The 57671-nt window shown below is 53.0% G+C and carries 53 protein-coding genes and 3 pseudogenes (1 of these 56 running past the window's edge); 34 read left to right on the forward strand and 22 right to left on the reverse strand.

The genetic code is table 11. The annotated features are described in order from the left end of the window. Window positions 1–30 precede the first annotated feature (30 nt). The 5 genes from V6E55_RS06590 to V6E55_RS06610 form a co-directional block, all read right to left on the reverse strand. Window positions 31–657, reverse strand: coding sequence for a hypothetical protein (locus V6E55_RS06590; protein ID WP_316942412.1), 627 nt, complete (start codon window positions 655–657; stop codon window positions 31–33). 247 nt (window positions 658–904) lie between these two features. After that, complete coding sequence (locus tag V6E55_RS06595; RefSeq protein WP_316942413.1) at window positions 905–1693, reverse strand: phosphotransferase; 789 nt, start codon at window positions 1691–1693, stop codon at window positions 905–907. A 108-nt stretch (window positions 1694–1801) separates the two neighbouring features. Further along, the gene (gene dmsD / locus V6E55_RS06600; protein WP_316942414.1) at window positions 1802–2416 is read right to left on the reverse strand and encodes a Tat proofreading chaperone DmsD; all 615 of its coding nucleotides are present in this window, start codon (window positions 2414–2416) and stop codon (window positions 1802–1804) included. A gap of 94 nt (window positions 2417–2510) precedes the next feature. Beyond that, window positions 2511–4949, reverse strand: coding sequence for a selenate/tellurate reductase subunit YnfE (gene ynfE, locus V6E55_RS06605; RefSeq protein ID WP_316942415.1), 2439 nt, complete (start codon window positions 4947–4949; stop codon window positions 2511–2513). Window positions 4950–5080: 131 nt separating this feature from the next. Next, complete coding sequence (locus V6E55_RS06610; protein ID WP_028017576.1) at window positions 5081–5347, reverse strand: DUF1161 domain-containing protein; 267 nt, start codon at window positions 5345–5347, stop codon at window positions 5081–5083. 104 nt (window positions 5348–5451) lie between these two features. On the opposite strand from V6E55_RS06610, the gene V6E55_RS06615 reads away from it, so the two are divergent. Then, on the forward strand, window positions 5452–6162 hold the full coding sequence (locus V6E55_RS06615) for a YnfC family lipoprotein (protein ID WP_316942416.1): 711 nt from the start codon (window positions 5452–5454) through the stop codon (window positions 6160–6162). A 17-nt stretch (window positions 6163–6179) separates the two neighbouring features. Here the strand turns inward: V6E55_RS06615 and speG are convergent, their stop codons facing one another. Both speG and V6E55_RS06625 read right to left on the reverse strand, forming a co-directional pair. Continuing rightward, window positions 6180–6740: a spermidine N1-acetyltransferase gene (gene speG / locus V6E55_RS06620; protein ID WP_316942417.1), complete on the reverse strand. Its 561-nt coding sequence runs from the start codon at window positions 6738–6740 to the stop codon at window positions 6180–6182. Beyond that, the gene (locus tag V6E55_RS06625) at window positions 6740–7078 is read right to left on the reverse strand and encodes a DUF1283 family protein (protein WP_028017573.1); all 339 of its coding nucleotides are present in this window, start codon (window positions 7076–7078) and stop codon (window positions 6740–6742) included. Before V6E55_RS06625 ends, speG begins: the two co-directional genes overlap by 1 nt. A 152-nt stretch (window positions 7079–7230) precedes the next feature. On the opposite strand from V6E55_RS06625, the gene V6E55_RS06630 reads away from it, so the two are divergent. From V6E55_RS06630 to V6E55_RS06650, 5 genes are all read left to right on the forward strand, one after another. Beyond that, window positions 7231–7557 (forward strand): YnfA family protein, encoded by a 327-nt coding sequence (locus V6E55_RS06630; RefSeq protein WP_028017572.1) that lies wholly within the window; start codon window positions 7231–7233, stop codon window positions 7555–7557. A 111-nt stretch (window positions 7558–7668) separates the two neighbouring features. After that, window positions 7669–8883, forward strand: a complete 1215-nt coding sequence (manD, locus tag V6E55_RS06635; RefSeq protein ID WP_236921566.1) for a D-mannonate dehydratase ManD — start codon at window positions 7669–7671, stop codon at window positions 8881–8883. A gap of 14 nt (window positions 8884–8897) precedes the next feature. Further along, window positions 8898–9917, forward strand: coding sequence for a Zn-dependent oxidoreductase (locus V6E55_RS06640; RefSeq protein ID WP_316942418.1), 1020 nt, complete (start codon window positions 8898–8900; stop codon window positions 9915–9917). A gap of 73 nt (window positions 9918–9990) precedes the next feature. Continuing rightward, complete coding sequence (locus V6E55_RS06645) at window positions 9991–11358, forward strand: MFS transporter (protein WP_316942419.1); 1368 nt, start codon at window positions 9991–9993, stop codon at window positions 11356–11358. 222 nt (window positions 11359–11580) lie between these two features. Beyond that, window positions 11581–13041: a mannitol dehydrogenase family protein gene (locus V6E55_RS06650; RefSeq protein WP_316942420.1), complete on the forward strand. Its 1461-nt coding sequence runs from the start codon at window positions 11581–11583 to the stop codon at window positions 13039–13041. 46 nt (window positions 13042–13087) lie between these two features. Here the strand turns inward: V6E55_RS06650 and ydfZ are convergent, their stop codons facing one another. The 3 genes from ydfZ to ydfG form a co-directional block, all read right to left on the reverse strand. Then, a complete protein-coding gene (ydfZ, locus tag V6E55_RS06655; RefSeq protein WP_014831738.1) occupies window positions 13088–13291 on the reverse strand; it encodes a putative selenium delivery protein YdfZ in 204 nt (67 codons plus the stop codon). 305 nt (window positions 13292–13596) lie between these two features. After that, window positions 13597–14283, reverse strand: coding sequence for a GntR family transcriptional regulator (locus tag V6E55_RS06660; RefSeq protein WP_236921561.1), 687 nt, complete (start codon window positions 14281–14283; stop codon window positions 13597–13599). A gap of 91 nt (window positions 14284–14374) precedes the next feature. Continuing rightward, the gene (gene ydfG / locus V6E55_RS06665; protein ID WP_023292548.1) at window positions 14375–15121 is read right to left on the reverse strand and encodes a bifunctional NADP-dependent 3-hydroxy acid dehydrogenase/3-hydroxypropionate dehydrogenase YdfG; all 747 of its coding nucleotides are present in this window, start codon (window positions 15119–15121) and stop codon (window positions 14375–14377) included. 142 nt (window positions 15122–15263) lie between these two features. Here ydfG and dcp point away from each other — a divergent pair, with 142 nt between their 5' ends. From dcp to V6E55_RS06685, 4 genes and pseudogenes are all read left to right on the forward strand, one after another. After that, window positions 15264–17297, forward strand: coding sequence for a peptidyl-dipeptidase Dcp (gene dcp / locus V6E55_RS06670; protein WP_316942421.1), 2034 nt, complete (start codon window positions 15264–15266; stop codon window positions 17295–17297). Window positions 17298–17425: 128 nt separating this feature from the next. After that, a pseudogene (locus V6E55_RS06675) lies at window positions 17426–17566 on the forward strand (amidohydrolase family protein); the annotation flags it as partial. 358 nt (window positions 17567–17924) lie between these two features. Continuing rightward, the gene (locus V6E55_RS06680) at window positions 17925–19901 is read left to right on the forward strand and encodes an alkyl/aryl-sulfatase (RefSeq protein WP_236920758.1); all 1977 of its coding nucleotides are present in this window, start codon (window positions 17925–17927) and stop codon (window positions 19899–19901) included. Between the two features lie 155 nt (window positions 19902–20056). Next, window positions 20057–20212 (forward strand): annotated as a pseudogene (locus tag V6E55_RS06685) (M3 family metallopeptidase); the annotation flags it as partial. 43 nt (window positions 20213–20255) lie between these two features. Here the strand turns inward: V6E55_RS06685 and V6E55_RS06690 are convergent. Further along, window positions 20256–20927: an MgtC family protein gene (locus V6E55_RS06690; RefSeq protein WP_236920757.1), complete on the reverse strand. Its 672-nt coding sequence runs from the start codon at window positions 20925–20927 to the stop codon at window positions 20256–20258. A 453-nt stretch (window positions 20928–21380) separates the two neighbouring features. Here V6E55_RS06690 and V6E55_RS06695 point away from each other — a divergent pair, with 453 nt between their 5' ends. After that, window positions 21381–22589 (forward strand): MFS transporter, encoded by a 1209-nt coding sequence (locus V6E55_RS06695; RefSeq protein ID WP_316942422.1) that lies wholly within the window; start codon window positions 21381–21383, stop codon window positions 22587–22589. Window positions 22590–22631: 42 nt separating this feature from the next. Here the strand turns inward: V6E55_RS06695 and V6E55_RS06700 are convergent, their stop codons facing one another. Further along, window positions 22632–23621, reverse strand: a complete 990-nt coding sequence (locus V6E55_RS06700; RefSeq protein ID WP_114977370.1) for a 2-hydroxyacid dehydrogenase — start codon at window positions 23619–23621, stop codon at window positions 22632–22634. 279 nt (window positions 23622–23900) lie between these two features. On the opposite strand from V6E55_RS06700, the gene V6E55_RS06705 reads away from it, so the two are divergent. From V6E55_RS06705 to V6E55_RS06725, 5 genes are all read left to right on the forward strand, one after another. Continuing rightward, complete coding sequence (locus tag V6E55_RS06705; protein ID WP_316942512.1) at window positions 23901–24200, forward strand: DUF4225 domain-containing protein; 300 nt, start codon at window positions 23901–23903, stop codon at window positions 24198–24200. 2 nt (window positions 24201–24202) lie between these two features. Continuing rightward, a complete protein-coding gene (locus V6E55_RS06710) occupies window positions 24203–24526 on the forward strand; it encodes a hypothetical protein (protein ID WP_114977368.1) in 324 nt (107 codons plus the stop codon). 209 nt (window positions 24527–24735) lie between these two features. Continuing rightward, on the forward strand, window positions 24736–27375 hold the full coding sequence (locus V6E55_RS06715; RefSeq protein WP_316942423.1) for a YdbH family protein: 2640 nt from the start codon (window positions 24736–24738) through the stop codon (window positions 27373–27375). Further along, window positions 27372–27563 carry a YnbE family lipoprotein gene (locus V6E55_RS06720; RefSeq protein ID WP_114977366.1) on the forward strand — a complete coding sequence of 64 codons (192 nt, stop codon included), beginning with the start codon at window positions 27372–27374 and terminating at the stop codon, window positions 27561–27563. The genes V6E55_RS06715 and V6E55_RS06720 overlap by 4 nt, the downstream gene beginning before the upstream one ends. A gap of 7 nt (window positions 27564–27570) precedes the next feature. Further along, on the forward strand, window positions 27571–27888 hold the full coding sequence (locus V6E55_RS06725; protein ID WP_028017556.1) for a YdbL family protein: 318 nt from the start codon (window positions 27571–27573) through the stop codon (window positions 27886–27888). On the opposite strand, the gene feaR is transcribed toward V6E55_RS06725, so the two are convergent. After that, window positions 27889–28797: a transcriptional regulator FeaR gene (gene feaR, locus V6E55_RS06730; RefSeq protein ID WP_316942513.1), complete on the reverse strand. Its 909-nt coding sequence runs from the start codon at window positions 28795–28797 to the stop codon at window positions 27889–27891. Window positions 28798–29038: 241 nt separating this feature from the next. Here feaR and V6E55_RS06735 point away from each other — a divergent pair, with 241 nt between their 5' ends. Beyond that, complete coding sequence (locus tag V6E55_RS06735; protein ID WP_316942424.1) at window positions 29039–30538, forward strand: aldehyde dehydrogenase family protein; 1500 nt, start codon at window positions 29039–29041, stop codon at window positions 30536–30538. A gap of 39 nt (window positions 30539–30577) precedes the next feature. Here the strand turns inward: V6E55_RS06735 and V6E55_RS06740 are convergent, their stop codons facing one another. The 3 genes from V6E55_RS06740 to paaZ all read right to left on the reverse strand — a co-directional run bounded on the left by V6E55_RS06740 (window position 30578) and on the right by paaZ (window position 36281). Continuing rightward, window positions 30578–31684, reverse strand: coding sequence for a GGDEF domain-containing protein (locus V6E55_RS06740; RefSeq protein WP_129995908.1), 1107 nt, complete (start codon window positions 31682–31684; stop codon window positions 30578–30580). A gap of 115 nt (window positions 31685–31799) precedes the next feature. After that, window positions 31800–34076 carry a primary-amine oxidase gene (tynA, locus tag V6E55_RS06745; RefSeq protein WP_316942425.1) on the reverse strand — a complete coding sequence of 759 codons (2277 nt, stop codon included), beginning with the start codon at window positions 34074–34076 and terminating at the stop codon, window positions 31800–31802. 165 nt (window positions 34077–34241) lie between these two features. Then, the gene (gene paaZ, locus V6E55_RS06750) at window positions 34242–36281 is read right to left on the reverse strand and encodes a phenylacetic acid degradation bifunctional protein PaaZ (protein WP_316942426.1); all 2040 of its coding nucleotides are present in this window, start codon (window positions 36279–36281) and stop codon (window positions 34242–34244) included. Window positions 36282–36565: 284 nt separating this feature from the next. On the opposite strand from paaZ, the gene paaA reads away from it, so the two are divergent. The 15 genes from paaA (at window position 36566) to V6E55_RS06825 (ending at window position 49808) form a co-directional block, all read left to right on the forward strand. Further along, the gene (gene paaA, locus V6E55_RS06755) at window positions 36566–37495 is read left to right on the forward strand and encodes a 1,2-phenylacetyl-CoA epoxidase subunit PaaA (RefSeq protein WP_236920748.1); all 930 of its coding nucleotides are present in this window, start codon (window positions 36566–36568) and stop codon (window positions 37493–37495) included. Window positions 37496–37506: 11 nt separating this feature from the next. Next, window positions 37507–37794, forward strand: a complete 288-nt coding sequence (gene paaB / locus V6E55_RS06760; RefSeq protein WP_006175064.1) for a 1,2-phenylacetyl-CoA epoxidase subunit PaaB — start codon at window positions 37507–37509, stop codon at window positions 37792–37794. Window positions 37795–37802: 8 nt separating this feature from the next. Beyond that, entirely contained in the window at window positions 37803–38549 is a 747-nt protein-coding gene (gene paaC / locus V6E55_RS06765; RefSeq protein WP_316942427.1) for a 1,2-phenylacetyl-CoA epoxidase subunit PaaC, read from the forward strand. Window positions 38550–38563: 14 nt separating this feature from the next. Beyond that, window positions 38564–39061, forward strand: a complete 498-nt coding sequence (gene paaD, locus V6E55_RS06770; RefSeq protein ID WP_316942514.1) for a 1,2-phenylacetyl-CoA epoxidase subunit PaaD — start codon at window positions 38564–38566, stop codon at window positions 39059–39061. Between the two features lie 7 nt (window positions 39062–39068). Then, window positions 39069–40139 carry a 1,2-phenylacetyl-CoA epoxidase subunit PaaE gene (gene paaE, locus V6E55_RS06775; protein ID WP_114977359.1) on the forward strand — a complete coding sequence of 357 codons (1071 nt, stop codon included), beginning with the start codon at window positions 39069–39071 and terminating at the stop codon, window positions 40137–40139. Next, window positions 40136–40903 (forward strand): 2,3-dehydroadipyl-CoA hydratase PaaF, encoded by a 768-nt coding sequence (paaF, locus tag V6E55_RS06780; protein WP_316942428.1) that lies wholly within the window; start codon window positions 40136–40138, stop codon window positions 40901–40903. Before paaE ends, paaF begins: the two co-directional genes overlap by 4 nt. Continuing rightward, window positions 40903–41691, forward strand: coding sequence for a 2-(1,2-epoxy-1,2-dihydrophenyl)acetyl-CoA isomerase PaaG (paaG, locus tag V6E55_RS06785; protein ID WP_114977357.1), 789 nt, complete (start codon window positions 40903–40905; stop codon window positions 41689–41691). The genes paaF and paaG overlap by 1 nt, the downstream gene beginning before the upstream one ends. A gap of 1 nt (window position 41692) precedes the next feature. Beyond that, window positions 41693–43117, forward strand: a complete 1425-nt coding sequence (gene paaH, locus V6E55_RS06790) for a 3-hydroxyacyl-CoA dehydrogenase PaaH (protein ID WP_316942429.1) — start codon at window positions 41693–41695, stop codon at window positions 43115–43117. Beyond that, window positions 43107–43529: a hydroxyphenylacetyl-CoA thioesterase PaaI gene (gene paaI / locus V6E55_RS06795; RefSeq protein WP_129995899.1), complete on the forward strand. Its 423-nt coding sequence runs from the start codon at window positions 43107–43109 to the stop codon at window positions 43527–43529. The genes paaH and paaI overlap by 11 nt, the downstream gene beginning before the upstream one ends. Next, a complete protein-coding gene (gene pcaF, locus V6E55_RS06800) occupies window positions 43529–44734 on the forward strand; it encodes a 3-oxoadipyl-CoA thiolase (RefSeq protein WP_114977354.1) in 1206 nt (401 codons plus the stop codon). The genes paaI and pcaF overlap by 1 nt, the downstream gene beginning before the upstream one ends. A 26-nt stretch (window positions 44735–44760) precedes the next feature. After that, a complete protein-coding gene (gene paaK, locus V6E55_RS06805; RefSeq protein ID WP_114977353.1) occupies window positions 44761–46077 on the forward strand; it encodes a phenylacetate--CoA ligase PaaK in 1317 nt (438 codons plus the stop codon). Between the two features lie 80 nt (window positions 46078–46157). After that, window positions 46158–47090, forward strand: a complete 933-nt coding sequence (gene paaX / locus V6E55_RS06810; protein WP_114977352.1) for a phenylacetic acid degradation operon negative regulatory protein PaaX — start codon at window positions 46158–46160, stop codon at window positions 47088–47090. Between the two features lie 9 nt (window positions 47091–47099). Continuing rightward, entirely contained in the window at window positions 47100–47696 is a 597-nt protein-coding gene (gene paaY / locus V6E55_RS06815; RefSeq protein ID WP_028017538.1) for a phenylacetic acid degradation protein PaaY, read from the forward strand. 135 nt (window positions 47697–47831) lie between these two features. Next, window positions 47832–49244 (forward strand): hypothetical protein, encoded by a 1413-nt coding sequence (locus tag V6E55_RS06820; RefSeq protein ID WP_316942430.1) that lies wholly within the window; start codon window positions 47832–47834, stop codon window positions 49242–49244. 45 nt (window positions 49245–49289) lie between these two features. Continuing rightward, entirely contained in the window at window positions 49290–49808 is a 519-nt protein-coding gene (locus V6E55_RS06825; RefSeq protein ID WP_114977350.1) for a DUF2569 domain-containing protein, read from the forward strand. 154 nt (window positions 49809–49962) lie between these two features. Here the strand turns inward: V6E55_RS06825 and V6E55_RS06830 are convergent, their stop codons facing one another. After that, the gene (locus tag V6E55_RS06830; RefSeq protein ID WP_236920739.1) at window positions 49963–51684 is read right to left on the reverse strand and encodes a SulP family inorganic anion transporter; all 1722 of its coding nucleotides are present in this window, start codon (window positions 51682–51684) and stop codon (window positions 49963–49965) included. Window positions 51685–51804: 120 nt separating this feature from the next. Between V6E55_RS06830 and V6E55_RS06835 the strand changes: the two genes are divergently transcribed. Further along, window positions 51805–52287, forward strand: a complete 483-nt coding sequence (locus V6E55_RS06835) for a glutathione peroxidase (protein WP_316942431.1) — start codon at window positions 51805–51807, stop codon at window positions 52285–52287. 168 nt (window positions 52288–52455) lie between these two features. After that, window positions 52456–53112, forward strand: coding sequence for an acrylate utilization transcriptional regulator AcuR (gene acuR, locus V6E55_RS06840; protein ID WP_316942432.1), 657 nt, complete (start codon window positions 52456–52458; stop codon window positions 53110–53112). 50 nt (window positions 53113–53162) lie between these two features. Here acuR and acuI read toward each other — a convergent pair whose 3' ends face one another. The 5 genes and pseudogenes from acuI to V6E55_RS06865 form a co-directional block, all read right to left on the reverse strand. Next, entirely contained in the window at window positions 53163–54146 is a 984-nt protein-coding gene (acuI, locus tag V6E55_RS06845) for an acrylyl-CoA reductase (NADPH) (RefSeq protein WP_316942433.1), read from the reverse strand. A gap of 319 nt (window positions 54147–54465) precedes the next feature. Then, the gene (fabF, locus tag V6E55_RS06850; protein ID WP_114977345.1) at window positions 54466–55740 is read right to left on the reverse strand and encodes a beta-ketoacyl-ACP synthase II; all 1275 of its coding nucleotides are present in this window, start codon (window positions 55738–55740) and stop codon (window positions 54466–54468) included. A gap of 127 nt (window positions 55741–55867) precedes the next feature. Further along, window positions 55868–56428 (reverse strand): winged helix-turn-helix transcriptional regulator, encoded by a 561-nt coding sequence (locus V6E55_RS06860; protein WP_316942434.1) that lies wholly within the window; start codon window positions 56426–56428, stop codon window positions 55868–55870. After that, window positions 56418–56498: pseudogene (locus V6E55_RS25780) on the reverse strand (hypothetical protein); the annotation flags it as partial. The pseudogene V6E55_RS25780 and the gene V6E55_RS06860, both read right to left, overlap by 11 nt. Before the next feature lie 59 nt (window positions 56499–56557). Then, on the reverse strand, window positions 56558–57671 hold the 3' portion of the coding sequence (locus V6E55_RS06865) for an MFS transporter (RefSeq protein ID WP_316942435.1). It continues 95 nt past the right edge of the window; only the last 1114 of its 1209 coding nucleotides appear in the window; its start codon lies off the right edge, out of view; it ends in the stop codon at window positions 56558–56560.

Here is a 57671-nt window from a genome sequence, read left to right on the forward strand (position 1 = left end):
AAAAATCGGCCCAGATCCGCGAAATTTTAATCAGCGAGTCAGCTTGGGAAGAAATGACCTGCTTATTCGCACCTTCCCTAGAGCTTCTGGGGATAATTCAACCTGTTTGGGATCAAAAGCATCACAGAACCCTTGGCCAAAATATTTAAGGTCTTCATCCTCAGGGAAGCTGCCAGATAGGCAAGCACAGAACGACTTCAATGCATTCGTCCGAGGTATGAGTTCCACGATATTGTGCTCATGTCGACGCACGAATTGAAATTGTTTCTTATACAGATCTTTATATAGGTCGAAGACATCAAGCCCAGCTTGACCCCGCAGTTCATCAGATCGCCTTAGCATGGCTGAAAGTTGCAGTACTCGGTCTGGGTCATAGCCAAACCCTTTAGCCAGCCCTGCTTCAGCTTCTACAAGGAAATCAGGTTCGAAAGCATCAAGATAGCCATTGACGATCTGCAAAGCGCTCTCAGGTTTGTAGTCATCCCTATCCCACCATTTAGGCACATGGCCAAAAATTGGAATGATAGGGTTAAATTTACCGCCCCAAAGGCATGTGTTTATTTGGAAGATTTCCAGTAACCGTTTACTGTCATTAGGTTTAACGAGGAATGCGAATCGAATTGGTCGTAGGGTTACGACGGCGCTGATATGAGCCATAATTCTTCCTGTCAGAATGTAGTACGTTCACTTTGAGGTTGCATAACCGATTTGTCACGCACCGCGTAACTGAGCGTTTACAAGCATTCTACTTTGATTTACCTGCCGTTTAAAAATGGTTTAAGCATTATGTTGTGTGGAAAAAGAGGCTATTGATCTACACCTAAAATTAAATCTACGTTCAGTTAATAACGTCCGCTCTTGGCACAGAGCAGACATCTTTGTCTGTACCCAGGTCATTGTTCATTCATAGCATTTTGACGACATCATCCAACCAGTCTGGAAGATGTTCTCTATACCAGTTGAGATACAAGGGAAATGCTGCTTTTTGCCGTTCATTGAGCAGCACAATGACTTCGGTGACAATCCATGCTTTGGCAATGGCAATTTCTCTCGCTAACGTATTAGCATCGTAATGGAAAGAGAACTGGCAATAGCGTTTAGAAATATCAATAAACGCTCGCTTCGTTCCCAGGCCTTTTATCAGAGGCGCAAGGTCGATAGCGGCACTTCCTTTTCCAAATCTTTCCCAGTCGAAAAGAACTAAATCACCGTTTTCTCTTCTTCCCCAATTGCCGGCATTGCTATCGCCTGATACCAGGTTTTGGTTGCCAAACAAAACATCACTACATTTCTGAAAAAGCCGTAGCTGCTGCGCAGTTTTATCAGGTAATGCCAGGAGCATGAGGGCTTTTTCGAGCGCGCGTTCTGACCATAAATGAGTGTGGTAGCGCCAGTCAGAATTCGCAGGGAAACAGTGCAAGCGTCCCAGCATAATGATGGCGTCATCATCTGCGACATCGTTCTGTTCAACCTTGTGAGGAATATATTCCATTCTTAACATACGCATGGAAGCATCAGCAGAAAAGAGCTTTGGGGTCGCAATTCCTGCCTGATTAAGCTCCGTTGCAACGTCTTGATAGAAACGGTACTCCACCTCGCCAACTGGATATTTCTCAATAACGGTATGACCGCAGTCACTTACATTGAGTGCCACGTGCGCAGTGCCCATTTTTGATAAATCCGTGGCAGACATACACTATCTCTTAAGAATGAGTGGGTTGCACTGGTTTTGAGTCTACTGCAGTTTGAGCGTTTTACGTGAACTACAGCCAACCCTTCAACCATAAACAAGCCACAGCCCTTAGCGGTAGAGCGTTTTTTCCGCTACCGGAATAATTAGCCTTGATTGCCAGTCCGCAAGCGTCAGCTGTGCAAGCTTGCCCAGCGCGGTATAAAACGGATGCCCGGCGTTGTCGACAAACACCGACAGGAAGCGGGTACTCCACGGCAACAGATGCCATGCCAGAAGCTGGTCGCACTGCGCCTCGCGGCCATTCTCGGCCAGCCACGCCGCCAGTAGCAGCACGGTACCGAAATGATCTTCCGGTTCGTTCTGCTGCATCTCAAAAGCGATATTGTTTTCCCGCATCCACTGGCGCAGCGCGAGAGTCGAGTCGCCAAACAGGACTGATTCACGATCCAGCCAGACGGAACCCCACGGTGGCGCGGGCAGTGCGTAAGGGCCGATAAACAGCCGTTGCCAGGCGTCCGTCAGCGGCTCATCGGAAGATAAGGCAAACGTATCGGCAACAGGCAGCAGCGTTTCCGGTGGCAGAGGCCAGTCCTGAACCCATTCACCAGCACAAAGGGCTTGTACCAACGGTGCAGCCTGCTTGCTGTCAGGAGAAAAATAAAACAGCGCGCCCAGTACCCGGGCGCTAAACGCTAACGATTCACGATGCGATACGTCTTTCATTAAACCTTCCTTGCTCGCACGGGTGTTTACCCGCGCGATTGTGTTAACCGATAATACAAAACATAGAATAAACCACGGTCACTCACTTTACTGACTACACCTTCTCGATCTGCACCAGATTGGTATGCTGAGGATTGCCTTTTGCCAGTGGTGACGGGCGGTGAGTTGTCAGTGTGTTGATGCAAGAGCCGTGGTCGATACGGTCGCCGTTCATATTGGCGTCGTGCCAGGCTCCCTGGCCCATGGCACTTACGCCGGGCATGATGCGTGGTGTGACTTTCGCTTCAATTCTCACCTCACCGCGATCGTTAAAGACGCGCACTGTATCGCCGTTTTTAATGCCACGTTTTTCTGCATCAACAGGATTAATCCAGACCTCCTGACGGCAAGCCGCTTTCAGCACGTCGACGTTGCCATAGCTCGAATGGGTACGGGCTTTGAAATGGAAACCGAACAGCTGCAGCGGGAATTGGGTGCGTTCGGGAGCATCCCAACCGTCAAACGTCGAAGCGTAAACCGGAAGAGGGCTGATGGTTTCATCTTTGGCCAGCTCCCAGGTTGCCGCAATCTCCGCAAGTTTGCTGGAGTAAATTTCAATCTTACCCGAAGGGGTTTTCAGCGGGTTAGCCTCCGGGTTGTCGCGGAATTTTTTATAAGCCACAAAGTGCCCATTGGGATCTTTGCGCTTATAAATACCCATTTGTTTCAGTTCGTCATACGACGGCAGTTGCGGATCTTTTTCGAGCATTTTGGCATACAGATACTGTAGCCACTGTTCCTGGGTACGGCCTTCGGTGAATTTCTGGTGAATATCAGGCCCAAGACGTTTCGCCACCTCGCTCATGATCCAGTAGATAGGCTTGCGTTCAAACTTCGGTGCGGTCACGGGCTGAAGGAAAATCAGGTAACCCATGTTCCCGGCGTAATCATTGGGAATGATGTCTTCCTGCTCGACGGTCATGAGATCCGGCAGCAGGATATCGGCGTATTTCGCCGACGACGTCATAAAGTTGTCGACCACCACGATGGTTTCGCACCTGGTTTCGTCCTGCAGGATGTCGTGGGTTTTGTTGATATCCGAGTGCTGGTTGATGATAGTGTTGCCCGCATAGTTCCAGATAAATTTGATGGGCACATCAAGTTTATCTTTACCGCGAACGCCGTCGCGCAGGGCGGTCATTTCCGGCCCACGGGCGATGGCATCCGTCCAGCTAAAGCAGGAGATTTGCGTTTTTACCGGGTTATCCGGCAACGGCATACGTTCGATGGTGATGGTATACGTCGACTCACGCGCGCCGCTGTTACCGCCGTTGATCCCCACGTTTCCGGTTAAAATCGGTAACATGGCGATGGCGCGGGCTGTCAGCTCGCCGTTAGCCTGACGTTGTGGCCCCCAGCCCTGACAGATACAGGCCGGTTTTGCGGAGCCAATTTCGCGTGCAAGCTTAATGATGCGGTCTGCCGGTATGCCCGTAATGCGCGAAGCCCACTCCGGGGTCTTGGCTGTTTGGTCGTCGCCCTGGCCGAGAATATACCCTTTGTAGTGACCGTTAGCGGGAGCGCCTTCCGGGAGCGTTTTTTCGTCGTAGCCAACGCAGTATTTGTCCAGGAAAGGTTGGTCAACCAGGTTTTCGTCGATTAATACCCAGGCGATACCTGCCACCAGTGCGGCATCGGTACCTGGACGGATCGGGATCCATTCATCTTCACGTCCTGCTGCGGTGTCGGTGTAGCGCGGGTCGATGACGATCATGCGCGCATTGGAACGCTCGCGAGCCTGCTCGAGGTAATACGTAATTCCGCCGCCGCTCATGCGGGTTTCAGCCGGGTTATTGCCGAACATCACCACCAGTTTGGTGTTTTCGATGTCAGACGTGCTGTTGCCATCATTGCTGCCGTAGGTGTAGGGCATCGCGCAGGCGATTTGCGCAGTACTGTAGGTGCCGTAATGACTCAGAAAACCGCCGTAACAGTTCATCAGGCGCGCGACCAGCGAAGCGTAAGGGGAGGAGCGGGTGATATTGCCGCCGACAATGCCGGAGGAGTAGTTAATGTAAACCGCCTCGTTACCGTATTTCTCCACCACACCTTTCAGGTTGTGGGTGATCGTATCCAGCGCTTCATCCCACGAAATACGCTCGAATTTGCCTTCACCGCGTTTGCCAACGCGTTTCATCGGGTAGTTCAGACGGTCAGGGTGATTGATGCGACGCCGAATAGAACGCCCGCGCAGGCAGGCGCGAACCTGGTGATTACCGTAAATATCCTCACCGGTGTTATCGGTTTCGACCCAGTACACTTCGTCGTCACGGACGTGCAGACGCAATGCGCAGCGGCTACCGCAGTTGACCGAGCAGGCGCCCCAGACCACTTTATCTTCCACGGGGCTTATGGCGTTTTGCACCGCAGCGGCGGCACTTTTCACGCCAAAGGGCAACGATAACCCACCGGCGGCGAGCGCCAGAGAACCTAAGGCAGTAGATTTCACGAGTGTTCGACGGCTAATTCCGCCGTGATGTTCAGTATCGGACATGGCTCATCCCATCATTATAATTGCGTATTATTCTTCCCGTGATTACAACCGGGCTAATGATGGGGTGAGTGTTACTTATTTGGGGGTATTAAATATTAATCCTCATCAAATCAAAGGGGATTGAAGGTAAATTACTGAGCTTCCGCAGCCCCGTTGCCTGTACGGGTGTACAAAATTTTAAAGGTGTCGTTGGCGCAATGGCCCACCACCTGTGTGCCCGGCTGGTCGGCCTGGTCGTTTGGCACAATGCTCAGGGTAAAACCTGATTCAGGCACGCCGTTGTTGATGATTTTCTGCTGAATGTCGCTTTTCACGCGCTCGCAGGAATCAGGCGCTGCCAGGGCAGCCGTTGAAGCACTCATTAACAGCAGGGCGGTAATCCAGGGTAGCCGTTTCATCTGTAGCTCCTTTTCTCTGTGTGTAGATTAATTCTAGCAGGCTTCGTGTAAACAACTGTATTTGCTAATATGATTGGGAATAATCTCTCTGTACGGTAATGAATGTGAATAAATACGCAGCGATAACGCTACTGGCAGCGACACTGGTGGGGTGTGATAACAACACCGCGCCACTGTCGTTTACCCCCGAGATGGCGAGCTTTTCGAATGAGTTTGATTTTGACCCTCTGCGCGGTCCGGTCAAAGACTTTACCCAGACGCTGTTCAACGAAAAAGGGGAAGTGTCTAAACGGGTCACCGGTACCGTGTCGACAGAAGGGTGCTTCGATACCCTGGAGCTGCACGATCTCGAGGCTAACACCGGCGTGGCGCTGGTGCTGGATGCCAACTACTACCTTGATGCGGAAACTCAGCAGCGCAAAGTGAAACTGCAGGGGAAATGCCAGCTGGCAGAATTACCGTCAGCCGGGGTGACGTGGGATACAGACGATAACGGTTTTGTGGTGGCTGCGCACGGCAAAGAGATGGAGGTGAAGTACCGCTATGACGCGGACGGTTACCCGCTGGGTAAAACCACCGTCTCCGGGGATCAGCATTTATCCGTACAGTCGACACCGTCTAAGGATGTTCGCAAAAGAATGGATTACTCGGCAGTGAGCATGCTGAATGACAAGCCCCTGGGCAACGTGAAGCAGAGCTGCGACTATGATCGACACAATAATCCGGTGAGCTGCGAGCTGACGATCACGGACGACAGCGTCAAACCCGCCGTTGAGCGCAAATACACGATCAAAAACACGATTGAGTACTATTGAGCATAAAGCCGCGCAGGTTACTGCGCGGTAGGTTTCAGCAGGCTGGCGCCTGACGGTTTATGTCCGGCCAGGTGCTGGTGCTGGAAGATGCACATGCGAATGGTATTGCGGTATTCACCGTTGATGAAGAATTCATGAATCAACTCACCTTCCACCATAAAGCCCAGCTTGCGGTAGATGTGAATCGCTTTTTCGTTCTCTTTATCGACAATCAGGTAAAGCTTGTAGAGATTCAGAACGTTGAATCCGTAATCCATCGCCAGCTTAGCCGCACGGGAAGCAAGACCTTTTCCCTGATGTTCAGGTGAAATAATAATCTGAAACTCTGCCCGACGGTGAACGTGGTTGATTTCAACCAGCTCCACAAGCCCGGCTTTTTCACCCCCACACTCCACCACAAAACGACGTTCGCTCTGATCGTGTATGTGCTTATCGTAAAGATCGGACAGCTCGACAAAAGCCTCGTAAGGCTCTTCGAACCAGTAGCGCATTACGCTGGCGTTGTTATCGAGCTGGTGGACAAAGCGCAAATCCTCACGCTCCAGCGGACGGAGTTTTATATCACAGGGCGCTGACATTAAGGCGCTACCGTGCGGCCAGTACGGCGATCCAGGCAGCGCAGGGTATTTGGCTCCCAGTAAGCATTAACGTTTGCACTTTGCTGGCATTTGTCACGCGCGTCAAAAGCGACATCTTCTTTGTCCCACTCTTTTTCTGCACGTTTGTTAACCTTCTGACGAAGGTTGCGGGTGTCATTCCATTGTTCTTTGTCCATGGCGGCGTTCTGGCGGCTCTGCGCGCTATCACCAGACTCAATAACGAGTTTACTGGTTTCCGCTGTTGCAGAGGCGGCAAAGGCGAACGATGACAGCGCCAGCAGGGCTGTCAGACAAAGGCGTTTGCTTAATGTAGTCATCGCGTTTCCTTTTAAGTGAGTGCAGATAATCACGTTATCCCGTTCAGATTCTACACCAAAGTAAAATTACGTCATACCCGTAGCCAGGGTATGGAAAAGTAAAGGACATCATCAGGTATGATGTCTAAATAAATCCTCAAACGACGTTAAATATGATCAAAACCACACTCCTTTTTTTCGCCACCGCGCTCTGTGAAATCATCGGTTGCTTCTTGCCCTGGCTCTGGCTGAAGAAGGGCGGAACGGTGTTGTTGCTCATCCCGGCGGGTGTGGCGCTGGCGCTTTTTGTCTGGCTGTTAACGCTACACCCGGCTGCCAGTGGTCGTGTCTATGCGGCTTACGGTGGGGTCTATGTCTGTACCGCACTGCTGTGGCTGCGCGTGGTGGATGGCGTAAAACTCAGCGCATACGACTGGGCCGGCGCGCTGATTGCCCTGTGCGGTATGCTGATTATTGTTGCGGGATGGGGGCGCGCCTGAGCGCCCGGTTTTTGTGACCACTCGCTGATTTTATGATCATTATACTTGTATGGTAGTAGTGTAGTTGAGTAAATTTCCCGCATCACAACGAACGATGTAAGGAAAGGAATTATGAAGATTGTCGCGGCTGACGTGTTTGTTACCTGCCCGGGGCGGAACTTTGTCACCCTTAAAATTACTACCGACGAGGGGATTATCGGTCTTGGCGACGCCACGCTGAACGGGCGCGAACTTTCCGTTGCGTCTTATCTGAAGGATCATCTCTGCCCGCAGTTGATTGGTCGTGATGCCCACCGCATCGAAGATATCTGGCAGTTTTTCTATAAAGGTGCTTACTGGCGTCGTGGCCCGGTTACCATGTCGGCCATCTCTGCCGTGGATATGGCATTGTGGGACATCAAAGCCAAAGCCGCCAACATGCCGCTCTACCAGTTGCTGGGTGGAGCTTCCCGGGAAGGGGTGATGGTTTATTGTCACACCACCGGGCATACCCTTGACGATGTGCTGGAAGATTATGCCCGCCACAAAGAGATGGGCTTTAAAGCGATCCGCGTTCAGTGCGGCGTGCCGGGCATGAAAACCACCTACGGCATGTCAAAAGGGAAAGGGCTGGCGTACGAGCCTGCCACGAAAGGGAACTGGCCGGAAGAGCAGCTTTGGTCCACCGAAAAATACCTCGATTTCACCCCAAAGCTGTTTGACGCGGTACGCAGTAAATTTGGTTTCAATGAACATCTTCTGCACGACATGCACCATCGTCTGACGCCCATCGAAGCGGCGCGTTTCGGCAAAAGCATCGAAGAATTCCGTATGTTCTGGATGGAAGATCCTACACCTGCGGAAAATCAGGCGTGCTTCCGCCTGATCCGCCAGCACACCGTTACGCCAATTGCGGTGGGTGAAGTGTTTAACAGCATCTGGGACTGCAAACAGCTCATTGAAGAGCAGCTTATCGACTATATCCGTACCACCATTACCCATGCGGGGGGGATCACCGGGATGCGCCGCATAGCGGATTTTGCCTCGCTCTACCAGGTGCGTACCGGTTCACACGGCCCGTCGGATCTCTCGCCCGTATGCCATGCGGCCGCGCTGCATTTCGACCTGTGGGTGCCGAACTTTGGTGTGCAGGAATACATGGGCTATTCCGAACAGATGCTGGAGGTCTTCCCGCACAGCTGGCGCTTTGATAATGGTTATATGCACCCAGGCGATAAGCCGGGCCTGGGCATTGAATTTGATGAAAAGCTGGCAGCGAAGTATCCGTACGACCCTGCCTATCTGCCGGTGGCCCGTCTTGAAGACGGCACGCTGTGGAACTGGTAAGTGAGGAGCGAACGATGAAAAGTATAGTGATCCAGCAGCCGAACCAACTGGTGATTGAAGAGCGTCCGCGCCCGGAACCTGCTGCCGGGGAAGTGCGTGTCAGCATTAAACTGGCCGGGATTTGTGGCTCAGACAGCCATATTTACCGGGGCCATAACCCGTTTGCGAAGTATCCACGTGTGATTGGCCATGAGTTTTTTGGCGTCATTGATGCTGTGGGCGAGGGCGTCGACAGTTCGCGTCTGGGCCAGCGCGTCTCGGTTGATCCGGTGATCAGTTGCGGACATTGTTATCCGTGCTCGGTGGGAAAACCGAACGTCTGCATCTCGCTGGTGGTGTTGGGTGTTCACCGTGACGGCGGCTTCAGCGACTATGCGGCAGTACCTGCTAAAAATGCCTGGCCCATCCCGGATGCGATCCCGGATAAACATGCCGTCATGGTCGAACCCTTTACCATTGCCGCCAACGTGACGGGGCAGGCAAAGCCGACGGAACACGATGTAGCCCTGATCTACGGCGCAGGTCCAATGGGTCTGGTCACTGTTCAGGCTCTGAAGGGGGTCTATCAGGTCAAACAGGTTATTGTCGTCGACCGTATTGAGGAGCGACTGACAATGGCCCAGCGCAGTGGTGCGGATTGGGTATTTAACAACAGCGAACAGTCCTTACAGGCTGCGCTGGAGGAAAAAGGTATCAAACCGACGTTAATCATTGATGCCGCCTGTCATCCGTCGATCTTGCAGGAAGCCATTACGCTGGCCTCTCCGGCGGCGCGCATCGTGCTGATGGGCTTCTCAAGCGAACCGAGCCAGATTGCTCAGCAGGGCATTACCGGTAAAGAGCTGACGATTTTCTCTTCACGCCTGAACGCCAACAAATTCCCGGTCGTCATCGACTGGCTGGAAAAGGGGCTTATCGACCCTGAAAAATTGATTACTCACACCTTTGACTATCACCACGTAACAGACGCCATCGAACTGTTTGAAAAAGATCAGCGGCAGTGCTGCAAGGTCTTGCTGACATTCGACAAATAATAATTCACGCGGTTAAGAGCCTGCGCAGACAGGCTCTATGTGGTACGCATCTTACCTTTCAGAGATAGCCATTATGACGCAAATACAACCTCAAAGAACGACCTCCGATCTGGTGAAAGCCGCCGTCTCCGGCTGGCTGGGCACCGCTCTCGAGTTTATGGATTTCCAGCTTTACTCGCTGGGGGCTGCCCTGGTATTCCATGAGATCTTCTTCCCGGAACAGTCTGCTGCGATGGCGCTGATCCTGGCGATGGGGACCTACGGTGCAGGTTATATTGCGCGCATCGTCGGGGCCTTTATCTTTGGCAGAATGGGGGACAGCATTGGCCGTAAAAAGGTGTTGTTCATCACCATCACGATGATGGGGATCTGTACCACCCTCATCGGTGTCCTGCCGACCTATGCGCAAATCGGGATTTTTGCACCTGTTCTGTTAGTGACACTGCGCATTATTCAGGGGCTGGGGGCCGGGGCAGAGATCTCCGGAGCCGGGACCATGCTGGCGGAATATGCCCCGAAAGGGAAACGCGGCATTATCTCCTCGCTGGTGGCGATGGGTACCAACTGCGGGACGCTGAGCGCAACGGCTATCTGGGCAGTGATGTTCTTTGCCCTCGATCGTGAACAGCTGCTCGCATGGGGCTGGCGCGTACCGTTCCTTGCCAGTGTGGTGGTGATGATCTTCGCCATCTGGCTGCGGATGAACCTCAAAGAGAGCCCGGTATTTGAAAAAGTCAGCGATACAGAGACCGTGGTTCCTGATACATCTTTAGGTGCCATGTTTAAGAGCAAATCCTTCTGGCTGGCGACAGGTTTGCGTTTTGGTCAGGCGGGTAACTCAGGTCTGATTCAGACGTTCCTTGCGGGTTATCTGGTCCAGACGTTGCTGTTTAATAAAGCGATTCCCACCGATGCGCTGATGATCAGTTCAATTCTCGGGTTTATCACCATTCCACTGTTGGGTTGGCTGTCGGATAAAGTGGGTCGTCGTCTGCCGTACATTATCCTGAATATCTCCGCCATTATTCTGGCGTACCCGATGCTGTCGATCATCGTTGATAAGAGTTATGCACCGGGCGTGATTATGCTCTCGATCATCGTTACCCATAATTTCGCTGTTCTGGGGCTGTTTGCACTGGAAAACATCACTATGGCGGAGATGTTTGGCTCACGTAATCGCTTTACCCGTATGGCTATTTCAAAAGAGGCGGGTGGACTGGTGGCGGTAGGGTTTGGTCCGGTGCTGGCCGGGATCTTCTGCAATATGACCGGTTCCTGGTGGCCGATTGTCGCCATGCTGGTGGCTTATTCCGTGATTGGGCTGGTTTCTGCTTTCCTGATGCCGGAAGTGCGTGACCGCGACCTGAGCGCGGCGCAAGATGCAGCGGAAGTTGCGCCAGAAGAGTCCGTAAGCTACGGAGCCGTCTCCTCACGGCACTGATGGTTTATAACTTGAGTAATTTGTCACACAACTTTTAGCGTATGTCACACCACATGAACAAAAGTTAATATAAATCAAAATTTCAAACTGAAGTATCAGTATGGTTAATGGCAGTTATTTTTTTACCCCAACTGCCATTCTAGTTGGTGTAGTCAGCAGGCGCTGCCGCTCTGGTCAATGAGCGGCAGTGGTTCACAGCGTTCTACTTAACGAGTCTTAATCATGGAAAACCGGTTATTACAGGCGAAAGCCACGCTTCCTCAGTACACTCGCGACGACCTGAAGGCACGCATTGTTCATCTTGGCTTCGGTGCATTTCACCGTGCACATCAGGCGGTTTATGCCGACATTCTCGCAGCGGAACACGGCAGCAACTGGGGTTATTGTGAAGTAAACCTGATTGGCGGCGAACAGCAGATTGCCGATCTCAACGCGCAGGATAACCTCTATACCGTGGCGGAGATGTCTGCCGATGCATGGACATCTCGCGTGGTCGGAGTGGTCAAAAAAGTACTCCATGCACAGGTTGACGGATTGGAGACCGTGCTGGCCGCGATGTGTGAACCGCAGGTGGCAATTGTCTCGCTGACAATCACCGAGAAAGGGTATTGTCACTCCCCCGCGACCGGGCAACTGATGTTCGATCATCCGTTAATTGCCGCTGACCTGCAAAACCCCCATCATCCGACATCCGCACCCGGGGTAGTAGTTGAAGCACTGGCGCGCCGTAAAGCTGCGGGTTTACCTGCTTTCAGCGTGATGTCCTGCGACAACATGCCGGAGAACGGCCACGTGATGCGTAATGTCACCTGTTCTTATGCTCGCGCTGTCGATGGTGAGCTGGCGGACTGGATTGAGTCCAGCGTCACCTTCCCGTCAACGATGGTGGATCGTATCGTGCCTGCAGTAACGGCAGAAACGCTGAATAAAATCGAACAACTGACTGGCGTACGCGACCCGGCGGCCGTGGCCTGTGAACCGTTCCGCCAGTGGGTAATTGAAGATAACTTTGTAGCCGGGCGTCCTGAATGGGAAAAAGCCGGGGCTGAGCTCGTGTCAGACGTGATTCCGTTTGAAGAGATGAAGCTGCGGATGCTCAATGGCAGTCATTCATTCCTTGCATATCTTGGCTATCTGGCAGGTTACCAGCATATCAACGACTGCATGGAAGATGAGAATTACCGCCTCGCCGCGCATAAGCTGATGCTCAACGAGCAGGCACCAACCTTAAAAGTGAAAGGCGTCGATTTAGGTCATTATGCCGATCTGCTGATTGCTCGCTACAGTAACCCGGCCTTGCGTCATCGAACCTGGCAAATTGCGATGGACGGTAGCCAGAAGCTCCCGCAGCGTATGCTGGATTCTGTGCGCTGGCACCTGGTGCATCAAAAGCCCTTCCCGCTACTGGCATTGGGTGTGGCTGGCTGGATGCGTTATGTCGGCGGTGTGGATGAGCAGGGTAATGCCATTGAGGTGAGCGATCCGCAACTGGCCGCGATTCAGGCGGCAGTGAAGGGAAGTGCTGAGGGGGAAAGCCGTGTGAAAGCCCTGCTTGGCATCGAGGCTATTTTTGGCAGAGAGCTACCTGAAGAGGCTGGCTTTGTGGATGCGGTGATGAGCGCGTATCAGACGTTGCTACAGAAGGGGGCAAAAGCCACAGTGGCGCAGTACGCAGCACAATGATAATTCATCTCATGCCGCCGTTCGCGGCGGCATGTACGGGTACAATTTAGTGCATACCCAGGCGAATCAGTTCAATCGGTTCGAACTTACCTTCGCATCCTTCCACTTCCACCGTTTTGCTACGACGCACTTGCGCGGCATCAAGACCGTCGCTATGGATCGCTTTAATGACGCCAGTATGGCCAGTGCCGTTAATCATGACGCGGCTGCCAGTAGTGATTGCATTACGGTTACGGTCGTATGTCATCATGGTATATTCTCCTCTCTAACTTATCCGTTACGGCGCTAATTCAGCGTTCACCGTTTACGGGACACTATAAATACGCCTGTCAGCTTTTCTTGTTTTTGTTTTTGATCAAACTCACACTTTTTTCTCAATATTGTCAGCACTAATGGAACACGGCGATAATTTACCTTGTGAACCGTTTGTTTATTGATAGTTTTGGCGGGGAAATATTGATGTCTGGTGATATGAGGGAAATGGAAATAAGCGAAAAGACTGCACGCTATGCAGCCAACTTTGTGAAACTCAACTGCCGGGTTTAAATGCAGAATTTACTCTTCGCTAAACCATTCGCTATTTTCCTGGCGAATAAGCTGCACAGATTCACTAATTTCCTGCAAATGCAGTGTCATCGCTTTTTCCACACCGTCTGCATCACGCTTTTCAAGCGCATTAAAAATATCATGGTGCTGGCGGAGTAACATTTCCGGCGGAGAAACGTGATCAAGGCTCATATAGCGCACGCGGTCGATGGTGGCCTTAATGTTCTCGATGGTGTCCCAGGCGAGTTGGCAATCGGCAATTTGCGCCAGTTTCTGGTGGAATTCGTCATCCAGCAGGAAGAAATCGTTGAGCTGTTTGCGGTCAATCGCAATGCGCTGCTGATGCAGGTTTTGCTCCAGCAGGTAGCACTGGTTGTCGTTGATAAGCGTTGCAGCACGGCGCACTACTGCACATTCAATGGCCTGACGAACGAAACAGCCGTTGCGCACCTGAGAGAGTGAAATTTTATTCACGTAACTGCCACGCTGCGGACGGATCTGAATCAGCCCGTTCTCTGCGAGCTTAATAAACGCTTCGCGCACTGGCTGACGGGAAACATCAAAACGCACGGACACCTCTTTTTCAGAAAGTGGTGTACCCGGCGGGATCAGGCAATGAACAATATCACGTCGCAAAATGCGATAGATTTGCTGGTTTACAGGCTGGGTGGGATTGAGTTGCGATTCAGCGGCCATGAGTTGTCATTTCTCAGAGAGTTAGCCTGGACATACTACCATTCTTTTATAACCCGATACAGACCCGGCCCGCAGGCCGGGAAGGGCTCAGTTAGCCACGATGGACACTAAGTCCGGCAAAACTCTGGCTGACTGGCATCATTTCTACGGTATTGATGTTGACGTGCTTCGGCAGTGTCGCTACCCACCAGACCGTTTCGGTGACATCTTCCGGCGTCAGCGCGTTAGCGTTTTCGTAGGTTTTGTCCGCTTTCGCGTCATCACCTTTGAAACGCACGTTGGAGAATTCAGTTCCACCCACCAGACCTGGCTCGATATCGGTGACGCGAATGGCCGTGCCGTGCAGATCGGTACGCAGGTTCAGGCTGAACTGGCGTACAAACGCTTTGGTCGCGCCATAGACGTTGCCGCCCGCATATGGCCAGCTTCCGGCGGTGGAACCGATATTGATGATGTGGCCGCGATTGCGTTCCACCATTCCCGGCAACACCGCGCGGGTCATATAGACCAGCCCTTTGTTGTTGGTGTCGATCATGTTTTCCCAGTCTTCAACACTGGCTTTATGGGCAGGCTCCATGCCCAGCGCCAGACCGGCATTGTTGACCAGCACATCAATGGCGCGCCATTCGGCAGGCAGGTTAGCAATCATCTCTTCAATGGCTGCGCGGTTACGCACATCCAGTTGCGCGGTCAGGATGCTGTCACCCAGTTCGTCTTTCAGTTCCTGCAGGCGCTCCTGACGACGACCCGTTGCAATCACCTTGTGCCCGTTGGCGACGAAGCGACGCGTGATGCTTTCACCAAAACCCGCTGTCGCCCCGGTAACTAAAATAATCATCTCACTGTTCCTCAACGCTTTTTGTGTTGTACTAACATAGCACGGCCGCAGAGGGTGCGTTAAGGCAACATTTGTATGACAGCATTGCAGGGGATGGCGGCCTGGCCTAATCTGGGAGAAGACCCGTACTCAGGAGCAAAAGATGACGGCCACGAATCCCTTTTTTGAAATTAGCCTTTTACCTTACCAGGCCCCCCGTTTTGATGAAATCAACGATAGCCACTATCGCCCGGCTTTCGATGAAGCGCTTCGCCAGAAGCGGGCGGATATTGACGCCATTGTCTCCCAGACCACTGCGCCAGACTTCACCAACACCGTACTGGCGCTGGAGAAAAGCGGCGCCATGCTGACACGCGTCAACAGTGTTTTCTTCGCCATGACCTCCGCGCACACTAATGCGTACCTGCAGGAACTGGAAGAGCAGTTCTCCACCGAACTTGCCGCGCTGGCGAACGATATCTGGCTAAACGACACGCTTTTCGCCCGTGTGGAAAGCGTCTGGCAGGACCGTGCCGCGCTGGACGCTGAATCCCGTCGGTTGGTTGAGGAGACATATCAGCGGTTTATCCTGGCCGGCGCACGTCTGAATGAGACAGAAAAAACCGAGCTGAAGGCACTGAATACCGAGGCGGCTACCTTGACCAGCCAGTTTAATCAGCGTCTGCTGGCTGCTGATAAAGCGGGCGGGCTGGTGGTGGATTATGCGCACCAGCTTGATGGTCTTAGCGCTGACGAGATCGCAGATGCCGCACAGGCTGCCTCCGAGAGAGATCTCAACGACCGCTGGTTGATCCCGCTCCTGAACACCACCCAGCAACCCGCGCTTTCGGTGCTACGCAATCGTCAGACGCGCGAAAATCTGTTTAACGCAGGCTGGACACGTACCCAGAAAGGGGATGAGAACGATACGCGTGCGCTGATCCTTCGTCTTACCGCGTTGCGTGCGCGACAAGCTCGCTTGCTGGGCTTTGAGGATTACGCCAGCTGGAGCATTGCCGACCAGATGGCGAAAACGCCTGACGCCGCGCTGGCCTTTATGCGTGGTATTGTGCCTGCCGCACGTACCCGCGCGGAACGCGAGCAGGCCGATATTCAGAAAGTCATTGACGACGAGCAGGGTGGTTTCACCGTACAGCCCTGGGACTGGGCCTTTTATGCGGAGCGCGTACGTCAGGCAAAATATGCTCTAGATGAGTCGCAAATCAGGCCGTATTTTGCGCTCAATAACGTCCTGCACGATGGCGTATTCTGGACGGCCAGCCAGCTGTTTGGCATCCGTTTTGTAGAGCGCTTCGATATCCCGGTTTATCACCCGGACGTTCGCGTGTGGGAAATTTTCGACCACACGGGTGTTGGTATGGCGCTGTTCTACGGTGATTTCTTTGCCCGTGACTCCAAGCATGGCGGGGCGTGGATGGACAGTTTCGTCATGCAATCCTATGAATTTGCCACCCGTCCGGTTATCTACAATGTCTGTAACTATCAGAAACCGGGTAATGGACGCCCGGCGCTACTCTCCTGGGATGACGTGATTACTCTGTTCCACGAGTTCGGTCATACGCTACACGGGCTGTTTGCCAGCCAGCGCTACGCCACACTCGCGGGTACCAATACACCACGTGATTTCGTTGAGTTTCCGTCGCAAATAAACGAACACTGGGCCAGCCATCCTCAGGTATTTGCCCATTACGCCCGTCATTTTGAAACCGGTGAACCGATGCCGGAGGTGCTACGGAGGAGCATGCTGAGTGCGACCCAATTTAACAAAGGCTATGACATGACGGAGACGCTCAGTGCCGCGCTGCTGGACATGAACTGGCATAGTATTCGCGAGCCTGCTGAGAGCGTTGATGCGTTTGAAGCCGCCGCGTTGAAAAAAGAGGGGCTGGATCTGCCCGCCGTACCGCCGCGTTATCGCAGCAGCTACTTTGCTCATATCTTTGGCGGCGGTTACGCAGCCGGATATTACGCCTACCTCTGGACGCAAATGCTGGCGGACGATGGCTATCAGTGGTTTGTCGAGCAGGGCGGTTTAACCCGTGAAAACGGGCAAAAATTCCGTGATGCGATTTTGTCGCGTGGGAATAGTACGGATTTAGCTGAACTGTATCGTAACTGGCGTGGGCACGATCCAAAGATTGAGCCGATGCTGAAGAACCGTGGATTGAGCGCTTAAGGTCTTTTGTAGTGCAAGAACAGAACCGGGCGCGATGCCCGGTTTCTTGTCTGATTTTTTTCCCAAAAAAATCCTCCAAAATTCCTCCCCAAAATGAATCCTTAAATTCTGCGAAATTTGCAGGAGGATATCCGAACGGAAACACCTTCGGCACGGTGGTATATGCCACGGAACGCAGCAACATTGATACCGTCATGATTGGCGGGCGTAATGCTAAACAGAATGGCAAGGTCGTCGGTGTCGACACCGTGCGCCTTCATGCAGCAATTGTTGTATTCCATCCTCTCGATATTTCTTATTGGTTTTAAATATGTGTTTGTAATCACAATATCAATTATTAAAAAACATTTTTTAAATTAGTGGTTATAGTTGAAGGTGACACTTTAAAGTATGTCTTTCATGAGTATTACGCAGTTTTTTCCGAACGTATATCAAGTAATGACAGTTGCTTGCGAATAGTTGAGTGGCTTAATGATTGCGCGTAGTTCATGTCAACAGAAAATCAATTTTTTTCTGTGCAAATCAAACTTGCTAATTATGTTACACGGATTATATTTATTCATGACTTCATTCATTAAATTATTTTTTACAAATCCAACGTACACAGTAGACCGTCGAGAGGTTTTGATGAAATTCAACATGATAGTGAGGAGCCTTGCCTTAGCAGGTATTCTGGGCTCAGTTAGTATGCCTCTTTTGGCTGCTGAGGCATCGAAAGACGCAACAGCACCTACGCAACAAGCTAACAATGCCTTATATAATCAACTTCCTTTCTCCGATAACACTGATTTCACCAATGCTCACAAAGGATTTATCGCCCCACTTCCACAAGAAGTCATCAAGGGGGAACAAGGAAACGTAATTTGGAACCCGCAACAATATTCTTTTATTAAAGAGGGTGATAAAGCCCCCGATACAGTCAACCCCAGTTTGTGGCGTCAATCACAGTTGATTAATATTAGCGGTCTTTTTGAAGTCACCGAAGGTGTTTATCAGATCCGAAATCTTGACCTGTCGAATATGACCATCATCGAAGGTAAAGAAGGTATTACCGTTGTTGACCCGCTGGTTTCGGCAGAAACGGCGAAAGTCGGTATGGATCTTTATTTCAAAAATCGTGGCAAGAAACCTGTCGTAGCAATCATTTATACCCACAGCCATGTTGACCATTACGGCGGCGTACGTGGCGTGGTGGATGAAGCTGATGTTAAATCCGGTAAAGTGAAAGTCTACGCTCCGGCTGGATTTATGGAAGCGGCCGTTGCCGAGAATATCATGGCGGGTAACGTAATGAGCCGCCGCGCCAGCTATATGTATGGCAACCTGCTGAAACCAGATGCTAAAGGACAGGTAGGCGCGGGACTTGGTACAACTACCTCCGCTGGAACGGTAACGCTGATTACTCCAACCAATATCATTGAGAAAGATGGCCAGAAAGAAATTATAGACGGCCTGACCTACGACTTTATGCTCGCCCCGGGGTCTGAAGCACCCTCAGAAATGCTTTGGTATATCGAAGAGAAAAAACTCATCGAATCAGCTGAGGATGTGACTCACACTCTGCACAACACCTATTCGCTGCGTGGTGCGAAAATCCGCGAGCCGCTGCCGTGGTCGAAATATATCAACCAGGCGATTGTGCGCTGGGGTGATAAAGCTGAAATTATCATGGCACAGCACCACTGGCCGACCTGGGGCAATGAAAACGTAGTCAAACTGCTGAAAAGCCAGCGTGACCTCTATCGTTATATCAACGACCAGACGCTACGTATGGCGAACGAAGGGCTGACGCGTGACGAAATCGCCGCTAACTTCAAGCTCCCAGACTCACTGGCGCATACATGGGCTAACCGTGGCTACTACGGTTCTGTGAGCCACGACGTTAAAGCCACTTATGTGCTTTATTTGGGCTGGTTTGACGGCAACCCGGCAACGCTGGATGAACTGCCTCCAGAAGAAAGCGCGAAGAAATTTGTTGAGTATATGGGCGGTGCGGATGCAATCCTGAGCAAGGCAAAAACCGATTTCGATCAGGGGAATTATCGCTGGGTAGCTCAGGTGGTGAGCAAAGTGGTCTTTGCTGACCCGAACAACCAGACCGCGCGAAATCTGGAAGCCGATGCGCTGGAACAGCTTGGGTATCAGGCTGAATCTGGCCCGTGGCGTAACTTCTACCTGACTGGCGCGCAAGAGTTGCGTAATGGTGTGGTAAAAGGGCCGACACCTAATACCGCCAGTCCGGATACTGTTCGCGCGATGACGCCAGAGATGTTCTTTGACTATCTTGCTGTACATATCAACGGTCAAAAAGCAGGCGATGCTAAATCGGTGTTTAACATCGATCTGGGCAGCGACGGTGGCAAGTACAAGCTTGAGCTGGAGAACGGGGTGCTGAACCACACCGCAAACGCCGAAGCTAAAGATGCAGACGCCACCATTACCCTCAACCGCGACACGCTTAACAAAATTATCCTGAAAGAGGTTACGCTCAAGCAAGCCCAGGACAGCGGAGATGTGAAAATTTCTGGTGATGGTGCGAAACTCGACGCTATGCTCGGGTATATGGATAAATTTGATTTCTGGTTCAATATCGTTACACCATAAAAACTTACCCTGCGGGAGATATATCTCGCAGGGTTATTATTTCCATGGGCTGTCAATCGTCATTTGATTTTCTGGTGCTGGATGAAAACCGATATGTCACTGCAAAACGAACCATTCACTTTTAGAGATCTTCCGACATACTGATTATGTCCTCTGAGGAGATCAGTTTAACCCGTGAAAACGGGCAAAAATTCCGTGATGCGATTTTATCTCGTGGGAATAGTACGGATTTAGCTGAACTGTATCGTAACTGGCGTGGGCATGATCCAAAGATTGAGCCGATGCTCAAACATCGCAGTCTGGATGTCTGAGCCAGTAAGTGAAATGATAACCGGGCGCGATGCCCGGTTTGTTTTATATTGCATGACAGCTTACGGAAGCGATAATTTTATTCCCACCCATATTACCCATAATCAAATCGAGTAATTTCCGGTATTCCTCCCGAGTAATTACTTCAGCCCGAATTTCAGTTGTTCCTTCTGTTTTCGCAGCCGTTGAATAAATGGCCTTCAGACTTAATGTTAACTCTTGTGCCATGGTGACTACATTCTGCCGTACTGCATCTTCATGCTCATCATTGCAGGTCACTTTCAGAACATAGCATTTTTCACCTTCATGGAGCGCGGGGAGTTGATTAATCCGCTGTGCGGCTTCGCGAAGCAATATGTTAGCGCAAAGGATAATTAAACTTGCCATCGCGGCATTCCAGAATTGACCTAATCCACATAGCACCCCAATGCCGGCAGAGCACCACAGCGTTGCAGCGGTATTCAGACCCCGAATATTCATCCCTTCACGCATAATGACACCCGCGCCGAGAAATCCAATCCCGGAGACGATCTGAGCCGCGATGCGCCCGGGGCTATCGGGTGACGTCGATACGGAACTTAAAATAAACACTGCCGCGCCTGTAGCAACCAGTGCATTGGTACGAAGCCCGGCCATACGCTGGCGCCATTGTCTTTCTGCGCCAATAATTGCGCCCAGCAGCATTGCTGCGAGCAGATGTGAGATATAAGGGAACATCAGCCTGTCGCCTGTTTACGTTATTAAATACTAAACGTCAGTGCTAAAGCACAATATGACGTCATTTAAATACTACGTATTTTCAGAGCGATGGTGGCGGGAAGAGTGAATGTGTAAACATGAACATAGCGATTACCCACATTTATAGCGGTTCTTAATGTGCCGGGATGCAATCGCGTTGAAGAGATTGCTGCCCACCGTTCAGGCAAGCAGCGGGAATTCGCGCTAGCTTACCTTCGTATCATATATAAAGTGACTTTCCAACGAAGGACTCCTGTGTAAATTTATCGCCAGTATAATAAGGCTTGATAATGAGTAAAGCGAAAAAACAACGTTCGTTATGAATTGTTTAAGTTCGGGGAAAAGATTTTTTTGATGTCATCTCATTTTCACCGATACCCGGTATACTCCATTGAGTTTTTAACAGGCATGTACCATGCAAAGGAAAGCAGTATGTCTCTTCGTTCACTGCGGGCGCTATGCCTGACAAGTTTTTTTATTGCAGATGTCCGCGATGGACTCGGCCCTTTTCTCGGTATTTTTCTGACCGAACGCCACTGGACCCCCGATGATATCGGCATATTGATGACGGCCGGAGGACTGGCGGGTTTACTGGCCACGTTGCCGGCGGGATTCATCACCGATACCTCGCGCAGTAAACGGTCTGTGCTGGCGCTGGTGTGCCTGCTCATCACCCTCAGTACGCTCCTGCTCTGGTTTAGCCAGCAGAGCGGCGTTGTTGCCGTTTCGCAAATTGTCAGCGGTATCTGTGCGGCGTTTGTGGGGCCGCTGATCGCCGGGATAACGCTTGGGCTGACCGGCCAGAGCGGGTTCAGTGCGCAGATGGGCAAAAATGAGGCATTTAATCATGCGGGTAACTTTATGACTGCCCTGATAGCTGGCGGTATCGCCTGGTACTGGGGCGTCGGCGGGATTTTCCTGCTGATGACCTGCACGACGCTGCTCACACTCTGCGCGCTGTTTGTCATTCGCAATAAGGATATTGATAACAAAGCCGCGCGGGGGTTGTCATCTTCAGTGAAGCAACCGGTTCCCGGTTTTGCAGTGTTGCTTAAAAAGCGAGCGCTTTTTGTTACCGGGCTGACGCTTCTGCTGTTCCATCTGGCGAACGCGGCACTGCTGCCAATGCTGAGTATGAGGGTTGCCGCAGCACCTGCCTCAATCAATCCCGGTTTGTTCGCGGCTGGCACCGTCATCATCTCTCAGGCCGTGATGATTCCCGTCGCCATCTGGGTTGCACACCGAACAGAGCGCTACGGTTACTGGCGCTTAATTATGCTGGCGCTGCTGGTTATGCCAGTACGCGCGGCGCTGGCGGCATCCACCGATGCGCCGTTAATGATGATCCCGGTACAAATTCTCGACGGACTGGCAGCCGGGATCCTGGGTGTCGCGGTACCGTCGTTTATTGTGGTGCTGTTGCGCGGGAGTGGTCACGTCAATGCCGGACAGAGTGTGGTGATGCTGATGCAGGGGATTGGGGCATCCATGAGTCCAGCGTTAACTGGCATGATTGCCGGTCATTACTCTTTTGCGACGGCATTCAGCGTACTGAGCGCGATTGCACTGATGGCCGTCCTGCTCTGGTGGCGCTTTGCTCATCGGTCATGGGAAACTGACCGCGCACCAGACAGCGTGTAGGTTTTTGGCCGGGCAGGGCGTCGCCCACCCGGCACAGGTGGTTTACACTATCGCGTTAGGGCAGTCTTCACCCTCTTCCAGCTGCTGCAAATTCCCCAGCGTGGTTTCCGAAATGCTGATCAACGCTTCGGCAGTCAGAAACGCCTGGTGTCCAGTGAACAGAACGTTATGGCATGCGGAAAGGCGACGGAAGACGTCGTCCTGAATCACATCATTAGACTTGTCTTCAAAGAACAGATCGCGTTCGTTTTCATACACGTCCATCCCCAGCGCACCAATTTTCTGCGTTTTTAGCGCTTCGATGGCGGCCTGAGAGTCAATCAACCCGCCGCGGCTGGTGTTGATGATCATCACGCCATCTTTCATCTGGTCAAATGCCGCCTGGTTGAGCAGGTGGTAGTTTTCCGGTGTCAGCGGGCAGTGCAGGGAGATCACGTCAGACTGTGATAACAGGGTCGACAGGTCAACATATTCGACGCCCAGTTCCAGCGCAGCAGCGCTTGGGTAGGGATCAAACGCCAGCAGACGCATGCCAAAACCTTTCAGAATACGCAGGGCAGCCACGCCAATTTTACCTGTTCCGATCACGCCAGCGGTTTTGCCATACATGGTAAAGCCAGTCAGCCCTTCTAGCGAGAAGTTGGCATCACGGGTACGCTGATAAGCGCGATGAATACGACGGTTCAGGGACATCATCATGCCAATAGCATGCTCTGCGACCGCTTCCGGAGAGTAAGCGGGGACGCGTACCACCTTCAGCCCTAACTCTTTCGCCGCGTCGAGATCCACATTGTTGAAGCCCGCGCAGCGCAGGGCGATGTATTTCACACCCTGTTTTTTCAACTCTTCCAGCACCGGACGACTACCGTCATCATTTACAAAAATGCAGACGCCTTCACAGCCGTGCGCCGTTTTAGCGGTTTTTTCGGACAGCAGAAAGTCGAAAAATTCAAGCTCAAACCCGTAAGCCTCGTTAACATGTTGCAGATACTTTTTGTCGTACTGCTTTGTGCTATATACCGCGAGTTTCATAAGACTTTCTCCAGTGATTTTGCATTCACGTTAGCATGATTAAAATTATCTTACAATTTATAAAATATTATTTAATTCAATAAGTTCTATCAATTATTCTAGAACATACACACACCCTAACTCCATGATATTCATATTCAACACTTCATTAAGTGGGCGTTTTACCTTGGGTATGCCTGTTAGTCCTAACGTAGGGGGCGATGATCGGAGCTTAAGTCACCAAAAGTGATTGTGTTTGTGTAAACGGTTTAACAAGGCATGAAAATGTGATGGCAGCTTATTTATCGTGAAGATCGATCAGGGACTCTAAGAGATGCGTATCGTTATGCGGCTGCAAAGCTTGGATACGGAAATAATGAAGCTGATATGGCCTATGGTGTCGTTGATATTTCATTATCGGCATACGGTGCGGGTAGGCGAGTTCTGACGCCCAGAGAGAAATCATGGAGTCTGTTTCGTAACATCGAATCCGATTATATTAGAGGCTGGCAAGAGGCCTCAAAAACCGCAATGGCTCTGGACTTGACCAGTGGAAGCGTTACGGGTTGGCAGATGTACCAGATTGCTAAAGAGAATTGATTATGTCGCAACAGTTTGAATTGTCATTGACCCCTCCCATTTGGCCCGCAATTTACTACTTTGCAGTATCTATTGCGATTTTCTTCTTATTGTACCTGGGCAAGTTAAAGGTGAATAAGTTACGCAAATACCCCCTCTTCATTGCATACTCATTGTTCGTGATAGCAATTGCAGCCATTCAGATTAACATTTTTGCTAACGGTCATGATTTTGTGAATGGTTTTTTACATATTGATTTTGACCCCTGGCGATATGACCTGGTGTATTGGGGATCCTTAGTTTTTGCCATGCTTTACCTGCTGGCGATGCCCCGGAACAGATATTAGCTTCGCAACTTCCTGTTTACACCTGAATTTATGCATAACCTGTTGAATATCAAATAGCTTCTTTAGATTACGCATAATAAAAATTCTACAGCATAACGCTAGAGCATCTATCCTTAAATTGTCGTTAACTTCAACTCAAGCGCGAAACATGCGACAATGATCGGCAATGTCGGCTTAATTCTTTCGCTAAATCAGGATATTAACTGCCCATGAAGGGTAAATACAAAGCCGCAATTGCGCTTTTACTGCTATTCATTCTCTTGCCGCTGACGCTGCTGATGACGCTCGCCCAGTGGGTTCCGACACTTGCCGGTATCTGGCTGCCTGTCGGGACACGTATCGCTTTTGAACAAAGCCCCAAAATCACCCGCCACGCGCTGGTCATTCCCGATGTTCGCTATCTGGTTGAAGACTGTGAGATCGCCCGGGTCGATAACGTGACGCTGTCACGTCCAAGCCGCTGGAAACTGGATATCGGTGCGCTTGAGCTTAATTCCGTGTGTTTCAACAAAATTCCTCAGTCTGCGCCATCAACGGTTGCCCCCAAAACGCTGGCCCAGTGGCAGGCGGTTTTGCCAAAGACCTGGATCACCGTTCATCGTCTGACGCTCTCGCCCTGGCAACAATGGCAAGGCGAGCTTCATGCCTCGCTGACGCCAGCCATCCAGGAGATAACCTATAAAGGCGAGCAGGTCAGTATTAAGGGGAAACTACGTGGACAGATGCTTTCAGTCAGCCAGTTCGATGTGCAGCTTCCCGATCAGCCTCAACCCATAAAACTGGTGGGCGAGTTCACTCTGCCGCTGGTTCCCGATGGCGTGCCAGTGAAAGGCCACGCGGTCGCGACCTTTAACGTGCCACAGCTTACCTCGCTGGTCGATGCCGATCTGGACTGGGAGGAAAATCAGGGGCAATTGCTGGTAATGGCGCGTGATAACCCCGATCCGCTACTTGATTTACCCTGGCAAATCACGGCACAACAGCTGAACATCAGTGACGGACGCTGGAACTGGAACCTTTCCGGTATGCCGATGAGTGGTCGCGTCGGTCTTCGTGTGGATAACTGGCAGCAGGGGCTGGAGAACGCCACCTTTACCGGACGCCTCAATGTCCTGACTCACGGTGATGCCGGGAAGGGTAACGCCGTGCTAAATCTTGGACCGGGCAGGCTCAGCCTGGAAAACAGCGACATGCCGCTTCATCTGAGCGGGGAGGCCAAACAGGACGACCTGGTGCTTTACGCCAAACTCCCGGCCAGACTAACCGGCGGTTTGAACGATCCTCAACTCGCCTTTGAGCCGGGAGCGTTACTGCGCTCGCGCGGTCGCATTATTGATTCGCTGGATATCGACGAAATCCGCTGGCCACTGGCAGGCGTCAAGCTCACGCCAAAAGGTGTCGATGGACGTTTACAGGCCATCCTGCGGGCGCATGAAAACGAGATGGGTGATTTCGAACTTCACCTGGATGGTCAGGCTAACGACTTTTTACCCGATAACGGTCTGTGGCAGTGGCGCTACTGGGGGAAAGGGGGTTTTACGCCGATGAATGCGCGCTGGGATGTCGCCGGGAAAGGCGAATGGCGTGACAAACTCATTGAGCTGACGGCGCTCTCTACCGGTTTTGACAAACTCCAGTACGGCACCATGGAGGTCAGCAAACCGCGTCTGGTATTGGATAATCCGGTGCGCTGGTACCGTGACCCCGATAAACCTTCCTTCAGCGGCGCGCTGTCGCTCAACGCAGGGCAAACCCGTTTCTCCGGCGGAAGCGCGTTACCGCCGTCGGTACTGACCTTTAGCGTCGACGGGACAGACCCAACGATTTTCCAGTTCAAGGGCGACCTCCATGCAGACAAAATTGGCCCGGTACAGGTGAATGGTCGGTGGGATGGTCAGCGTCTTCGCGGGCAGGCCTGGTGGCCAAAACAGTCGCTTACCGTATTTCAGCCGCTGATCCCGCCAGACTGGAAAATGACGCTGCGTGACGGGGAACTCTATGCGCAGGTCGCTTTCTCAGCGGCGGCCGATCAGGGTTTTGAAGCCGGTGGGCACGGCGTGCTGAAGTCTGGTAGTGTCTGGATGCCGGATAACCAGATCAATGGCGTCGATTTTGTGCTGCCATTTCGTTTCAGCGAAGGGACCTGGTCCCTGGGCACGCGCGGTCCGGTAACGTTGCGCATAGATGAAGTGGAAAACCTGGTCACCGCACGAAATATCACGGCGGATCTCCAGGGGGACTACCCCTGGACCGAGGAAAACCCACTCCTGCTCACCAACGTGAAGGTGGAAACCCTCGGCGGGAAAATCACCATGCAGCAACTGAGGATGCCGCAACACGATCCGGCCTTGCTGCGCGTAGACAATATCTCTTCCAGCGAACTGATTAGCGCCGTCAATCCGAAACAGTTTGCCATGTCAGGCCCGGTAAGCGGGGCGCTACCGTTCTGGCTGGACAATGAAAAATGGATCATCAAAGATGGCTGGCTCAGCAACCCAGGGCCCATGACGCTGCGTATCGACAAAGATACTGCTGATGCCATTGTGAACGATAATATGGTCGCGGGTGCCGCGATTAACTGGCTCCGCTATATGGAAATTTCGCGTTCGTGGACGAGAATCAATTTAGATAACCTGGGGCAATTAACCATGCAGGCCACCATCAAGGGGACCAGCCGTGTCGATGGCAAAAGCAGCACCGTCAACCTGAACTATACCCATGACGAGAATCTCTTTACCCTCTGGCGCAGCCTGCGTTTTGGAGACAACCTGCAAACCTGGTTTGAGCAGCACGCGGCGATACCCGGTCCCCGCAGTTCGACTGGCAAGGAAAGTGAGGAACAACAATGAAAAAGATGGCTGGTGTACTCACCGTTGCCGTTGCCGCGCTACTGAGTGGCTGTACGCCGCGCATTGAAGTCGCGGCACCGAAAGAGCCGATTACCATCAATATGAATGTCAAAATCGAACATGAGATCCACATTAAGGTCGATAAAGACGTTGAAACTCTGCTGAAATCGCGCAGCGATCTGTTCTGAGGACGCCATGAAACGATTAGCTCTGATTTTACTGGCACTGGGGATGAACGTGCAGGCGGCTGCGCTCACCTTAAATGATGCCCGGGCGCAGGGGCGTGTAGGGGAAACCCTGAGCGGGTATCTTGCCCCGATCCAACAGGATGCGGAAACGCTGGCGCTGGTTAACCGTATCAATGCCGCGCGCACGGAAAACTACCAGAAGCTGGCTGACAGCAATAATTTACCGGTCGATGAAGTGGCGAAAATGGCGGGACAAAAACTGGTTGCCCGTGCTCAACCCGGCGAGTATGTGAAGGGCATTAACGGAAAATGGCTGAAAAAATAGTTAGCGGTAGCGCTTGCGGTATTCACCTGGCGAGACGCCAAAACGCTGCTTAAACGCCGTGGAAAAATGGCTATGGTCGGTAAATCCCCAGCTGTAGCCAATCCCCGCCAGCTTTTCGTCATCACTGGTAGAGCGTAGCACCTGTGCGCACAGATCCAGACGACGGTTTTTAATGTACTGTGCCACCACCAGTCCTTTCTCGGCAAACATGCGGTAGAGGCTGCGCACGGACATACCGCTTTCGGCGGCAATCCATTCCGGGCGCAGAGATTCAGATTGAATATGCTCGTCAATCAGCGCCACCACATGCTGGAACTGACGTTCCTTACGCGGCTGAATTAACTCTCGCTGCTGAAAAGCGGGGCGCAACAGGCAGACCATCGCTTCGAGTGCTGCTTCACTTTCCCTGTCACTCAGATCAGCATTGTTCATACTTTCCATCAACAGACGATGACTCAGCTGTACTGTTGGCAACGAACGGGAAAGTGGGAGCGCGCAGCTGATCTCCTGAAACCGACACTGCTGTTCAATAATCTGACGGGGTACCAGAAGTGAAATCTGGCGGGATTTTTCCTGCCAGTTGATTGAGCAGGGACGTGATGCGTCAAGCAGCGTGATATCACCGGTTTTTAGCACAGAGCGCCGGTCATCCTGTTCAATTTCCGCGCTGCCTTCAAGCTGGAACACGGTATAGAACCAGGCATCATTACTCTGTGTGATCTCCAGGCGTGAGCGGAACAGGTTAACGCCGCCTGCGGTAACGGTACTGAGCTTCAGGCTGCGTGCGTAGCTGGTTTCCAGTTCCCCGAAGAATTTTCCCTCCAGAGGACGCGCGTTAAAGCGTCCGCAAACCTGGTTAATTTGCGCCAGCCACTGCTGATACTGTTCCTGCTCACTTGCACACGCCATCGTTTCTCTCACTGCGCCGTCAACGTTTTCGCATTGTTGCATTTGTGTTGCATTTTGTCAGAGCTATGAGGCTGACTATAGGAAAGAACACTCACCGGGAACAGCAATATAAGGCGGAATTATCACGATTTGCGGAGCCTGTCACAGGTGGCAAAGCGAATGTCACACAGACAAAAGCGAGAATGCGAAACCCCTCTTAGACTGGATTAACACCCGACGAATAATAACGAAGGAGTACCCTATGTCTGAATCACTGGTGGCAATCCAACCTGCTGTGCAGCAGTTTTTAGACCGACATCATGGCCTGTGGATTGAAGGGCGTCAGGCCGCGTCAGACAGTGAAAAGCGGCTGAATGTCTACAACCCGGCTACGGGCGAGGTGATTGCCTCGACTGCCGATGCCAGCGTTGACGATGTTGACCGGGCTGTGATGTCCGGTTGGCGTGCGTTTGTTGCCCGCAGTTGGGCCGGAAAATTACCGGCGGAACGCGAGCGGATCCTGCTCCATTTTGCCGATCTGGTTGAGCAACACAGTGAGGAGTTGGCTCAGCTTGAAACGCTGGAGCAGGGCAAATCCATTAACATTTCCCGCGCTTTTGAAGTTGGCTGCACCCTGAACTGGATGCGCTATACCGCAGGGTTGACCACCAAAATCGCGGGCAAAACGCTGGACCTCTCCATCCCATTGCCACAGGGGGCACGCTATCAGGCCTGGACGCGCAAAGAGCCCGTTGGCGTGGTAGCCGGAATTGTACCGTGGAACTTCCCGCTGATGATCGGGATGTGGAAAGTGATGCCTGCGCTGGCAGCGGGCTGTTCCATTGTGATTAAACCGTCAGAAACCACGCCGCTGACCATGCTGCGCGTGGCGGAACTGGCCAGCGAAGCGGGCATCCCGGATGGGGTGTTCAACGTGGTTACCGGGAGCGGTGCGGTGTGTGGCGCAGCGTTGACCTCGCATCCGCACATTGCGAAAGTGAGTTTTACCGGTTCAACGGCAACGGGTAAGCAAATTGCCCGCACAGCGGCGGACACGTTAACCGGGGTGACCCTGGAACTGGGCGGGAAAAACCCGGCCATCGTGCTGAAAGATGCCGACCCTGCATGGGTGATCGAAGGCCTGATGACTGGCAGCTTCCTGAACCAGGGACAGGTCTGTGCGGCGAGCTCCCGCATCTATATTGAAGCACCGCTGTTTGACACGCTGGTCAGCGGGTTTGAACAGGCGGTGAAATCACTGAGCGTCGGGCCGGGCATGTCGCCGGAAGCCTTTATTAACCCGCTGGTTTCGCGTGCGCATTGCGACAAAGTGCAGACTTTCCTCGATGAAGCGAAGTCCCGTCATGCGGAACTGATCACCGGTAACCGTGGCCCGGAAGGTAAAGGCTATTATGTTTCACCAACGCTGGTGGTGAACCCGGATGCCGCGCTGCGGCTCACCCGTGAAGAGGTCTTTGGCCCGGTGGTCAACCTGGTGCGAGTGGCCGATGGAGAAGAAGCCCTACAGCTGGCAAACGACACTGAGTATGGCCTGACGGCCAGCGTCTGGACGCAGAATATCAGCAAGGCGCTGGAATATACCGACAGGCTGCAGGCAGGCACTGTCTGGGTAAACAGCCATACCCTGATCGACGCCAACCTGCCGTTTGGCGGGATGAAACAGTCCGGCACCGGACGTGACTTTGGCCCGGAGTGGCTGGACGGTTGGTGCGAAACGAAGTCGGTGTGTGTGCGGTATTAAAAAACAAGCCGGGTGGCGGCTACGCCTCACCCGGCTTTATTATCGCGACCATCGATCCCGCCCGGCCTCTTTCGCCCGATACAACGCTGCATCAGCCCGGGCGATGATCTCAGGGCCAGCCAGACCATCTTCCATCCCCGCAATCCCCATACTGGCGGTGACAACCCCGCTAATCTTCGAGCCACTGTGCGGTATCGCGGCGGAATGCAGCTCTTCCTGAATGCGTAAAGCAACTTGTTCTGCCATGTTCTCAGGGCAGTCAAACAGGATCACCACAAACTCTTCACCACCGTAGCGAGAAACAACGTCGTGAGGTGTACGCACTGACTTTTTCAGCACCTGTGCCACCTGCGCCAGACAGTCGTCACCCGCCTGGTGGCCATAAGTGTCGTTGTAGAGTTTGAAATAATCGACATCCAGCATAATCAGTGAGAAGGCTTTTTTCTGATCAACCGCGTTTTCCAGCACGGTCTCCATCGCCCGGCGGTTTGCCGTCTGGGTTAACGCATCCAGATGCGCCAGCGCGTCCAGCCGCAGAATGAGTCGCTGATTCTGTTGGTTACGTCGCCAGGCTTCTTCAAACCAGCTCAGGAGGATAAAACGTCCGCAGATGAGGATCAGCGTAAAGACAGCCCAGAGCACTGCGAAGCGAATGTTAATTCCTTGATTGAGTATAAAACTGGATACAGGAAGCGCTATCCAGAGAGGGGACACAAAAGATAACAACCCGGACGGGTGAAAATAGAGCGCGGTCATTCCCGCCAGGATCAGAATAACGAAAATTGGCCATGCGTGCGGAATTTGCACGTCGCTTATGATCCAGTAGCCACACATCGACCAGAGGAGGCTACAGGTGAACAGCACCACGCTGATACCTGCGATACGCCGCCAGGCCATAATAATCAACGTTGATGAAAGGATAATGACGCCCAACATTGACGCATCAACCATCAGCGAAAGCTGTTTTGAGGTACCTGTCATGCCATCGATGTTTCCGAACAAAACGTTGCGCAGCAGGATCATCAGCGCAAAGCTCAGGTTCACAAAAGCCAGCCACGGCAGGTTCATTGCCAGGCCGTGGCGCACCATGGCCTGACGTGTTGGCCAGGTGGCTAGTTCGGGTGTGTAATTTTTTCTTTTTTCCATAAAGGTTGTTTACCCGTCCGGGGGCGTGAAGGTGAGATATCATTAACTATAAGCAGGCTGGATGAATCATCAAAATGAAAGGCAAAAAAAACCGGGCATTACGCCCGGGTGGTGATTATTTCTGTTCGTCTTTCTTCTTGCCAAGCGTCGGCGTCTCGTCGAAGAAGTTCCACGGTTTGAGCAGAGTATGTACCCATTCCGTCGGCATGATCGGCCACTCTTCCGCGCGGGCGACGTGGGTCGTCCCGGTGGTCATCCAGACGACATCATCCTGGTTGTTCAGCGACTCGTTATCTTTGCTGTATTGTCCCAGGCCCGTATCGTGGATTGAGCGGTTAGGGAATTTGCCTTCCGGGTAGAGTTCTTCCGGGTGATAACGGGTGACCCACAGCTGTTTATCCATAAAGCTCAGTCGGTGGTAAATCCACTCGTCCGGAGCAAATTTCGCGCCAGTCGCTACCGGGTGTGTACCGCCCGCGTACGGGATAATCTGGTACGAGACTGGGTTGCCCATGCGGTTCTCTTTGCTGGTATTGCTCAACAAGCGAATGGTGCCCGGGTCGAATTTCTGTGCCGCCTGCTGCTCGGTATCAATATCGTACTGATTGATCTGCATGGTACTGGTGCGCGGGCCACCTGCGGTATTCGGTTTCACTTCCGGATCCATCGCCACCAGTTTGTTGTTGATGCCATCCACATCCATATCAAGACGGAAGTTATAGATATGCTGGTGAGTGGTGCCCACGATGTTGTGATCGATAAGAGTGCCGTATTTGGTGTCGTCTTTGGCAGTGGCGTCATGCATGGTTTTCGCCTGTACACCTTTCACGGCTTCAATACCCGTCGCACCGGCATCAATCCCAATGGTGCCATTTTCATGGAATACCCAGTCGAAGATGTAATCGTAGTTACCGACAGTACTCACCCAACGCACCACCAGTTCACGACGCTCGGTGCTGACGTTTGGCTGTCCCATCTCCTGATGTTTGTATTCCGGCCCGGCGTAGCGTTCGAAAATGGCGATTGCGCGCGGGATCTCCATTGGTGCACCGGTGTAATCCGGGATCGTTTCATTGAGCATCACGGCGTTAGACGGCACGTCTTTACCCCGCACCAGCGGAGAGGTCAGGGTGCCCATGCCATAGTCGCCTGAATCCAGATAGGCTTTGAAATACCAGCCCACGTCCGGGTCGCCGTAAGGGACGATCATGCCACCTAAGGAGCCCTGATACATAACCTGGCGCTTTTTGCCGTTATCGTTGTACGTCACAGTCGAAATCATCGGGCCAACGCGGGAATCCAGGCTCAGGTGGAAATCCCAGTTCTGCCAGTGCACCATATCGCCGGTAATGGTGTAGTTCTTGCCTTCTGGCTCAACGATCTCGAGGGGCTTTTTCGGTGTTTCGATACGGTCACGGCCGTCATACGGACGCGGAGCCATGGGAACCGGAATAACAGCGCCTTCTTCAATTTTCTGAATTTTTTTCTTCTCAAGATCGACCACAGCCACCAGGTTCTCAATCGGGTGTGCCCAATAGTTGCCGTCACCGACGTCCAGGTAGCTGACCACTTTCAGCAGGCGATCTTCCTGCTTCAGGCCGTCTTTGCCGTCGAAATAGCCAACGGTCAGCGGCGTGGTAATCACTTTCTTCGTATCGGTGATACCGTGTTTTTTAAGCACCTCTGCAAACTCAGTGCTCTCGTTGATGATCTGCTGAACCGCGGTGAAGTCATCCAGCAGCACCATACCGTGTGCGTCTTTTACCGGTTCCCAGCTCAGGATCTTTTTGTCCTTCAGATCTACCCGGCTTTCGATGACGTGCTTCCCGTCGAGCATAACCACGTTCGCCTGGCGGGGAGAATCCACTGCCGTACCGTTAAGCACAAAGTCCCACACTTTGGTCTTATCTGGCTCAGCAAGGGCTATCTGGGTAAAACGGGTATTCGGTTTGAAATCCGCAGAGGTTTTGACGATCTCTACGGCTTGTTTGATTTCATCAGCCGTTAGCGCGTTTAACGGGTGAGGGCGTTTTTCAACCTGGAAGGTCTGGTCGAGGCCTGACTGGAAAACGTCGTTGATGAAGGTGTCAGAGATAAAGGCCTTTTTGCCTTTCATCACCACCGGTACCTGCAGCTTGAGGGTTTTACCGTTGACGATAGCGGTTTTCGCCCCCGGTTTGACCTTCACAAAGGCACCGTCTTTCGCAATCGTGAACATTTGTGCGTAATCATCCCACTGGACATCTGCGCCAAAGTCCTGCAGCGTTTTGTCCATCGGGACCATATGCGCCTCACTGCCGTGGGCGAAAACAGGGGATTGCCAGGCGCAACACAGCGCAACAGCCATAGCCAGTGCCGTTCTACGGGCAGAAAAAGAAGAATTGCTTCCCATCGTAGACCTCATCTTGTTGTGTTTATTGTGTGGTGACAGCCTTATCCTGACAGGCGCCTGAGAAAAGCGTTTGCCTGCATCTGCCAGATTATTTGTCAGTCTTGCCAGGTTAAAAAAAGACCGGGGTGGCATCACACCCCGGTCAACGTGCGAGAGAGGAAAGTGTCAGGCGTCACCCTGCTGGCGCGCCACCAGCGTCAGAATGGAGTAGAGCGCCACGGCCTGTTGATGCTGGTTAAAAATCTCAACGGCCCACTCCACCACGCCCGTCGGTTTTTCTTCGGCGGTGCGTTGTTTCTTCAGCGTTTTACGTTTGCAGGTCAGACGAACCTGAATGGTATCGCCCGGTTTAACCGGCTCGATAAAGCGCAGGTTTTCCATGCCGTAGTTGGCAATCACTGGCCCGACCCCCGCATCAACGAACAACCCCGCTGCGGCGGAAATCAGGAAATAACCGTGGACCACGCGTTCGCCAAAGATTGACTCTGCCGCGCCGATCTTGTCCATGTGCGCGTAGAAGTGGTCGCCGCTCAGGCAGGCAAAATTCACGATATCTGCTTCTGTGAGCGTACGACGCGGCGTCAGCAGGCTGTCGCCCGGCTGCAACTCCTCGAAGTATTTACGGAACGGATGAACGCGATCTTCCTGCACGTTAGCACCGCGTACCCACTGTTTGCCAATCGCAGCCAGCATGGATGGACTGCCCTGAATAGCGGTACGCTGCAGATAGTGTTTCACTGCGCGCAGACCGCCCAGCTCTTCACCGCCACCTGCACGACCCGGACCACCGTGAACGAGTTGAGGAAGCGGAGAACCGTGGCCGGTGGACTCTTTCGAAGACTCCTCATTGAGGACCTGAATACGTCCATGAGCGCGTGCCGCGCCGGCAATAAACTGACGGGCGGTTGCCAGATCCGCGGTGACCAGCGTCCCGGCCAGGCTTCCACCGCCTGCGCGGGCAAGCTGCATCGCGTGGTCTGCATTGCGATACGGCATCAGCGTCGCAACCGGGCCAAAGGCTTCAGTCGCGTGGACCGCCGGTGTTTCATCCGGCTGCGGACAGAACAGCAGGGTCGGCGGGAAGAAGGCGCCAGCAGCCTGCAAATCCGCTTTGCCCCCCAGACGGATCTCACAGCCTGCGGCAACCAGCTGATCCACTTTCTCCTGAACGTCTGCACGTTGTTCGCTGTTCACCAGCGCACCCATTTTCACCCCTTCCTGCGCCGGGTCACCCACTACGACTTTTTCAAGACGCGTAACCAGCGCCTGACTGACGGCATCGAGCTGGCTTTGCGGGACGATAATCCGGCGAATGGCCGTACATTTCTGTCCGGCTTTGGTGGTCATTTCACGGACGACTTCCCGAATGAACAGGGCAAATTCTGGCTGTTCCGGGGTGACGTCTTCCCCCAGCACGCAGCAGTTCAGTGAGTCAGCTTCCATGGTGAACGGAATGGAATTCGCCACAATATTCGGGTGCACACGCAGGCTTTGACCGGTACTGGCGGAGCCGGTAAACGTCACCACGTCCTGACTGTCCAGATGATTCAGCAGATCCCCTGCGCCACCGCAGATCAGACTGATGGCACCGTCCGGCACCAGGCCGCTGTCAATGATGGATTTCACCATCGCCTGGGTTACCTGCGCTGTGGCGGTAGCGGGTTTGATGATGGCAGGCATCCCGGCGAGCCAGGTGGGTGCCAGTTTTTCCAGCATGCCCCAGCACGGGAAGTTAAAAGCGTTGATATGGACCGCCACGCCTGATTTTGACGTCAGGACATGGCGTGCGGCAAAACCACCTTCCTTCGACAGAGGGATCAACTCATCCTCAGGCCACAATGTGTCATCCGGCAGTTCGCGGCTGCCCAGACTGGCATAGGTGAAGAGGGTACCGATACCGCCTTCAATATCCACCCAACTATCAGCCTTTGTCGCCCCGGTCTGGGCAGACAGGGCATAAAACGTCTCTTTCTGACTAAGCAGATGTTTCGCCACCGCCTTCAGCATGGCAGCGCGTTCGATAAAGGTCATTTTGTGAAGTGCTTCGCCGCCACGCTCAATGGCATAGCGACGGGCGGCCGCCATATCCAGCCCTTCGCTGGTCACGTTCCACAGCGCTTCGCCACTGATGGCGTGATGAATAGTGCGTTCGCGGCCCCGACCAGACTGCCAGGTACCGGACAAGAAGCTGGCTAACTGCTGCATTGCTTATCTCCAAATGTTACGAAAAATCACTATTAATAGTTTGATCGTGAATCATAAAAATCAAGCTGAGTTTTAATGAATTGTTAACATTGTGATCCAGTCTGATGAAGTGCAGTACGCAAACGTCTGGGCTGTCGGGTGTGCCGCAAAAGCCTTGCGAGCGACATCACAAAACAAGGAAACAATTCTTGGGATTATATTTAACCTTTGTGTAACTTTTAAAAAACAAAGTGATTCAACATTTCGCTTTGGATTGCAAACTAACGAATCATAAAGGTGATGACGTGACGCAAGAACAACGGTTTGAGCAGCGCATAGCGCAGGAGACGGCGATAGAGCCCCAGGACTGGATGCCTGAGGCCTACCGCAAGACGTTGATCCGCCAGATTGGTCAGCATGCGCACTCCGAAATTGTCGGCATGCTACCCGAAGGTAACTGGATCACCCGCGCACCGACGTTGCGTCGTAAAGCGATCCTGCTGGCGAAAGTACAGGACGAAGCCGGACACGGTTTGTACCTCTATAGCGCGGCAGAAACGCTGGGCTGCGCGCGGGAAGACATCTATCAGAAGATGCTTGACGGCAAAATGAAATACTCCTCCATCTTCAACTACCCAACCCTGAGTTGGGCCGACATTGGCGTGATCGGCTGGCTGGTGGACGGTGCTGCCATCGTTAACCAGGTGGCGCTTTGCCGTACCTCTTACGGGCCGTATGCCAGGGCAATGGTGAAAATCTGTAAAGAAGAGAGTTTCCATCAGCGTCAGGGCTTTGAAGCCTGTATGGCGCTGGCACAGGGAAGTGACGCTCAGCGTCAGATGCTGCAGGACGCCATCAACCGTTTCTGGTGGCCGGCGCTGATGATGTTTGGGCCGAACGATGACAACTCGCCGAACAGCGCCCGTAGCCTGGCCTGGAAAATCAAACGCTTCGGTAATGACGAACTTCGCCAGCGTTTTGTCGACAACACCATTCCTCAGGTGGAGATGCTGGGCATGACAGTGCCCGATCCCGACCTGCGTTTTGACGACGAGAGCGGTCACTACCGTTTCGGCGAGATCGACTGGCAGGAATTTGACGAGGTGATTAACGGGCGTGGCATCTGTAACCACGAACGTCTGGCCGCCAAACGCAAAGCCTGGGAAGAGGGGGCGTGGGTGCGTGAAGCTGCACTGGCGCACGCAGAAAAACAACATGCCCGCAAAGTGGCTTGAGAGGAATCACGATGAGCAATGTCTACTGGCCGCTGTACGAAGTCTTCGTACGTAGCAAACAAGGTTTGTCCCACCGTCACGTGGGAAGCCTGCATGCCGCCGACGATCGCATGGCGCTGGAAAATGCGCGTGATGCATACACCCGCCGCAGCGAAGGGTGCTCCATCTGGGTGGTCAAGGCGAGCGAGATTATCGCTTCGCAACCGGAAGAGAGCGGTGAGTTCTTCGACCCGGCGGAAAGCAAGGTCTACCGCCACCCGACGTTTTACACCATCCCTGATGGCATCGAGCACATGTGAGGTTGGGGATGAAAACAGTCACTGCATATGCCCTGCGTCTGGGCGACAACGGTCTGGTGCTTTCGCAGCGTCTCGGTGCCTGGTGTGGTCACGCGCCGGAGCTGGAGATCGACCTCGCGCTGGCCAATATTGGTCTCGACCTGCTGGGTCAGGCGCGCAATTTCCTGACCTATGCCGCGGAGCTGGAAGGTCAGGGCGATGAAGACACGCTGGCATTTGGGCGTGATGAGCGTCAGTTCCGCAATTTACTGCTGGTGGAGCAGCCGAACGGCAACTTCGCCGACACGATTGCCCGTCAGTACCTGATGGATGCCTGGAATGTGTCGCTGTATGAACGTCTGGCGCACAGCAGCGACAGTCAGCTTGCTGCCATTGCCGCAAAAGCCATTAAAGAGGTGCGCTATCACCTGCGCTTTAGCCGCGGCTGGCTGGTGCGTCTGGGCGATGGCACCGAAACCTCCGCGCAAAAAATGCAGCAGGCCATCGACAACCTGTGGCGTTTTACGGCGGAGCTGTTTGACGCCGATGACGTTGAGCTGGAACTGATTGCCACCGGCGTAGCTATTGACCCGCGCACCTTGCGCCAGGCGTGGGAAAGCGAAGTGTTTACCGGCCTGGCAGAAGCCAACCTGAAGGTACCCGACGAAGTGGCGTATCGCACCGGGGGCAAGAAAGGGTTACATACCGAACATCTGGGCCCGATGCTGGCGGAAATGCAATATCTCCAGCGCGTGTACCCGGGTCAACAGTGGTAATAGCGGAGGTCATGATGCAGCGTTTTGCTGAGATTGCACCTGCGGAGATCCCGCAGATCTGGTCGCTGTTAAGTCAGATCCCGGACCCGGAAGTGCCCGTGTTAACCATCACCGATCTGGGCATGGTGCGCAGCGTCGCACCGCAAGGTGAAGGCTGGGTCATTGGTTTCACGCCGACCTACTCAGGTTGCCCGGCGACGGAACACCTGCTGGGTGCTATCCGCGAAACGATGGCCGCACACGGGTTTACGCCGGTTCATATTGTGCTCCAGCTTGAACCCGCCTGGACCACCGACTGGATGACTGCTGATGCCCGCGAGCGTCTGCGTGAATATGGCATCAGCCCGCCGGTCGGCCACAGCTGCCATGCCCATGTGCCCGCAGAGGTGACGTGTCCGCGCTGTGCGAGCACCGATACCTCACTTATCAGTGAATTTGGTTCAACGGCCTGCAAAGCGCTCTATCGCTGCAACACCTGCCGTGAGCCTTTCGACTATTTCAAATGTATTTGAGGCTGCCATGACAACGTTTCATTCATTAACAGTGGCAAAAGTGGAACCCGAAACCCGTGATGCGGTAACGATCACCTTCGCGGTGCCGCAGGAATTACAGGACGCGTACCGCTTCCGTCCGGGTCAGCACCTGACCCTGAAAACGAAACTGGGCGGGGATGAACTGCGCCGCTGTTACTCCATCTGCCGGAGTAGCGCACCGGGTGAGATCAGCGTGGCGGTCAAAGCCATCGAGGGCGGACGATTTTCCCGCTATGCCCGGGATGAGATTAAACAGGGTATGGCGCTGGAGGTGATGGTTCCTCAGGGCCAGTTTGGCTACCAGCCGCAGGCGGAACGTGAAGGACACTATCTGGCGATTGCCGCAGGCTCCGGGATCACCCCGATGCTGGCGATTTTATCCGCAACGCTTGCCACCGAACCGAACAGTCATTTCACCCTGATTTACGGCAACCGCAGCAGCCAGAGCATGATGTTCCGCCAGGCGCTGGCGGACCTGAAAGACAAATACCCGCAGCGGCTGCAGCTGGTTTCCATCTTCAGCCAGGAGCGTCTGGACAGCGATCTTCTCCATGGTCGTATTGACGGGGAAAAACTGCAGGCGCTGGCGAAAACACTGATCAACTTCCGCCAGTACGACGAAGCGTTTATCTGCGGTCCGTCGGCGATGATGGATGATGCCGAAAGCACATTAAAAGCGCTGGGGATGCCGGAAAAAGCCATCCATCTGGAACGTTTTAATACGCCAGGCTCTGCGGCTAAACGCACGGTTAGCGTGCAGGCAGAGGGGCAGAAAGTCACCGTTCGTCAGGACGGCCGTGACCGTGAAATCACCCTGACGGCGGACGATGAAAGTATTCTTGATGCCGCCCTGCGCCAGGGGGCGGATCTGCCGTATGCCTGTAAAGGCGGCGTGTGCGCCACCTGTAAATGTAAAGTGCTGCGCGGCAAAGTGGACATGGTGACCAACTACAGCCTGGAGCCGGACGAGCTGGCCGCCGGGTATGTGCTGAGCTGTCAGTCGCTGCCGTTAACCGCTGACGTGATCGTCGATTTCGACGCAAAGGGGATGGCATGAGCGAACTGATTGTCACCCGCCATGGCCGCGTGTTGCAGTTGACACTGAACCGACCGGCGGCACGCAATGCTCTCAATAATGCGCTGCTGACGCAGATTGCGGAGCAGCTTGAAGCGGCGGCCTGCGATAGCGACATTTCTGCCTGCGTTATTTATGGCAACGAGCGCTGCTTCGCGGCCGGGGCAGATCTCAATGAAATGGCAGAGAAAGACTTACCGGCCACGTTGAACGATATCCGTCCCCAGTTGTGGAAGCGGATAGATGCATTTAACAAACCGTTGATCGCCGCCGTGAACGGTTTCGCGCTGGGAGCTGGATGTGAACTGGCACTGCTCTGCGACGTGGTGATTGCCGGGGATAACGCGCGTTTCGGTCTGCCGGAAATCACCCTCGGGATTATGCCTGGCGCGGGCGGCACGCAGCGTCTCATTCGCAGCGTGGGTAAATCCCTCGCCAGCAAAATGGTGCTGACCGGAGAAAGTCTCTCCGCACAACAGGCGCTGAGTGCTGGTCTGGTCAGCGATGTCTTCCCGGCCACCCTGACGCTGGAGTATGCCCTGAAGCAGGCGGCATTGATGGCGCGTCATTCGCCGCTGGCATTGCAGGCCGCGAAACAGGCGCTGCGTCAGTCTCAGGAAGTACCACTGCAGGCAGGGCTGGCACAGGAACGTCAGCTTTTTACGCTGCTTTCCGCGACCGAAGACCGCCGGGAAGGTATCAACGCCTTCTTACAGAAACGTACCCCCGATTTTAAAGGACGCTAATTGTGGAATTTATTCTGAGTAACGTAGAGCAGGGCGTGATGACCATTACGCTGAACCGTCCGGAGCGTCTGAACAGCTTTAACGACGTGATGCATCAGCAGCTTTCGGAGTGCCTGAAACAGGCAGAGCGTGATGACACCATCCGCTGTCTGTTGATCACTGGGGCAGGACGCGGTTTCTGTGCCGGTCAGGATCTGAATGACCGCAATGTCGACCCCAACGGCCCGGCGCCGGATCTGGGCATGTCCGTTGAGACGTTTTACAACCCGCTGGTGCGCCGCCTGGCAAAACTGCCGAAGCCAGTCATTTGTGCAGTCAACGGCGTGGCCGCTGGTGCCGGGGCGACGCTGGCGCTCGGGTGCGACATGGTCATAGCGGCGCGTTCCGCCAACTTTGTGATGGCCTTCAGTAAGCTCGGGTTAGTCCCGGACTGCGGTGGCACCTGGTTGCTGCCGCGCGTTGCCGGACGCGCTCGCGCCATGGGGCTGGCGCTGCTGGGGGACAAACTCAGCGCCGAACAAGCGCAGGCCTGGGGGATGATCTGGCAGGTGGTGGACGACGAGCAGCTTTCCGCCACGGCACAACAGATGGCGCTGCATTTTGCCTCACAGCCGACGTTTGGTCTGGGGCTGATCAAGCAGGCCATCAACGCGGCGGAAACCAACACCCTGGATGCGCAACTTGATCTCGAGCGCGACTATCAACGCCTGGCCGGGCGCAGCGATGACTACCGCGAAGGCGTCAGCGCCTTCCTGGCAAAGCGCACGCCGAACTTTACGGGGAAATAAGATGTTGAACATACGTACTGTCGCCGTGATTGGCAGCGGCACGATGGGGGCCGGAATTGCCGAAGTTGCGGCCAGCCATGGGCACCCTGTTCTGATCTACGACATCTCCGCAGATGCGATCTCGCGCGCCATTGACGGCATTCGCCAGCGTCTGGCTTCCCGGGTGACGCGAGGAAAACTCTCCGCAGATGCCGGCAGCCAGATCCTTGCCAGACTGCTTCCGGTGACCGATATCGAGGCACTCTCGGCGGCAGATCTGGTGATTGAAGCGGCTTCTGAGCGTCTGGAGGTGAAAAAGGCGCTGTTTGCACAGTTGGCCGCGATCTGCCCGGCACAGACGGTGCTGACCAGTAACACCTCGTCTATTTCAGTTACCGCGATTGCGGCCGACGTGCACCATCCGGAGCGCGTGGCGGGGCTGCATTTCTTTAACCCGGCACCGGTGATGAAGCTGGTAGAAGTGGTCAGCGGGCTGGCGACCTCTCCGGAAGTGGCTGATGCGCTGTGTGAGCTGGCGCTGAACTGGGGTAAACAACCCGTTCGCTGTCAATCAACGCCGGGGTTCATCGTGAACCGCGTTGCGCGTCCGTTTTACTCTGAAGCCTGGCGTGCACTGGAAGAACAGGTGGCCGCGCCGGAGGTGATTGACGCCGCACTGCGCGAAGGTGGCGGTTTTCCGATGGGGCCGCTGGAACTCACTGACTTGATTGGTCAGGACGTTAACTTCGCCGTGACCTGCTCAGTCTTTAATGCCTTCTGGCAGGAGCGCCGTTTTCTGCCTTCTCTGGTCCAGCAGGAGCTGGTACTGGCGGGGCGACTCGGTAAAAAAAGCGGAAAGGGCGTTTACGACTGGCAAGGGGATAAACCCGACGTGCAGTGGGCCGAGGTTGTGGATGACAGTTATCGTCCGATGCACATGGAGAAAAGAAGTGACGGTGTCACGGAAATTGACGGTGTGCATCTGATGGAAACGCAGGGTGAAACCGCTCAGGCGCTGGCGTTGCGTCTTAACTGTCCGGTGGTGATGGTTGACCGTATTGAGCGCGATGTGGCGGTGATTGCGGCGGCAGCCAGCAACCCGCAGACCGCGACGCTGAAAGCCATCTGGTACCTGCAACAGCAGGGCAAACGGGTAATACAAATTGCCGATTATCCGGGAATGCTGATCTGGCGCACGCTGGCAATGATCGCCAACGAAGCGCTGGATGCCCTGCAAAAAGGGGTGGCCAGCGAGAAGGATATTGATACCGCCATGCGCCTCGGCGTGAACTACCCGAGCGGTCCGATTGCCTGGGGGGAGCGTCTGGGCTGGCAACGTCTGCTGACGCTACTGGAGAACCTGCAACGTCATTACGGCGAAGAACGTTATCGTCCCTGTTCACTGCTGCGCCAGCGTGCGCTTCTGGAGAGTAGCTATGAGTCATAACGCCTGGCATAACGCCCGCACGATGTACGAACGGGATGCCTGCGCGCAGGCGCTGGGAATCGACATCATTGAAATGGACGAAGGTTATGCGGTGGTGACGATGACCATCACCCCACAGATGCTTAACGGCCACAAAACCTGTCACGGTGGACAACTTTTCTCGCTGGCGGACACCGCCTTTGCTTACGCCTGCAACAGCCAGGGGCTGGCGGCGGTCGCCTCCGGTTGCTCGATTGATTTTCTGCGTCCGGGCTTTGCCGGGGATACGCTGACCGCCACCGCGCGGGTAAAGCATCAGGGCAAACTCACCGGCGTGTATGACATTGAAATTCAGAATCAACAACAGAAAACCGTCGCCCTTTTTCGCGGAAAATCGCACCGCATTGGCGGCAGTGTGACAGGAGAAGCCTGATGCGTGATGCATTTATTTGTGATGGCGTACGAACCCCGGTGGGGCGTTACGGCGGCGCACTTTCCGCTGTTCGCGCTGACGATCTGGGGGCAGTTCCGCTGCGTGCGCTGCTGGCACGTTACCCGCAGCTCGATCTGGAGCGGATTGATGATGTGATCCTCGGTTGCGCCAACCAGGCGGGGGAAGACAATCGCAACGTGGCGCGCATGTCGGCCTTGCTGGCGGGATTGCCGCAGACGGTATCCGGAACCACCATTAACCGCCTGTGCGGTTCGGGGCTGGACGCAATTGGCTTTGCAGCCCGCGCTATTAAAGCAGGCGATGGCGATCTCTTGCTGGCGGGCGGCGTGGAGTCCATGTCCCGCGCGCCGTTTGTGATGGGGAAAGCCACTGCCGCGTTTCAGCGTCAGGCGGAGATTTTCGATACCACTATCGGCTGGCGTTTTGTGAATCCGCTCATGCATCAGCACTTCGGAACTGACAGTATGCCGGAAACGGCAGAGAATGTAGCTGAATTGTTAAATATCAGCCGTGCCGATCAGGACGCTTTTGCGCTGCGCAGTCAGCAGCGAACCGCCGGGGCGCAGAAGAACGGTATTCTGGCACAGGAGATTGTGCCGGTGCTGGTGCCGGGTAAAAAAGGCGCGGTAACGGAATTTAGCGTGGATGAACATCCACGAGCGGATACGACACTTGAACAACTTGCCGGGCTGAAAACACCGTTTCGTAAAAATGGGGTGGTTACGGCGGGGAATGCCTCTGGCGTGAATGACGGCGCAGCGGCGCTGATCATCGCCAGTGAACAGATGGCGCTCGCGCAGGGATTAGTCCCGCGTACGCGTATTGTGGCGATGGCGACGGCAGGCGTGGAGCCGCGTCTGATGGGCTTAGGCCCGGTGCCTGCCACCCGCAAAGTGCTGGAGCGAGCCGGACTCAGTATCAACGATATGGACGTCATCGAGCTTAACGAAGCTTTTGCTTCGCAGGCACTGGGTGTGCTGCGTCAGTTAGGGTTACCCGATGATGCCGCTCACGTGAACCCAAACGGGGGAGCCATCGCGATAGGCCACCCGCTGGGGATGAGTGGTGCCAGACTGGCGCTGGCTGCAAGCAATGAATTGCATCGACGCAACGGGCGCTATGCGCTGTGTACGATGTGCATCGGTGTGGGTCAGGGCATTGCCATGATCCTTGAGCGTGTTTGAGCGAATAACAATGTGAGTACCCTACAATGACAAATACAACAAAGCTTGACCCGATCGAAACAGCATCCCTTGACGAATTACAGGCGTTGCAGACCGAGCGTCTGAAATGGACGCTGCACCATGCCTATAACAACGTACCGATGTATAAACGCAAGTTCGATGCAGCGGGCGTTCACCCTGACGATTTCAAAGAGCTGGCGGATATTCGTAAATTCCCGTGCACGACCAAGCAGGACCTGCGGGATAACTATCCATTTGATACCTTTGCCGTGCCAATGGAGCAGGTGGTACGTATTCACGCATCCTCCGGCACCACCGGCAAACCGACCGTCGTCGGCTACACGCAAGGCGACATCGACAACTGGGCCAATCTGGTGGCCCGCTCCCTGCGTGCCGCGGGCGGCAGTGCAAAAGACAAAATTCACGTGGCCTATGGTTACGGGTTGTTTACCGGCGGTCTGGGCGCGCATTACGGTGCGGAACGTTTAGGCGCAACGGTGATCCCGATGTCGGGTGGTCAGACGGAGAAACAGGCGCAGCTTATCCGGGATTTCCAGCCAGATATGATCATGGTGACGCCATCCTACTGCCTTAACCTGATTGAAGAACTGGAACGCCAGATGGGCGGCGATGCTAGTACTTGTTCTCTTCGTGTGGGCGTGTTCGGCGCTGAGCCGTGGACGCAGGCCATGCGCCACGAGATTGAAAAACGTTTAGGGATCACGGCGCTGGATATTTATGGTCTCTCCGAAGTGATGGGCCCCGGCGTGGCGATGGAGTGTATCGAAACCGCCGATGGTCCGACAATCTGGGAAGATCATTTCTATCCGGAGATCGTCAACCCGAACGACGGTACGCCGCTTAATGACGGCGAGCAGGGCGAACTGCTGTTTACCACGCTGACCAAAGAGGCGCTGCCAGTGATCCGCTACCGCACCCGCGACCTGACACGCCTGCTGCCAGCAACCGCGCGCAGTATGCGTCGTATGGACCGGATCAGCGGTCGCAGTGACGATATGCTGATCATCCGTGGCGTTAACGTCTTCCCGTCACAGCTGGAAGAGGAAATTGTGAAATTCGAACATCTCTCGCCGCATTACCAGCTGGAGGTGAACCGTCGCGGACATCTTGATTCACTTTCCGTGAAGGTGGAGCTGAAAGAGAGCAGCCTGACGCTGACGCACGAACAGCGTTGCCAGGTGTGTCATCAGTTGCGCCACCGCATTAAATCCATGGTCGGGATTTCAACCGACGTGATGATCGTTAACTGCGGCAGTATCCCGCGCTCAGAGGGGAAAGCCTGCCGGGTATTTGATTTGCGTAAAATCGCGGCCAACAGCTGAGTTTCTTCTTCCCTCTCTCCTTCGGAGAGAGGGAGTGTAGAACTATGCTATGATTCATCCGGGACAAAAATTACAACAGAATGAATCACATGAAACTCGACGCCTTTATCCAGCACGCAGTCAGCTCCGTTCCGATCAGCGGGACATCCCTTATCTCCTCGTTATACGGTGACGCGCTTTCCCATCGCGGGGGCGAGATTTGGCTTGGGAGCCTGGCGGCATTACTGGAGGGAATGGGGTTCGGCGAACGGTTCGTGCGCACTGCGTTGTTCCGCCTCAACAAAGAGGGTTGGCTGGATGTCTCGCGCATTGGACGCCGCAGCTTTTACCGCCTGAGCGACAAAGGGCTACGTTTAACCCGCCGCGCGGAGAATAAGATCTATCGCGCGGAGTTGCCCGCCTGGGACGGAAAATGGTTATTGCTGCTCTCTGAAGGTCTGGACAAAACTACGCTTGCTGATGTCAAAAAACAGCTGATCTGGCAGGGGTTTGGCACGCTTGCGCCGAGCCTGATGGCTTCACCATCGCAGCATCTGGCAGATGTGCAGTCCCTGCTTCATGATGCTGGCGTGGCGGAAAACGTTATCTTCTTTGAAGCGCATTCGCCGCTGGCGTTGTCCCGTGCCGCGCTGCGTTCGCGGGTGGAAGAGTGCTGGCAGTTAACCGAACAAAACACGATGTACGAAACGTTTATTAGCTCGTTCCGGCCGCTGCTTCCTCTGCTGAAAGAGGCGACACCAGAGGAACTGACGCCAGAACGTTGCTTCCAGATCCAACTGTTGCTGATCCATTTTTATCGTCGCGTGGTGCTGAAAGACCCGCTGCTGCCGGAAGAGTTACTGCCAGCGCACTGGGCCGGGCAAAGTGCCCGACAGCTCTGCATCAATATCTATCAGCGTGTAGCACCGGGGGCGCTGGCGTTTGTCAGTGAGAAAGGCGAAACCTCCGTCGGCGAATTGCCCGTGCCTGGCACGCTCTACTATCAACGCTTTGGTGGTCTTACAAGCGCATAAGGAGTGAGGATGCCTGTTTATCAAATTGATGGTCTGACGCCGGTCGTGCCTGACGAGAGCTATGTTCACCCGACAGCGGTACTCATTGGCGATGTGATTCTGGGGAAAGGTGTTTATGTCGGCCCGAATGCCAGCCTGCGCGGAGATTTTGGCCGTATCGTGGTGAAAGATGGTGCAAACATTCAGGATAACTGCGTGATGCATGGTTTCCCTGAACAGGACACGGTGGTGGAAGAGGACGGCCATATCGGCCACAGCGCTATTCTGCATGGCTGTGTTATCCGCCGGAACGCACTGGTAGGAATGAATGCTGTGGTGATGGACGGCGCAGTGATCGGTGAAAACAGCATCGTCGGCGCGGCGGCATTTGTGAAGGCGAAAGCGGAAATGCCAGCAGGGCATTTGATTATTGGCAGCCCGGCCAAAGCGATTCGCGAGTTGAGCGAGCAAGAACTGGCGTGGAAAAAACAGGGTACAAGGGAATATCAGGTGCTGGTGGAGCGCTGTAAGCTGACCATGCACCAGGTAGAACCGTTGCGTGAAGTGGAGCCTGGGCGGAAACGGCTGACGTTTGATGAGAATTTAAGGCCGAAGTCGGCGGTGTAAGGTGAGGTATTGAAACAGGGGCGGATGGAACCGACCCATGCTGCGGTTATCTGTTCAGTTGCAATTAAATGAGGCTAATTATTTAATCCCTGCTGCCGATAATGTTTTACTCTGGTTATATATGAAGGAACATGTATGCATTACGCACGGCCTTTACTACGCCCTCTGTTTTTACTTTCTCTGTTGCCATTTTCTTTTGCGCAGGCCGCTGAAAAGCCTGAACTTATTGGCGGCGGTATTAACCCCTTGTCTGTTACCCGCATCCACGATCGTGTGAGTTACATGGTGTCGTTAAACTTTAATAACGGCAAAACAGCGCAACAATGGCGTTCAGTAGATTGTAAACAGGGCAAGTCACAGCTTCTGTACAAGGATTTACTGGATGATGAAGGGTTAACCAAAGTCCGTTTTTACGGCGACAGCTACCTGCGGTATGCGCCTGCACAGGATGATAAGCTGATGACGGCAGAGGATATCCGTAAGATCTGCCAGCTACCGGTAAAAGAACCTCTGTGGGAAAGATTATCTGCCACCTCTGCAACGGGCATTACCGATCTCGTCGATGTTAACAGCATTCATCGCGTTGGCGACATTTTAACGGTACGCATGGGATATGATTTTGCAGATATCATCTGGGAACCGCCTTATGACGCGCCGCTTGAATTAAAGATTGAGCACTATTTCTATAACTGCAAAACCCATCAGGGCGACGCTGTCGCTGCAATGAATTTCGATGGCCAGGGTCACGTAACGGACTCACTCATCACGGCTGATATTGTTCGTCGCAAAAGTAGCTTCAAGATTGACGCTCAAAAGGCTCAACACTTTGAGCAACTCTGCCAGCTACCTGCAGGCAAAACATTCACCGCTGAAGGGCGCTTTGTACCCGCGGTGAACAAGTCAGCATCCACGTTGATCGGGCCCTCAATGCCCGATCTGAGCAATAATAATCCGCAATGGTTGAGTAAACCCCCCCTTTCTGCTGCTATTGATCACCAGGCGCAGGCATTGATCAAATCCTGGGCGATGCCGCGTTTTAAACAGGTTCGGTATACCGAAGTCAGCGCGCTCGGTAAGATTAAAATCCAGCTGGATGCGCAATCGGATGGTTATATACGTAAGCTTGAAGATTATGGCATCTGGAAGGTTCAACGTTTAACGCTGGCTAATCTGTTGCAACTGAAATTCGCCATGTCCATCAGTAGCGGTGCCATGTTGCTCAACACATTGCAGACCGATCTGCATTTCCCGTTAGTACAGGGTCAAAAATATCAGGCGCAACTGGAAAATATTGATGCGGATAAGAAAGTCACATCGTCAGCGATACGCTGTGAAGTGACGGGGGAAGGGGATGCGCAGCGTATTGCACCTGAGTTTACTGGGAAATATTTGTTAGTTGAGTGTCATGAAAGTAATGCGGGGCAACCAGATAGCAGAAGCAAATTAGCCTGGCTGCAGGACCTCAATATCTTCGTCCCTGTTGCTCAGCAACTGGGTGATAAGCCTGAAAGGTTGGTGACGCTGGAAAATGTGAGTGTGACACGATAATCAATAATCAGACCTAACCGAGCCATTATGAAGTAAGGACATAAAATGACCAATTCAACGTTTCAATGGACGTGCATTAAATGTGATAAAGAGATCCCGCAGCATCTTGAATATTGCTCTGAGTGCGAAGAAAAACGATATCGCAAAATAGGTGGTTTGTTATATCTGCCATTTGTCAATATGCTGCTTATCGCTTACGCCTACTTCAACTCTATGGCAGTAACGTTAAGTGCAGGGATGGAAACGGTAGGGCGTCTTCCGGTCTCCCAGACGACCTATCTCTTTGTTGCTAGTGGGATTAACTTAGTTTTCCTGCTCTTTATCATTTATATTGTTTCTCTGTTTTTGCGGAAAAAGAAAGAGTTACCTCTGGCTTATTGTGCTTTGCTTGTTTCGGGTATCGCTCTGATGCTAATTGACAGGGTCGCCACGTCTTACATCTTTCCGCAGATCTCCCTGAATATGGCTCAGATAATGCCTATTATTATGCATGTGATATACGCTTGTATCTGGATCCCATACTTCCGCACCTCCGTTCGGGTTAAAAAGACGTTCATTCGGTAGACGGGGCAGAAAGGTAAAATCTGTGATAACCACTCGGGGCGTACTCATGGCTCTGGAAGTCCAGAGATTCATAGAACAATGACCGTCGGTGTCAGGGCTGCAACAGCAGCCCTGTGAAAAAGCAGGGTTTACTCGCCTTTAACCAGAATGGGGTTTATACAACATCCTCTGATTCATCCTCGCTCACACTCTCTTTGCTTTGAATGAAGCGGAGTGCCAGATAGAGGTCTGGTGCCAGAATCATGTCATCATCATTCATTGTTGGCCGACTTTCTTTAAACCAGCGTGTTAATTCCGTTTTCCTGCCCGCCAGGATTAACTTAATCTGTCGACCCTTCAGGTCACGCTTTAGCTCATTAATGGTTGCCAGGACACTGATATCTGAATAGGTGAAACAAGCCACGGCATCAATGACCACCCATTTAGGTTGTACTGCAGCACCTTCAACTAAGTTCAATACGCGGCGTTTAAAATAAGCCACATTAAAATAGGTCAACGGCGAGTTAAAACGATACATCAGCACGCCCGGAACCATTTTAATATCGGTTGTATTCCCTAATGAGTGGATCATGCCATTTTCGTCAGTTCCCAGTAAGTGCTCAGAGGGACGAAAGACTGTGCGCAGGAACTGTAACAGGCCAAGTAGCACCGCAAGGCCGATACCCTGAATAACGCCGATAATTAAAACACAGCCAAACGTGAAAAAGGCCAGGCGAAATGCCTGTTTATTTCTTCGTCTGAGGTTCCATAGTCCACGTAAATCAATCAATGACCACGACGCATACATTAGAACAATACCTAATGCAGATACCGGAATAAATTGTAAGGGTTGAGTGAAAAAGAGTAGTACGACTCCAATGAGTAAGGCTGCAACAATGGATACCAGCTGACTTTTTCCCCCAGTGGAATCATTAACCGCGGTCCGGGAATCGGCCCCACTGATAGCAAACCCCTGAGATAACCCCGACATGATATTCGCAATACCCAGCGCTCTGAACTCTGCATCTGCATTGATTTCATAGCCATTTTTTGCGGCAAAACTGCGAGCGGTCAGCATCAGACTGACAAAACTGACCAAAGCCAGGTTTAGCGCCGGGATGACTAAATCACGCATCGGACCCGGCTGGAACGCCCCCCAGTTAACGACGGGTAATCCAGGCTGGAAACCTTCGCCCCCAATAGTGGCAATACCATATTGTTGTGCAGATGTCCCCCATACCAGAAACGTCGTTATCACTATGGCAATCAAAGGGGCCGGCCAGTGACTGCGAAACGTTTTAATAGCCATTAAAATAGCTAACGTTAAAATGGATATTCCGAAGGTTAATAAATGGCTGTCTGAAATTCGGCCTGGCAAGGCAATAATTTTCTCAATAACCTGCGCTTCATCAAGCTTGATCCCCAAAACCTTACCTAATTGCCCGACAATAATCGTCACGGCTACGCCATTAAGCAGACCAGTCAGAATAGGGTGAGAAAGCAGATCAGCAAGGGCGCCCAGGCGAAATTTACTGGCAAGCAGACACCATCCGCCCATCATCAATGTCATGACGATCGTCAGTTGCCAGTGCAGTTCGGGATTTCCGGCAGAAAGAGGAAACACGACGGCGGCAATCACCGCGCAGGTCGTGGCATCAGGGCCAACAATAAGCTGACGTGAAGAACCAAACAGCGCATAAGCTATCATCGGTAAAACGCATGAATACAGCCCGACGATAGCCCCAACACCCGCCAACTCAGCATAAGCAATCGCTACGGGTAGTGCTACAGCCGCAACGGATAACCCGGCTTTAACATCATGTTTTAGCCAGCTTTTATCGTAGGCTAATAAATTTTGTAGCCCTGGCATGTAGTTTAATAAAAATTTTCCGAACACGTTATTCTCCGGATATTGATCTTACCTACGTAATGATGGCACGCTTCTAAATAAAATTTTTGCTTTAAAATGATTCCAGGCTGTGCCGGCATTGACCGTTGTTACTCTCAGGAGCGCGATATGACCACCTTTTATCAATTTTCTGCCACCAGTCTGCGCGGCCAGGTTATCTCAATGGCTGACTATGCTGGCAAACTGGTTTTGGTGGTGAACACTGCCAGTCAGTGTGGATTCACGCCACAATACTCTGGCCTTGAAGCGCTCTACAAGAAGTATGCTGGCCATGGGTTTGTGGTGCTGGGTTTCCCCTGCAACCAGTTTGGTAAGCAGGAACCCGGCGGTGCTGAAGAAATCGAGCAGACCTGTCATATCAACTACGGTGTGAGCTTCCCGATATTCGAGAAAGTAGAGGTCAACGGCAATGCCGCGCACCCGGTGTTTCGTTACCTGAAAAATGAATTGCCCGGGGTGCTGGGTGGACGGATCAAGTGGAATTTCACGAAGTTCCTGATAGGTCGCGACGGTACACCGCTTAAGCGTTTTGCACCGTTCACGACGCCGGAGAAAATGGAAGCCTCTATCCTTGCTGCACTCAAGATCTGAGTGTTTCTGTTATTCGAAACATTCCCTTTTCGCGTACTTTCAGCAAACGGAAGATAGTATGACCGCCAATTGGCAGGGGGCGTCTTCATAACCACCAGGGATAAACTGATTGAAGCCGTCGCGTATAATCACTTATTCTTTGCCGTTTAAACATGCAGGAGATGCGTCATGACCGGCGAAACGCGCGGGCGGGGAAGACCACGAAAAACAGAAAGCACCTATGCAGATACCCGTAATGATCTGATCCGCAGCGGACTTGAACTCCTGACGCAGAATGGATTTCTTGCGACGGGAGTCGATGCCATTGTCAAAAATGCCAGTGTTCCAAAAGGCTCATTTTATTATTACTTCAAGAGCAAAGAAGAATACGCCCAGACCGTGCTGAGTGCTTACGACAGTTTCTTCGAGCACAAACTAAAAAAACATCTGCATGTGCCATCCTGCGCACCAATGTTACGTCTGGAAAATTTTATTCACGATGCCTGCGACGGGATTAAAAAGTACAATTTTACCCGGGGCTGCCTGGTTGGAAATATGATGCAGGAAAGCCCGGGGCTTCCTCCATCCTTTATTAAACAGCTACAGGATATTCTTGAAAGCTGGCAAGCGCTTGTGGCGACCTGTTTGTCCGATGCATTATCTTCCGGTGAAATATGCTCTGATATGAATGACAAACAACTGGCCGCTATTTTCTGGAGTGGTTGGGAGGGGGCTGTAATGCGTGCCAAACTTTATTGTTCCACCCAACCTGTGTACGACTTCTGGAGCTACTTCAAAACGTCTGTACGCTATCAGCCATCGCAGGTTGCGGCACCTGAACAGTAAAAAGAGAGGGGCTGACAGCAGCCCCTCAAGAGAACGTTAATCCTGTCGCTTTAGCTACATTTAATCACTGCCCGGCCACGAATGCCGCCACTAAGAAGTGCTTCAGCCACCGAGATGGCCTCACTGAGCGGATATTCGCGGGTCAGGCTATCCAGTCTGGATTCTGGTAAATACTTAATTGCTTGCTGCCATATCGCCGCTCTTTTCTCTTTCGGGAACATCACACTGTCAATTCCTTTCAGCGTAACGCCACGCAGAATAAACGGGGCCACATTACCCATCATATCCATACCCTGGGCCATACCGCAGGCTGCAACAATACTGCCATAGCGCACTCCGGCGCAGGCATTACAGAGCGTGTGACTGCCGACCGTATCAATAGCGGCAGCCCAGCGTTCTTTCTGTAACGGTTTACCTGGGCTGGAAAGCTCAGTGCGATTAATAACCTCATTTACACCGACCGTTTTATAAAGCCACTCGGATTCTTGCGGGCGACCGGTAGACGCGGTGACCTGAAAGCCCATTGACGCAAGGATCATGGCCGCAATACTTCCGACGCCTCCGCTGGCTCCGGTAACAAGTACCGGCCCATCTTCAGGCTTAACACCATGGTTCAGCAGGGCGTCAACACACAGCATCGCGGTAAAGCCTGCAGTTCCGATGGCCATGACGTGTTTACTGTTTGCGCCAGCCGGAAGCGGCGTCAGCCAGTCGCCTTTTACCCGTGCCTTTTCGGACAACCCGCCCCAGTGTTTTTCCCCTACACCCCAGCCGGTGAGGAGAACCTTATCACCGACCTGATATTCCGGATGCGAACTGGCAAATACAGTGCCAGCAAAATCGATGCCCGGCACCATCGGGAACTGTCGGACGATGGGGCCTCGCCCGGTGATAGCCAGAGCATCTTTGTAATTGATGGAAGAGTAGTCAATCTCGACAGTGACATCCCCGTCAGGCAGATCGCTTTCAGCTGTCTCAACAAATTGCGCAGAGTAATGGTCGTCTTTCTTGTTGATTAATAATGAGTTAAACATTTTTACCTCGTATGTTTGGTTGTATGGCTACCCGTAAACAGCAGTATAATTAAAATATTGACCGATCGTCTAATAATCAGCGCTACTATCCCAGCGTTTTAGCAATATTCAAGAATTGTTTGTTAATTCATTGCATTATCGAGTGAGCTTTTGATTAGAATCAAAATGAGGGGCTAAATGCAGATTATGTTTGCTCGTCTCAGTCGTGAACCGGGAGGTAAAACCTACGTCCGACTCTGTGCAAATGGCGTTGGGGGGAATCAGCGGGGCGGTTATCGGGTCAAACCCGCCGGCCTTTGCCAGCGGGGGAACTGAATCCTTACTCCCAGCGTTTCAACAGCAGGCTAGCGTTGACGCCACCAAAGCCAAAACCGTTAGACAGCGCGTAATTCATCTTCTGCGGACGAGCCACCCGCGCCACCAGGTTCATGCCTTCCGCGTCTTCATCGGGGTGAGACAGGTTCAGCGTCGGCGGCACTATCTGGTCACGCAACGCCTGAATAGTAAAGATGGCCTCAATTCCACCGGCTGCACCTAACAGATGACCGGTTGCTGATTTCGTCGACGTAATAGCAACGGGATGCGTGCCAAACAGGCTTTTAATCGCTGCCAGTTCACCTTTGTCTCCTACCTGAGTCGAGGTGGCGTGGGCATTGATATGGTCAATCTCTTCAGTTGAGACTCCCGCCTGACGAATGGCCATTTCCATGGCACGACGTGCGCCGTTACCATCTTCCGGGCCAGCTGTCAGGTGATACGCATCTGCACTGGTGCCGTAGCCGACCAACTCTGCCAGCGGCGTGGCGCCACGCGCCAGTGCATGCTCAAGCGACTCAATCACGATAAGCCCGGCACCTTCCCCCATCACAAAACCATCGCGGTCACGGTCAAAGGGGCGAGAGGCCGCTTCCGGCTGGTCATTGGATGCGGTGGAGAGTGCTCTTGCTGCGGCAAACCCGGCAAGGCTAACGCGATGAATCGCCGCTTCTGAACCGCCGCAGAGGGCGATATCGGCCTCGCCGCTGCGGATCATCCGTGCAGCATCGCCAATGGCCTGCGCACCTGCCGCACAAGCGGTGACTGGCGCACCGATGGGCCCACGAAAACCGTGGGCAATAGACACATGTCCGGCGGCGAGATTGGCAAGAAAAGAGGGGATGGTGAACGGAGACAGGCGACGCGGTCCGCGCTCATCCGTCGTATGTACCGCATTGGCGATCTCGCCGAACCCGCCGATCCCAGTTGCGATGACGGTTGCAGTACGATCTTGTTCTGTCGTTGATGCAGGCGACCACCCGGCCTGAGTCAGCGCTTCACGCGCGGCGACCAGCGCAAATTCGATAAAGCGATCCATCTTTTTACGTTCTTTGGCCGGGATGGTTGCCAGCGGATCGAAGCCGTGCAACGGGTCGTTCTCAATGGACGGAACCTGTCCGGCAACTTTGCAGGGAATATCTTCGACTAACGTCTCGCTAAGTTTTGTAATACCTGACTTTCCTGCCAGCAGCGACTGCCAGACGTGTTGTACACCGCAGCCCAGGGGGCTGACAATCCCCATCCCGGTTACAACAATGCGTTTAGCTGAAACGCCCATAAACAACTCTCCTGTATGAGTAATATGTCGGCGACTTTTTCATCAATGAAACCAGCAGCGCGACAATCAAAAAACCGATCATGATGAAGTAATTTTCATCGGAAAATGCCTTGCTTCGTTCCTCTCGCTAAATCAGGTCGGATTCATGGCTGGCATCTCTGTAAGGTTCGGGTTGGAATTTTTGCGCGCTATCGCCTTCGCGTTTGCGCAGAAGATATTCGTGGCGGTATTTCATCATCGGTGAGGCTGCGGGTCCCGGTACCATGGCGTATTTACCCGTTAAAATCTCTTCACCGGTTGCTTTATCGACCAGGATCGGTTCCACAGTTCTCTGAGTTTCACTTTCCACCAATTGCATCTGACGGCCTTCGGGCGAAAAGTGGCGGCTACCCCATTCCGCCATCGCCAGCAGAACCATGCGAAAATCGCGTCCGCTTTGAGTGAGGTGATATTCGTAGCGCGGTGGTGAACTGCTGTAGCAAATCTTCTCCAGCAAACCGTCATCTACCAGCGATTTAAGACGGCGCGAAAGAATATTGGGCGCGACGTTACTGCTTTTCTGGAATTCGTCAAAGCGGGTAAAACCCGAGGCGGCGTCGCGCAGGATCATGATGCTCCAGCTGTCACCAATACGGCCAAGACTACGGGCGATGGGGCAGGGAGCGTGGCAAAGCAGTTCATTTTTCATGGGCTGACCTGGATGAATAGGTGGCTTTCGCAAGCAAATTGACATAGTAACTATCAAAATGCAAGTTACTTAAGAGCCAATCAATATGTTGCATCCAGGTTCAGCACACAGATAAAAACGGATGAAATGCTAGTCAGTGATGGGGTGGTCAACCTGGATAAGACGTTTAGCCAGTTTCTTTTGCAGAATAACAATAATAATTGGGGAAACTGATGCGAAAATTGCAGATGCTGCCAGCAACGTGTTGATATTTCGTGGTGCCATGACGTGCCCTGGTAACAGGTAAGCAGAGAGGAAAAATGCGACTGTTGTAGTCAAATACATTATTGATGTCTGTAATGAAGCGAACCCGGCTCGTTGTTTGTCATCAGGAAACTGAATCGTCACCACCGAAGTCGAAACCAGACGGCTGTAAGATGCGCCAAGGAATAAAGTAATAAACAGTGCCGGATGCGGATAACCCAGGATGGGTATGAGTAAACTCAGGATAAAGACGATGGTTGACCCTGAGGCCAAAATCAAAGCAGATATTCGGGAAGCTAACGCGCCAGTCATTTTTGTAGACAGATACCCACTCGTCCCTCCAACGAAGAACAGCCAGGGTAACAGATCCTGCGAAGCGCTCAATTGCTGTGTCATTACCGGTACCAGAACGGGAATGACCAACATCGAACTAAACTGTACAAGCGCATTACTGGAAGCAAACAGTAAAGTATCAGCGTCGAGAGGGAGTGTGTGGGGTGTCTCGAAAGAGACGGGATCCTGAGGGATGATGGAAACAATCAGCGGCAATGCCAACAAACACAGTGTACTGATTAACCACAAAGCGATGTGCCAGCCATAATGAGTACACAAAAATAATATCGTGGGCATTCCTGCAATGCTGACTATCGAAAATGATGCAATCACCGTCGCCAACATTTTCCCCCGCAAGTTAGTTGGTGCGTGGTTTATCAATATACTGATACCCACCCCCATTGTCGTTCCTCCGACTAATCCTGCGCAGAATCGTAATATAAGCAGAAGGCTAAAATTGGAGGTGAATGTAGTCAAAAGTGTCACCAGGCCTAGTAATGCCATATTGGCAATTATAAAACGTTTCCTGTTGAAGTGACCTATCCAGTAAAAGGCGATAATTCCAGACAGCACGGCTCCAGCTGTGTACATGCCGGATACATAGCCAGAATATGATACGGGGACTGCGAAATCTGCGGCCATAAAAGCAAAAACAGGGTTGAACATC

This window comes from Enterobacter sp. 342 (genome assembly GCF_036663495.1).
In the GTDB taxonomy this organism is placed as follows: Bacteria; Pseudomonadota; Gammaproteobacteria; order Enterobacterales; family Enterobacteriaceae; genus Enterobacter.

Excerpts from the sequence above, each read along its gene's own strand:
- V6E55_RS06715 (WP_316942423.1), top strand. The coding sequence starts at position 24,736 with ATGAAGGGTAAATACAAAGCCGCAATTGCGCTTTTACTGCTATTCATT.
- feaR (WP_316942513.1), bottom strand. The coding sequence starts at position 28,797 with ATGGCGTGTGCAAGTGAGCAGGAACAGTATCAGCAGTGGCTGGCGCAA.
- V6E55_RS06700 (WP_114977370.1), bottom strand. The coding sequence starts at position 23,621 with ATGAAACTCGCGGTATATAGCACAAAGCAGTACGACAAAAAGTATCTG.
- V6E55_RS06590 (WP_316942412.1), bottom strand. The coding sequence starts at position 657 with ATGGCTCATATCAGCGCCGTCGTAACCCTACGACCAATTCGATTCGCA.
- V6E55_RS06645 (WP_316942419.1), top strand. The coding sequence starts at position 9,991 with ATGACGCAAATACAACCTCAAAGAACGACCTCCGATCTGGTGAAAGCC.
- V6E55_RS06625 (WP_028017573.1), bottom strand. The coding sequence starts at position 7,078 with ATGACTACATTAAGCAAACGCCTTTGTCTGACAGCCCTGCTGGCGCTG.
- pcaF (WP_114977354.1), top strand. The coding sequence starts at position 43,529 with ATGCGTGATGCATTTATTTGTGATGGCGTACGAACCCCGGTGGGGCGT.
- V6E55_RS06710 (WP_114977368.1), top strand. The coding sequence starts at position 24,203 with ATGTCGCAACAGTTTGAATTGTCATTGACCCCTCCCATTTGGCCCGCA.
- V6E55_RS06835 (WP_316942431.1), top strand. The coding sequence starts at position 51,805 with ATGACCACCTTTTATCAATTTTCTGCCACCAGTCTGCGCGGCCAGGTT.
- V6E55_RS06820 (WP_316942430.1), top strand. The coding sequence starts at position 47,832 with ATGCATTACGCACGGCCTTTACTACGCCCTCTGTTTTTACTTTCTCTG.
- dmsD (WP_316942414.1), bottom strand. The coding sequence starts at position 2,416 with ATGAAAGACGTATCGCATCGTGAATCGTTAGCGTTTAGCGCCCGGGTA.
- ydfZ (WP_014831738.1), bottom strand. The coding sequence starts at position 13,291 with ATGATGACATACGACCGTAACCGTAATGCAATCACTACTGGCAGCCGC.
- V6E55_RS06595 (WP_316942413.1), bottom strand. The coding sequence starts at position 1,693 with ATGTCTGCCACGGATTTATCAAAAATGGGCACTGCGCACGTGGCACTC.
- V6E55_RS06725 (WP_028017556.1), top strand. The coding sequence starts at position 27,571 with ATGAAACGATTAGCTCTGATTTTACTGGCACTGGGGATGAACGTGCAG.
- paaH (WP_316942429.1), top strand. The coding sequence starts at position 41,693 with ATGTTGAACATACGTACTGTCGCCGTGATTGGCAGCGGCACGATGGGG.
- V6E55_RS06680 (WP_236920758.1), top strand. The coding sequence starts at position 17,925 with ATGAAATTCAACATGATAGTGAGGAGCCTTGCCTTAGCAGGTATTCTG.
- V6E55_RS06720 (WP_114977366.1), top strand. The coding sequence starts at position 27,372 with ATGAAAAAGATGGCTGGTGTACTCACCGTTGCCGTTGCCGCGCTACTG.
- tynA (WP_316942425.1), bottom strand. The coding sequence starts at position 34,076 with ATGGGAAGCAATTCTTCTTTTTCTGCCCGTAGAACGGCACTGGCTATG.
- V6E55_RS06610 (WP_028017576.1), bottom strand. The coding sequence starts at position 5,347 with ATGAAACGGCTACCCTGGATTACCGCCCTGCTGTTAATGAGTGCTTCA.
- paaX (WP_114977352.1), top strand. The coding sequence starts at position 46,158 with ATGAATCACATGAAACTCGACGCCTTTATCCAGCACGCAGTCAGCTCC.
- V6E55_RS06660 (WP_236921561.1), bottom strand. The coding sequence starts at position 14,283 with ATGGCCGCTGAATCGCAACTCAATCCCACCCAGCCTGTAAACCAGCAA.
- paaC (WP_316942427.1), top strand. The coding sequence starts at position 37,803 with ATGAAAACAGTCACTGCATATGCCCTGCGTCTGGGCGACAACGGTCTG.
- paaB (WP_006175064.1), top strand. The coding sequence starts at position 37,507 with ATGAGCAATGTCTACTGGCCGCTGTACGAAGTCTTCGTACGTAGCAAA.
- V6E55_RS06735 (WP_316942424.1), top strand. The coding sequence starts at position 29,039 with ATGTCTGAATCACTGGTGGCAATCCAACCTGCTGTGCAGCAGTTTTTA.
- acuR (WP_316942432.1), top strand. The coding sequence starts at position 52,456 with ATGACCGGCGAAACGCGCGGGCGGGGAAGACCACGAAAAACAGAAAGC.
- V6E55_RS06640 (WP_316942418.1), top strand. The coding sequence starts at position 8,898 with ATGAAAAGTATAGTGATCCAGCAGCCGAACCAACTGGTGATTGAAGAG.
- manD (WP_236921566.1), top strand. The coding sequence starts at position 7,669 with ATGAAGATTGTCGCGGCTGACGTGTTTGTTACCTGCCCGGGGCGGAAC.
- dcp (WP_316942421.1), top strand. The coding sequence starts at position 15,264 with ATGACGGCCACGAATCCCTTTTTTGAAATTAGCCTTTTACCTTACCAG.
- paaZ (WP_316942426.1), bottom strand. The coding sequence starts at position 36,281 with ATGCAGCAGTTAGCCAGCTTCTTGTCCGGTACCTGGCAGTCTGGTCGG.
- V6E55_RS06860 (WP_316942434.1), bottom strand. The coding sequence starts at position 56,428 with ATGAAAAATGAACTGCTTTGCCACGCTCCCTGCCCCATCGCCCGTAGT.
- paaI (WP_129995899.1), top strand. The coding sequence starts at position 43,107 with ATGAGTCATAACGCCTGGCATAACGCCCGCACGATGTACGAACGGGAT.
- V6E55_RS06695 (WP_316942422.1), top strand. The coding sequence starts at position 21,381 with ATGTCTCTTCGTTCACTGCGGGCGCTATGCCTGACAAGTTTTTTTATT.
- ynfE (WP_316942415.1), bottom strand. The coding sequence starts at position 4,949 with ATGTCCGATACTGAACATCACGGCGGAATTAGCCGTCGAACACTCGTG.
- paaK (WP_114977353.1), top strand. The coding sequence starts at position 44,761 with ATGACAAATACAACAAAGCTTGACCCGATCGAAACAGCATCCCTTGAC.
- paaD (WP_316942514.1), top strand. The coding sequence starts at position 38,564 with ATGCAGCGTTTTGCTGAGATTGCACCTGCGGAGATCCCGCAGATCTGG.
- V6E55_RS06825 (WP_114977350.1), top strand. The coding sequence starts at position 49,290 with ATGACCAATTCAACGTTTCAATGGACGTGCATTAAATGTGATAAAGAG.
- paaF (WP_316942428.1), top strand. The coding sequence starts at position 40,136 with ATGAGCGAACTGATTGTCACCCGCCATGGCCGCGTGTTGCAGTTGACA.
- paaE (WP_114977359.1), top strand. The coding sequence starts at position 39,069 with ATGACAACGTTTCATTCATTAACAGTGGCAAAAGTGGAACCCGAAACC.
- V6E55_RS06690 (WP_236920757.1), bottom strand. The coding sequence starts at position 20,927 with ATGTTCCCTTATATCTCACATCTGCTCGCAGCAATGCTGCTGGGCGCA.
- ydfG (WP_023292548.1), bottom strand. The coding sequence starts at position 15,121 with ATGATTATTTTAGTTACCGGGGCGACAGCGGGTTTTGGTGAAAGCATC.
- V6E55_RS06740 (WP_129995908.1), bottom strand. The coding sequence starts at position 31,684 with ATGGAAAAAAGAAAAAATTACACACCCGAACTAGCCACCTGGCCAACA.
- paaY (WP_028017538.1), top strand. The coding sequence starts at position 47,100 with ATGCCTGTTTATCAAATTGATGGTCTGACGCCGGTCGTGCCTGACGAG.
- V6E55_RS06650 (WP_316942420.1), top strand. The coding sequence starts at position 11,581 with ATGGAAAACCGGTTATTACAGGCGAAAGCCACGCTTCCTCAGTACACT.
- V6E55_RS06630 (WP_028017572.1), top strand. The coding sequence starts at position 7,231 with ATGATCAAAACCACACTCCTTTTTTTCGCCACCGCGCTCTGTGAAATC.
- speG (WP_316942417.1), bottom strand. The coding sequence starts at position 6,740 with ATGTCAGCGCCCTGTGATATAAAACTCCGTCCGCTGGAGCGTGAGGAT.
- acuI (WP_316942433.1), bottom strand. The coding sequence starts at position 54,146 with ATGTTTAACTCATTATTAATCAACAAGAAAGACGACCATTACTCTGCG.
- fabF (WP_114977345.1), bottom strand. The coding sequence starts at position 55,740 with ATGGGCGTTTCAGCTAAACGCATTGTTGTAACCGGGATGGGGATTGTC.